Here is a 56,854-nt window from a genome sequence, read left to right on the forward strand (position 1 = left end):
ACGCGACGGGTACACGGTCATCCGCGACGCGATCACCCCCGACCTGCGCGACCAACTCCTGACCGCCGCCGAGAAGCTGTTGGCCAGCGACACCACCCAGGGCCGCGACCGAGGAGGCGACGGCAAGGACGGCTTCCGCGGATGCCTCAACCTCGACCGAGCCTTCCTCCCGCTCCTGGCCAACCCCGCCGTCCTGCCCACGGTTGTCCAGCTCCTCAGCCCGAACATCCACCTGCTGTCCGCCCACCTCATCGCCCTGCCCAGCGGACAGCCCCGAACCATCCGCATCCCCAAACGCCACGGCTGGCACCGCGACATGTACGGGGTGACCGCCGACCTCGGCTTCTGCCAGACCCCCCGGATGGCGATCAAGGCTGCCCACTACCTCACCCCTGTCACCCCGACTGCGGGCTGACGATGTTCCTCCCCGGCAGCCACCTCTTCGCCGAAGAACCCGTCGTTCCCGACGGCGCCATCGACCCACCCGGCGCCATCACCCCCGACGTCACCGGAACCGACACCGTCCTCTTCGAGAACCGCACCTGGCACACCGGAGGCATCAACCTCTCCGGCCGCCCCCGCATCGCCCTGATGCTCCAGTACGGATACCGCTGGCTCCACCCCGTCGACGACCCCGCCACCGACCTTCGGAAAGACCCCGCTCTCACCCCGATCGAACAGCAGCTCCTGGGCCTGCCCGACCGCCGACCGGACGGATCACTCGCCAAGGGCAGCGGAGCAGCCCCCATCCGTTCCTGGTGGGAGACCCGTTTGATGACCTCCGCGTCAACTGGACAGCCCTAACCGAGCGTTAAGAGACGGGAGGGCGGAGTCGCGGTTAGGGCCTGGTGTCCGTCCATGACGCCTCACACGACTGGAATGCTCCCGGTATTGGGAAATAGAGGACGAAGGCGAGGTCCGTGCGAAGGTATTCTTCCTTCCGCGCCACTGAAGGCGCCCCCGTCTCGACCGGACTGGACCGCTCAAGCACAGGTGGGTCGGGTCTGATCACAGAAGCATTCAAAGATCAATTAAGGTGCCGTCGCGCAATTTCGATCTTGGAATTCAAGTTTGCGAGACTATCGCGCTTGGGTGACCTTCACAACACCCCGTCTCGCATGGATCACACTTTCCCCCCTTGTAAGATTAGGCGCAGACAGGGAGTGCCGACCGACCACCGCGCACCTCAGCACAGGCTCCTGGCTACTAGCGCCTCGCGTACGAGTATCGGGATGGGGCTGGCAGTGGACACCTCAGTGGTATTTAAAGGGAGCGACTATGGGTTGGCGTAGAGACCCTTCGCGGCGCGCCCTCGTGAGGGAATGCGAGAGACTGCTCGCCGATCTCCCCATCCCCGCTCCTTTCAGTGTCGAGGCGCTGGTGCGGAATATGGAAGACGCGCTGAGTCGCCAGATTCGGCTAGTGCCACTGGATGACTCCGACGGGGGCCTGGACACAGCATGCGGCCTTCGGGTCAAAACGCCAGAGTTCACAATCATTCTCTATCGACGCCGTTCAAGTCGCAACCAAACCGAGCACATCATCCTCCATGAGCTCGCGCACGAATGGTTGGACCATGGAACCACCCTGACAGATGCCGAGATCGAGCGATACGTACCTGAGAACATTCGCCAGGAGGTCCTTCGGCGTTTCCCGTCGGCTCTGGTCCAAGGGCGCGTAGATTTTGGCAGTCGCGAAGAAAAGCAGGCCGAGCTTTCGGCCTCATTGATAAAGCGGTTGGCGCGTCGTCAGCCGATCACAGGAGATGACGTAATTAGTCTCCTAGAGTATTCACTTGCTCACCCAGTTGCTCCACCACGGCGCCGACTCTAGCCGTGATGGGATGGCGATCGCCGAGGTACAGTCGCCGACCTCGCGAATTCCGCCGCCCCTTACAGTCCACCTACTGGCAATTAAGGCTGCAGTTTGCCAACCTTTCGGGTTGGCAAACTGTGCAGCCGACGCAGATAACCACTGGTTACGTGTTCGACTACTTTAAATACTTGACTGCGGCAACAATGACCCTCATCGCCGTATGGCGGTTCCCTGCAGTTCGATATGGCGACTCTCACCGCAGGGCGCTCTGGGGCGGCTATGCCGGATTTGCCATAGCCCTATGTCTCTATACGCCAGCAGCAATGGATGCGGTGGATCGCATTCCCGTGGTGGACCTGAGCGCCCTACTCCGTCACTTCGCCAGTACTGCGGCGATCGTGGCAGCTTTGACCTACGTCGCCACCAGCTACGGGAAGAGCACGGAGACAGTCGTACCCCGGCACGTAGAGGTCTCCCGTTGGATCGCCCGCGCATCCTATAAGGCGGGGGTGATAGGCGTCGCTCTGCTCACGGTCCTCTTTTTCGCCGTGGTGGACCGCGACAAGCCGAGCCGAAATTTCCTCATCGACCACGCTGGACAATGGGGAGTCTCGGTCTACATGACCGTCTTTTACTTCTTCCCACTCATCACGACTGCGGTTTGCGGCTACCAGTGGACGAGGGCGGCGCGACAGGCCGAAAGCGCGAGCATGCGTGTCGGGCTGGGTCTGATGGGGATTTCGATGTGGATGGGGTTGGCCCATACATTGGCCCGTATCACCATCCTTTGGGCTGCGGTGGCCTTCCCCCTAAGCCCCTCCACAGTGCGGTTCCTTGTAGACGTCACATCGATATGGATGGACCTGCTTTTCCTGATCGTTGCCGTGGGTGCAAGTATTCCCACCACCCGTGCGGCGGCAGCCCGATGGAAAACTTGGTGCACCCTCTACAAGACTTATCCGCTCTGGTTTGACCTGGTGGAGGCTTTTCCTGGAACGAGCCTGTATCCACCTGGACGGCGCCTCACAGAACTAATGCACATACGCGTCCCCATCGATGTTCGCCTGGACCGATGGACTCAAGATATTGCTGACGCTTGCGAGAAGCTGCGCTATTACGCTCCACGAGACCTGATGTTCGCCGCGGAGGACATTACCGTCTCATGCCTCGACCCTGAGCCGGCTGCGGAAGCGTACTGGATTAAGGCCGCGCTCCAAGCCGCTGAAACCACGCCAGCCAGTCCATGCGCCGCTGCCCCTTTGAGAGATAAACCGTTCGTTGATACCGACAGCGAGGCAGCGTGGCTGGCCCGAGTCAGCACGGCTTATTCGCGCATCACCACAGATCAGACCCGGAATCTTCTCCTGCACTCCGCAAGGGTGGAATCCGAACCGGACCGATAGCTGCAGTTAGGTTCACAGGGAGGCTGATTTCTCGGTTCAACGGGGCCAAGTGACATGGCGATCTTGAATGGCAGACTGGTAAGTGAGATTCAGCACCATCTGCTATGTGAATTGGGCTGGTACCGTAGGTGATGCGGACTGATAGGTCTTGTTCCGTCCCGCAAGTACATCCTGGCCTGCGACGCACAGCTATCGCCGTCGCCATATACAGCCGGGTCCGTGACGCTGTCCGGTCTGGATGGGCGTCCGAAATCTCAGCAATGGAGTTTCCCCATGTCCAACCGCCGCACCGGCCTCATCCTCGATTTCGGGGGCGTGCTCACCACTCCGCTGCTGCCCGCAGTGCTCGCTTTCGAGCAGCGTGAGGGACTTCCGCAAGGCGCCTGCCTCACGGCCATGTACAAGGACGAGGACGGCGTCCGGATCACCAGCGACCTTGAGCGCGGTGTGGTTTCCCAGGGCGAGTGGAACGAGTTCGCCGGCAGGATGCTGAACGTGTCGGCTGACAACTTGATGGGCAGGATTTTCGGTGATCTTCGCCCTGAGCCGCTGCTGATCGACGCGGCCGCTGCGGCACGCCGGGCCGGTATCAAGGTGGGCATCCTGTCCAACTCGGTGGGCTTGACCCCGTGGGACCTGTACGACGGTTACGAGCTTGAGCGGCTGTACGACGTCGTGGTGATCTCCGAGCAGCATCTGATGCGCAAGCCGGACCCTGAGCTTTTCGAGACCACGCTCAAGCTGATGGGTCTGCCGGCCGAAGAGTGCATCTTCGTCGACGACACCGAAGCGTACGTTCAGGCAGCAGAGCAGCTCGGCCTCGCGGGGGTGCACAATCAGGACCCCAAGCAGACGGTAGCCACTCTCTCCGAGCTGCTCGGTGTGGACCTCGCCGCGTCTTAGAGGACGTCTCATTTGGATTGATTCGGTAATCTGGTGCCGTGGGGATTGTGGAGCGGTTGGTTCCGGATGAGTTGTGGGTGTTGTTCGAGCGGGTGGTGCCGCCTTCTCCGTCGAGGCCGCAGGGTGGTGGCCGTCGGCGGTACGGGGACCGTGAGGTGCTGGCGGCGATCGTCTTCGTGGCCACGTCGGGGTGTACGTGGCGGCAGCTGCCGCCGTCGTTCGGGCCCTCGGGGCCGACCGCTCACCGGCGGTTCACCGAGTGGAGCAAGGCCCGGGTGTGGGCCAAGCTCCACCGTCTGGTGCTGGATGAACTCGGCGCCCGCGGGGAGTTGGACTGGTCGAGGTGTGCGATCGACTCGGTGAACATGCGGGCCCTGAAAGGGGGGACCTGACGGGTCCGAATCCTGTGGACCGAGGCAAGTTTGGGTCGAAGATCCACTTGATCACCGAACGTTCCGGTCTGCCCATCTCCATCGGCATCTCGGGCGCGAACCTGCACGACAGCCAGGCCCTGGAGCCCATGGTGCGGGGTATCCCGCCCATCCGCTCCCGTCGCGGACCCCGCCGCAGGCTGCCGGCCAAGCTCCACGCCGACAAGGCCTACGACAACCGTCACCTGCGCAGATGGCTCCGATCCCGCGGCATCACCCACCGCATCGCCCGCAAAGGCATCGAGTCCTCGAACCGTCTTGGCCGCCACCGCTGGACCATCGAGCGCACCATGGCCTGGCTCGGAGGGTGCCGCCGCCTCCACCGCCGCTACGAACGCAAAGCCGACCACTTCCTGGCCTTCACCAGCATCGCCTGCACCCTCATCTGCTACCGCAGACTCGCCAAATGAGACGACCTCTTAGCCAGCCGCCACCTGCGTACCGACGTTAAACGGCGTTGGAGCGCCGAGGTCAGGAACAGCGGAGGGACTCCGGCGTTGCCCCGGTATGGGGCAACGCCGGAGTCCCTCCGCGTTGTCGAGCACTAACCCGGAAGCTCGTACCAGGCCCTGGTCAACGTGGTCGACGGCCCGTGACAGACGACGAGCCTGCAGGGTGGAAACGGCCTTGGAGCAGCCCGTGAGGACCGCTCACCGACGACGTCACTCCCCGTCCTGTACCTCTGGCAGCTTGTGCTTCAGCTCACCAACGAGCTCGTTGATGTGGGCCATCATCCCGGCGGACAGGCCCTCGCTGTTGCCGCGGGCAGCAAGGCCGAGGATCTGCCCTCGGTCAATCGAGCCGATGAAACGGATCGCCTCCAGGAGCTGGCGGGCCGCAGGGTTGAGCTCGGCGTCGTCCCCGAGGATGGCGACGTCGACCTGAAGCGCCTGGGCTAGGCCGGCACGCACTATGTCGGACGCCTCGGTTGTGACACCCGCGCGAAGGGCAGCAATGTCCTCGGCGGTGACAACCGCCACGCTCGCGTGAGCATTGACGAGCCGTGCGATCTCCTTATCAGAGGGCGCTGCCTGGGCGCCGTACCCGTACCGCAGGAGAAAGTTGATCTTCTCTCCGAGCGTGCGGGGTGCGGCCTCCTGCTCGCTGCGCGAGGCCCTGGGGCGACGCCCGAACGAGCAGTCCTGGGCAGCCAACAACTCATCCTCGGTCACCCCGTATGCCTGTGCGAGCGGCTGCACGTAGGCATCGTTAAGCCTGCGCCGACCAGATTCGGCGTTGCTCACTGGCACGCGGCTCGTGCCGATTATCGCAGCGGCCTCCGCCACGCTGAGGCCGGCGTCGCATCGCAGGAGCTGCAGGTCCGGCGGGCCGTCGTGAGGGAAAAGAACATCGAGCGGCTGACCGAGCGCCGCTGCAATCGAGGGCAATTTCTCGCCCTTGGGGAAGTCCTGGCCGTTCTCCCATCGCGCGACAGTGGGAGCGCTGACGCCCACCATCTCGGCCAACTCTCTCTGATGGAGATCCTTGCCCCGTCGGACAGCGCGTATGCGACTGCCGTCGATCTGACGTGGGGGCACATGAACTCCTGCGGGGTGGCGATCGGGCCGGTGGGGCCAGCGTCTGGGGCAACTGTAATCCAGGCTTGATGCATCTACGAAACTGACGTACGTTTCCGTATCGCACCTGTTGGTCGGGCCTCGACTCTCTATGGTGCCAGCCCTTGGAGAACACCTATGCATGTTGCGTTGGCGTGACCGCTTGCGCAACGCGCCGTCGGATTCGGTATCCAGCCGTAGCCGACCGGTCGCGACAGCACCTTCCCCGACAGCAACCGTCGGGAGTCCTGTGCGACCGCTAACGATCTTTAAGGCCGGGATGGACTTGCCACAGGTGTCTACGTATGTTCGTCGTCCCCGCCGGGCGGCGCCCCGGGAGGGACGGAATGAGCACCAGAGAGGAGGTGAGGTGAATGCGAGCGCACGGTCCATGACCTGGTTCGGCAACTGAAACCGGCGCCCGGGAGCTACCAACTCCCAAGCGCCGGGCCGGCACCCCAAGAGGCGCCAATTCACATCACGCGGGCGGCAGGGCTTTTGCACGAGAACCGCCGCACCGCGCTCCTACGAACAACGGAGTATCGCATGCTCGCCATGCCGAGCGGAACCCCGGCCTGCCCGGATACCGGCCGCCAGCGCCGCCTCGCCGCCCAGCTCGCCGACATGATCCCGGGCGCGGCCACCATCCGGGGCAGCCTTACCGACCCGAAGCAGACGTGGCCCTACCTGCACGCCGTCGTCAAGGACGAGGCCGGAAGGCCCATGGAGCTGGGCCGCACCACCGCCAGGGTCGCGGCCCGCTGGATCCTGCGGGTCTGGCCGGAGGGAGACTGGACGCGACCGCACACTTTCGACCTCGCCGAGGCCACCCTCACCCGCAGCGACTTGATCACCGCCAGCCGAGGCCGCTGACATGCCACGGATACGCACCATCAAGCCGGAGGCGTTCGTCTCCGAGTCGCTCGCCGAAGTGACCGTGGAGGCAGAGCGGACCTTCTTCGGGCTGCTCACCCAGGCCGACGACCACGGCCGCCACCGCGACAACGCCGCGATCATCGCCGGGCTCCTCTGGCCCCTGCGCGCCGAGCACACCTCGGTCCACGTCGAGGACGACCTCCACCAGCTCGCGAACGCCGGCCTGATCTGCCGGTACACCGGATGCGACGGCCGCCGCTACCTCCACATCGTGACCTGGTCTGCGCACCAGAAGATCGACAAGCCGAGCCAGTCGCGGCTTCCCTCCTGCCCGCAGCACCAGGCTGCCGACCGGTGCGCACCCTGCAAGGGCTCCTGCACCCGGCGGACCGAGGGCTCGTCCACCGCTCCCCGAGGACTCGCCGAGATCTCGCCGAACGCTCCCCGAACCCTCGATCTGCCCGCCAAGACCACCTCGGAGCCTCCCGGACACACGGGCGGGGCTCCCGCCGCCCAGCAGGACGCCCTCGACGGCATGGCCAGCACCCCTAGCCGCGTGAACTCGAAAACCGCAGGTCAAGACGCATTCGGCGAGGGCTCCCCGAACCTTCCCCGAAGCCTCGCAGAAGACTCGGCGCCTGGATCTAGGATCTTGGATCCTGGATCTCTTGTCCCTACGGGGCGCACAGCGCCCGCAGCCGGCGTCTCGGCCAACCAGCTCGTCGGCGAGTACGTCGCCGCCTGCGAGGAGCGCCCGCCCAGCGACGTGATCGGACACCTGGGGCGGATCACCAAGAAGCTCCTGGGTGAGGGCATCGCTCCGGAGCACATCCGGGCCGGGCTGGTGAACTTCGCGGCCAACCCCAAGCACCCGAGCGTGCTGACCAGCATGGTCAACGAGGCCATGAATGCACGCTCCGGCGGTTCGGCGCGGCCGGGAATCCGGCCTAACGTGCCCGCCCACCAGGCGTGGACCAACCCGGTCAACGCTGCCGTCGCCTACGCCGAGGAGCTGTGATGCGCACCGGCAACCGCGAACCGCAGACCCTCGGCGAGGGCACCCTGGACCGGATGGCCCGGATCCTGGCCGCCCGCAGCATCGACCCGGCCGACGTCGCCGCGCTCCTCGACGAGCCCGAGCCGTTCTCCCCGCTGGATGCCCTGCTGGCCGGGATGCCCCCGCGTTATCAGGCGGCCGTCGCCGACCACCCCCAGGTCCTGGCCTGGGTCCGGCAGGTCGCCGAGGCGGCCGTCGCCCCCAGCCGGGGAGCCCGGCGGCAGGTCACCACCGGTCCCAGCCTGCTGATGGCCGGGGTCGTCGGCGCGGGCAAGACGCACCAGGCGTACGGTGCGGTCCGGCGGCTGGTGCAGAGCGGGGTCGGCGTGCGCTGGCGCGCGACCACCGCCGCCGACCTGTACGCCGACCTGCGGCCCCGGCCCGGCGTCGACAGCGAGCGGGAGCTGGCGGCCGTCAGCCGCTGCCCGCTCCTGATCATCGACGACCTCGGCGCGGCCAAGGCCAGCGAGTGGGTCGAGGAAGTGACGTACCGGCTGATCAACCGCCGGTACAACTACGAGCTTCCGACCTTGATCACCACCAACCTGGCCATCAAGGACCTCCGGGCCTACCTCGGCGACCGCGTCGCCTCCCGGCTCGCACAGATGACTACCCGGGTCGAGTTCGAGCCGGTCGACCGCAGACGCCACTGCACCGCCGCCTGACCCGCCGCAGGCCGCCACGCCGGGCCGCGCCCTCTGCGCGCCGCCCCGAGCACCTTCCCGACCCAGCGCACCTCTCCGCCGACGCCCCTGCGCGCGGAGAGCGATCGGAGCAACCCGCATGACCCCCACGACGAACAGCCCTGCCCGCCACCGCCTCCTCGGCGACCACACCTGGCAGGCCGATGCCGTCTGCCAGAGCACCGAGTACAACCCGGTAGATCCCGAAATCTTCTTCCCGGAGCCCGACGAGACCGACAAGATCGCCGCCGCGAAGGCCCTGTGCGGCCAGTGCCCGGTCCGCCGCGCCTGCCTGGACGCCGCCCTGGAAGGCGGTGACACCGACGGCATCCGAGGCGGACTGACCGAGGAGGAGCGCGGACCGCTGCACGAGAAAATCGCCCACCGCCTCAACTACAGCCGCGTCAACGACACCATCGCCGGGCGCGACGTCCACCTCACCAAGGCCGAGCGCCGCGCGGTCGTCCACGCCGCCTTCCGCCACGGGGTGACCGAGCAGCGCCTGGCCTGGCTCCTGAAGATCACCGAGGAACACGCCCAGAAGCTCTACCGCGAATTCCGCCGCGCCCTGCGCAACCGGGACCTGAACCAGCCCGCGACGACCACTGTCCCGTCCGAGACCGGCGGCGAGCATCTGGGCCGCGACGACTTCGGGACGGCGGCATGACCACCGTGAGCGCGCCGGAGGCGGCGCACATATCAGGCTGGGACCGCACGGTCGTCATCGCCCTGGGCGGCGCAGGATGCGCGCTGTCGTACGACGCCCTCCAGCAGATGGCCGTCGCCATCCACATCCGAGGCTTCCTCACCTACCTCTTCCCCCTGGTGATCGACGGGTTCATCGCCTACGGCGTCCGGGCCCTCCTGGTCCTGCGCAACGCGCCGCTCCGCGCCCGGCTCTATGTCTGGACACTCTTCGGCACGGCCACCGCCGCCAGCATCTGGGCCAACGCGCTGCACGCGGTGCGGCTCAACGAGGACGCGGTCGCCGGCACCGGACTCCGGCTCGGAGACATGGTGGTCGCGGTGCTGTCCACCATCGCCCCGCTCGCCCTGGCTGGAGCCGTCCACCTCTACATCCTCATCGCCCGAGGACCGGTCAAGGGCAGTGACCGTGAGGGTCTGGGTCAGGCCGGTCACCTCGGTCAGACCGACCGGGGTGAGGGCGTCGAGGTCACCCGGACCGACCGAGTCGGTCAGCAGCAGCAGCCGGCGGCCGGTCAGGTCAGGGCGGGTCAGCCGGTCACTGCCCTGACCGACCGGCCGTTGGTGTCCCTGGACAAGCAGGCCTCCGCCTCCCGGTCACTGACCGGGGACAGGGCCCCGGCGGACAGCAGCCACCCGGTCACCGGTGACCAAGGTCAGCCGCACGAGGCCGTTGACCTGCCCGGACAGCCGGACACGGCGCGGCCGGTCACTGACCGCCCCGACGCCACCGCCCCGGTCACCGGAGACCAGGACAGCCCGCCGGCGGTCACCGCCCCGCCGGTCACTCCGCCGCCGGTCACTGAACGGGATGCCCGGACACCCGGTGACCGGCGGGCTGACCCGGACACCGAGGAACTGCTGAAGATCGCCCGGTCAGCGGTCAGGGCCGAGGACAAGCTGACCCGCAAGGTGGTCGCCCAGGCGATCCGCGGTCAGCAGATCCCGCTCTCCAGCGACACCCTGACCGCCCTGATGGCCCAGCTCCGCGCCCAGCACGGACAGCCGATTACCTCCGCCCGGAACTGACCGGACACCACGGAGCGGGTGACCGAGCCGGTCACCCGCTCCGGACACCCGCCCCACATTCCTCCAGAGCAGAAGCGGAGAACACCCGATGCGCACCCACCCGGCCACGCCCGCCGAAGTCGACTCCTGGCTGGCCGTTCTGCACCAGCGCGGCCACCTCCACGGTGCCCAGTCCGGCCCCGACACCACCTGGATCGTGCAACGAGAGCAGCATGACCGCCCCTGGACCCTGCACCACCCGGTCCTGGCCATGGACTGGATCGAGGAACTCGTCCGCGAAATCCAGCAGCAGGACCCGGAGACGAGCCGGTGACCACCGATGACCCGGCGGTGACCGACGCCGGACAGCAGCGTGACCCCACGACGGCTCCTGGCGGAGCAAGTTGTCGCGTACGACGGTCCTACGGCCCGTCGCACGCACTTGCCCCCGCCCCAGAGGGCGGGGGAAGCCCGGCTGGTCCCCGAGCGAGGGCGCTCGGGAACCAGCCGGGCACCCGGCACCAGGGGGCGCCAGCCGCAGGGGGAGAAGCCGACCGCGACGACGACCGCGACCAGCCGAGCCTGAGCACGCCCGCCTTCCCCGACCGCACGCCGCGCCGCCGCCGCCGCAATCCCAGCGAGCGCACCCGCAAGACGACTACCCGCCTCTCCGACACCGAGCACGCCGAGATCGTCGCTGCCGCCACACAGCGCAGCATCACCGTCGCCCGCTTCCTCGCCACCGCCGGCCTCGCCGCCGCCCGCAGTTCGACCACCCTGCACACCAATGAACGACTCGACACGGCCATTGACGAACTCGCCGCCCTGCGCACCGCGCTGGCCCGGATCGGCAACAACATCAACCAGATCGCCCACGTCCACAACGCTGGCGGACAGTCCCGTCCCGGCGAACTCGACTACGCCCTCGCGACCCTGACCCGGCTCATGGCCCGCGTCGACGACACCGCCGATGTCCTGGTGAGCAGGCGAAGCTGATGGTCCCCAAGATCCGGCGCGGCTCGCGAACCCACGGTCTGCTCGTCTACCTGTACGGCCCCGGCAAGCGCGACGAGCACGTCGACCCCCACCTCGTCGGGAGCTGGGACGGCTTCGCCCCCGACCCCGGCCGCGACACCAGCCCCGACCCCGATCCCAAGGTCACCCTCGCCCGCCTGACGGCCGCCCTAGACCTCCGGGTCAAGCAGGCCGGTGACAGCGCGCCCACCCAGCACGTCTGGCACTGCTCGGTCCGCACCGACCCCGGCGACCGGATGCTGAGCGACGCCGAGTGGAACACCGTCGCCCGCCGTCTGGTCCACGCCGTCAACCTCGCCCCCGAAGGCGACCCGGACGGCTGCCGCTGGGTCGCCGTACGCCACGCCGACGACCACATCCACATCCTGGCCACCATGGTCCGAGGCGACCTGCGCCGCCCGAGGATGAACTACGACTTCAAGAAGGCCCAGGCAGAATGCCGACGCATCGAGAAGGAGATGGGCCTGCGCCGGCTCAAGCCCGGCGACGGCACCGGAGTCAAGACCCCCACCAGCGCCGAACGCTTCAAGGCCGAGCGCACCGGCCGCCCCGAAGCCCCCGCGAGACGCTCCGCGAAGCCGTCCGCCAGGCCCTCGCCGGAGCGGCCACCGAAGAGGAGTTCTTCACCCGGCTCCGCAAGGCGGGCCTGCGCGTGAAGGTGCGGACCGCTCCCTCCGGCGACGCGCTTGGCTACAACGTCGCCCTCCCCGGCGACCGCAACCGACACGGCGAACCGATCTGGTACCCCGGCTCCAAGCTGGCCCCTGACCTGTCCCTTCCGAAGATTCGTCTCCGGCTGGCCGACGGCCTTGCCGAGCGGACAACGCCTTCGAGCGCTGAAGGCCGATCGGACTGGTCCCCACCCGCCCGAGAGCGACGGAGCGCCACCGACATCGCCGAGCGTGCCGCCGTCCTGCTCGACAGTGACGACGACGAAGCCGCCGCCCAGCTCGTCGGCGTCGGAGAACTCCTGGACGCGGTCGCCCAGACCTCCCCGGCCGCCACCCGCGCCGAGCTGGCTGCTGCCGCCCGCGCCTTCGAGCGGGCGACCCGCAGCCACGTCCGAGCAGGACGCGCCGACACCCGGGCGCTCCGCTCGGCTGCCCGGGGCATCGTCCAGGCCGGCGGCGCGCTCGGCAGGGGCGAGGACGGCGGCACCACCGCGATGCTCGTTTCCACCCTGGTCCTGGTCACCCTGGCCGCCGCCCGCTGGCACTCCGCCCGCGGTCACGCCCAGCAGGCCCACGCCTCCCGACAGGCCGCCGAGCACCTGCGAACCGCCTACCGCCAGGCCGCCACCACCCCGATGCGAGTACTGAACGACCAAGGCCGTGCCCTCCCCGAGGCCCAACGCCGGACGCACGAGGCCACCATCCGCGCCGTTCTGCCGGAGCAGGGTGTACGAGCGGATGGCATGCCGACGAAGACTGATGCCCTGGTTGCCACCCTCGCCCAGGCCGAGCAGGCGGGCCATGACCCCGAGGCGCTCCTGCAGCAGGCCATCGACGTGCGCGAACTCGACACCGCCACGGACGTGAATGACGTCCTGGTCTGGCGTCTGCGCCGCCTCGCTCAGCTCCCCGCCCACCCGGGCGAAGCTACGCGTCGCCCGCAGGCCGGCACCCGCCCGGCCAAGACCTCGGCCAACCGCACCAGCGAACGGAACGCACCCACAGCGGCGCCGCGCCCTGCCGTCTCCGACCCGCGCAGCCGCCCACCGCGCCGCTGATCAACGCGTCCGTAAGGCTGTCCACCGGCCGACCGGACTCCATGAAACCCCCTGGACAGCCGGTTCCACCGGCTGTTACGGATGAAAACAGGAAGCCCTCGATCGGGAGATGACGCTCGTGCTCAGAACCACCGACCGCACCACGGAGCCGGCCCCCGCGCTGCCCGTCCTTCCTGCCGGCATCGACCCCCTGTTGCAACTCCAGTACGAGACCCGGCCGGTCGACGGCCCCGGCGCGACCCGCTGCGTCAGCCACCCACACGAACTGGCCCTCGGCGGCATCCCCGTGATGTGCTCGGCCTGCCGGGCCCGACGCGACTGGCTACTCATCAACCACGGCCGCAACGTCTGGATCCGCTGCCGGTGCAGTAACCAGTGGCTCGAACCCGGGATCAGCCGCGCCGACTTCGACGCCCTGATCGACAGTCCGGACGGGACGACCTACCCCAGCGTCGAGGAGGGCCTCGTCGCGCTCGGTTTCGACGGAGTCTTCGCCGGCATCTACCTGGCATAGGCGAGCAAGGGACCAAACGCCGAGGAGCGTCACCGACGAATCGGTGACGTTCCTCGGCGTTTCAGGTGTGGTCAGCCGCGCCGGGTGTTCTTCGGCAGCCCGCCCCGGAAGTCGCACCCGGGGCACTCGTCCTCACCCTGGATATGGCCCTCGTACCAACCGTGGACCGCCGCGTGCAGGATCGCCTCCTCCACGGAGGCTCCACCGCTGCGGACCGACTCGATGGCGTTGCCCACGATCAACCGGAGCACGGCGTTGTCGGGCGAAGGGAACGGCGGGGACGGCATCGGCGAATCGAACCTCATGGCCGCAGCCTACGGGCGACTACGGGTGCCGGTCAGTCAGACGGAGTGGTCTCGTGCTGGGAGGGGCCGTGCAGGTCGCTCCGGAATCCTCGGCCGACGGGACGCCAGCCCTGGAAGGTAGCGGGCTTCCAGGGAGGCCGGATCTCCCCCGCCGGTGAGGCCGCGGCGCGCTTCCGCCCGCGCACCGAGCCCGAGTCCCCCGAGGTCATCGCCGCGATCGAGGCGCACCTGCCCGTCTAAGGGCGTGCAGATCATTAACTCGTCGCTTTGATCTTGGTCTGGGTGGGATCGGGAGCGAGGAACGCCGCAACATCGGCTGGTGTGCGGAAGCGGGCCGTCGAGGCAGTGATGTGGTGGCCGTGTGCTTCGAGGAGTGGGCGGACTTCCTGTTTCGCGCGGCTGATGGTCATGGCGGTGACGCCGAAGAGTTGGCCCAGGAGGTCCATGGTGGCGAGTTTGCGCAGGTGGAGCACGGTGGCCAGGATCCTGTCGGCTGGGGTGAGCTTGGCTTTGGCTCCTGTGCCGGGGGCGACGAGACGCTCGTGACCGCGACGTGTGCGGAGTACGTGCTCGCGTTGAACCTCCAGCGAAGGAGTCAGTGCGTGGATGAGTTCACTGAGCCGTTGGCGGGTCATGCCGGTCAGCTCTGGGTCCTGCAGCGAACGCCGCGTGAGAAGCCGTTGTTGAACCGAGTGTGAGCTTTGAGTTCCTGCTGGTCAGGCATGGTTTCGGTCGGATTGAGGGATGGTCTCGACGTTCTGTTTCCGCTAGATCGTCGAGGGGTGCGCGGTGGCGTCGATGCTGGGGTTGCTGGAGGCACGGGAAACGGCCGCCCGCGAGCGGGTGGAGGGCCTGCGGGAGGCGGCGGCCCGTGCGGCTGCGGCGCTGGAGGCCGCCGAGATTGAGCTGGACCGGCGAGTGATCGCACGCGAAGAGCTCGTCGATGCCCTGGCCGCGTCTGCCGAAGAGACCACCGTCGCGGTGGAGACCGAAGGCAAGGAAGCGTCTGCTGCTGTGTCCGCGTCTGTGCCGGGATCGATCGTGCCGCCGTGGCGGGAGGGGCTGTCGGTGTCGGTGCTCTCGCTCGACAACCAGCGGATTTTGAACGTGCTCCAGGACCGACCGGACCGTGAGCCGGCACGGGCCAAGGACATCGCGGCGGCACTGGGCATGGATGACGCGGTCGCGGCGAAGGTCGAAGGGGTGCGGTCGAAGGCCAGGCGCCTTGGCGAGCGCGGGTGGTTGCTCCAGGAGGCGTCGGGGGCGTTCAGTGCCGGCCGTCGGCTCGTGGCCGGGCCAGGCGGCGGCTCATCCGCGTGATCATCGAGAACAGGATCATCGCCTCGCTGGTCGCGGTGAGCGTCTCGTAGTCCCGGCACAGACGGCGCGAATGCATCAGCCAGCTCAGTGTTCTCTCCACCACCCAGCGTCTCGGCAGCACCACGAACCCCTCCATGTCGTCGGTGCGCTTGACGACTTCGAGGGCGAAGGCGAGCTTCTGACGGCACCAGTGGACGAGTTGGCCGGAGTATCCGCCGTCGGCCCAGACAAGGCAGATGTCCCGGTGCAGGTTCCGCAACCGCTGCAGCAGGGGCACGGCCGCCTCGCGGTCGCCGACGTTCGCGGCGGTGACCGCGACGACCAGGAGCAGGCCGAGGCAGTCGGTCACGATGTGCCGCTTCCGCCCGTTGATCTGCTTGCCTCCGTCGTAGCCGCGTGAGCCGGCGGGTACCGTCGCGGCAGCCTTCACCGACTGCGCGTCGATGATCCCGGCCGTCGGTTCCGCCTCGCGGCCCTCGCGGATCCGGATCCGGTCACGCAGCCGGTCGTGGAACTCGGTGATCAGTCCGTGCTGCCGCCAACGGCGGAAGAAGGCGTAGACGCGGTCCCAGCCGGGGAAGTCCACGGGCATTGACCGCCAGGAGATCCCGCCCGCCACGAGATAGCGGATCGCATCCAACATCTGCCGGTGGCAGTACCCTTCGGGCTGCCCGCCCCGGCCCTCCAGCCATGCCGGTGTGGGCAACAGCGGCCGTACCACCGTCCACTCCTCGTCGCTCATGTCCGAGGGATACCGGCGCACCCGGTCCGGATGATCTGCCGCGTTGCCGTACACGTGCGCGAGGCAATCGCACGACACGACGGACGAGTTGAAGTCTGCGGGCGCGAGCGCGTACAACAACGACAACGGGGCCTCCATGGGCTGCTCGGTCAGGTTCGCACCACCGAGCTACCAAGAGGCCCCGCCTTCATGTCCGCACCACCGCAAGATCACCCGACCAGGAACCTTGTTCGACCTGCACGTTCCATGATCGGTACGACAACGGCTTCTGAGGCCAGGCCGCCTGCTCGCCGGGGCTTGGGCTGACGTGTTGTCGGTCGGCGCCGCCTCCATCGGATGCTGAGGGTGGAGGGTGTAGTTCCAGTCGCCGTGGAAGCGGTGCCTGGTGATCGGTAGGGCGGCGATTTCGTCGTCGCTGACCTGAATGCCGGTGGGGTAGGGATTGGTGTCGAGTTCGGCGTGCACGGTCAGGCCGGTTTTGGTGGTGGTCGCGGCGATGCTCTGGACGATGACTTCGTGGCTGGTCAGGGGCCTGCCTCGCCAGTTCATGGTGATGTGGGAGAACAGTCGGTGCTCGATTCTGTTCCACTTCGATGTGCCGGGAGGCAGGTGGCAGACGGTGACCGTCAGTCCTGACTCGGCTGCGAACCGGGCGAGCTCGGTCTTCCAGGTGCGGGTGCGATAGCCGTTGGAGCCGCCCGCATCGGCTGTGATCAGGAGACGGCCGGCCGTCGGGTAGGCGGTTCGTCCGGCGCCGTTCCACCAGCGGCGGATCGACTCGACGGCGAACGCAGCGGTGTCGTGGTCGGTGCCGACGTTGACCCAGCCGGTGTTCAGAGCGACGTCGTAGATTCCGTAGGGGACCGCTCGGCCCAGCATGGGGTCGGGAAAGTCGTGGGTGTCGACCCGCACCGGCTCGCCTCTCGGCTCCCATTCACGGCCGTTGTTCTTGAACGGACCGATCAGCTCCTTCTTCTTCGTGTCCACGCTGATCACCGGAGCCCCACCGTCCTGGTGGTCGCGGGCCCGCTCGTTGAGGTAGTGAAACTGTGCGTCCCGGTCAGGGTGTTGCTTGCCTTCGAGTGTCTTGGCGTTGCTCTGCAGACTGAAGCCCTCCTCCCGCAGAAGGTCGCCCACCGTGTCCGCGGAGATTCTGTGGCCCTGCTGGGTCAGCTGTCCGGCGAGCTTGCGGGTGGATTTGGTGGTCCAGCGCAGCGGCGACATGGGATCTCCGCGGACGTCGGGTTCGACCAGTGCGAGCAGTGCCTCCCGAAGAGCCGGGTTCCGGTCGACAACGCGTTTGCGGCCGGCTCCGGGTCGGCGGACCCGTCCCAACGGCGCCTGACCGGAGTCGAGTTCCCGCACACCGAGCGACACCGTGCCTTCACGGACACCAGCGGCACGGGCGACTGCTCGGATCCCGCCATGGCCAAGAGACTGGGCCTCCGCCCCTATCAACAGACGACGCTGCCGCTCGTCGAGATGCGGCAAGATCGCCTCGAACTTCGCCGCCAACACGTCCCGTTGTTCCTCCACCCCGTCCATATCAGCCCAACGAACCACCGAGCAGAAAGCAACGAGTTAATGATCTGCACGCCCTAAGTAGGGTCGGGGACTGGAAACGGAGCGGAAGCCACCGCGCCAGTCCCCGACCCTACTAAGCTTGTCGTTTAACGTCGCAGGTCACTCAACCTGCTGATCTGCGGTTCTTCCCCGGACAGTAAGGGCGGCCGTTCTTCACGCTTCGAGATGTCGAGTCACGAAGCACGCACGAGGAACGGCCGCTGCGTATGAGTTTCCCTGTAGTTGGGTCCGCAGGCGAGGCGTTGGGCGTCTTGTCCCGCTTTCGGGTTGAGTTCTACGACTGCCTGTACGCTCGCGCGGACGCGCTCTTCGAGCTGACGGACGCCGTGTTGTGCACGGACGGGCCGGTCAAGACGCTGGTGGAGTTGTCACTGGCGCCCGAGCACCGCCGTGGGCACGGCGCGCTGTACGCGGGCCTCGACCGGGGCTGGCTGGAGCCGGCCCGGCTTCGCCGGTCGCTGGCGGGGCTGCCGCTGCCGAAGGCGGCCGACGGGCGGATCGTCCTGGCCGTCGATGTCTCCCACTGGCTGCGCCCGGATGCTCCGACCAGCGATGAGCGGCTGTTCTGCCACGTCTACGGACGGGGCGACCGCAAGACGGACCAGTTCATTCCCGGTTGGCCCTACTCCTTCGTCGCCGCCCTGGAAACAGGCCGCACCTCGTGGGTGGCACTCCTGGACGCGGTGCGGCTGGGGCCGGCGGACGATGCGACGGCCTTGACCGCCGACCAGCTCCGTGAGGTCGTGGACCGGCTGCGTGGGGCGGGGCAGTGGAAGCCGGGCGACCCCGAGATCCTGATCGTGATGGACGCCGGTTACGACGTCGCCTACCTCTCCTACGCTCTGGCCGACCTGCCCGTCGTTCTGGTCGGGCGTCTGCGCTCGGACCGCGTCATGCTCCGCGACTCCGGTCCGATCCGCTCGGGACCGAAGGGCGGGCGGCCCCGTCGGCACGGGAGCGTGATGACCTTCGCCAAGCCCGATAGCTGGCACGAGCCCGAGGTCACCACCGCCACGGGCACCACCCGCTACGGCGAAGCTCGCGCGATGGCCTGGGACTGGATGCACCCCCGGCTCACCCACCGCGGCCCCTGGCTGGAGCACGCCGAGGAGGAACTTCCCATCCTGCACGGCACGTTGCTCCGCCTGGAGGTCGACCACCTGCCGGGAAACCGCACCCCGAAACCGGTCTGGCTGTGGTGCTCGGCCACCGCCGCCACCAGCGCGGACGTGGACCGGTGGTGGCAGGCGTTCCTCCGCAGATTCGATCTCGAGCACACCTTCCGGCTGATGAAACAGACCCTTGGCTGGACCACTCCGAAGATCCGCCACGCGGACACCGCCGACCTGTGGACCTGGCTGATCGTCGCCGCCCACACCCAGCTCCGCCTCACCCGCCCCCTCGCCGAGGACCTCCGTCGCCCCTGGGAGAAGCCCGCCAACCCGCGTCGCCTCACTCCCGCCCGAGTCCGGCGAGGGTTTCGCAACATCCGCGCGACTGCCCTCAGTCCAGCAGCCGCACCGAAACCCTCCCGGCCCGGACCCGGCCGCACCGCCGGGTCGAAGAACCGCAGGCCGGCACCCCGACATGAGCCCGGAAAGACCGTGAAACGCAGCGAAACCCTCACCGAACACCGAGGGGCAAAACAAGATGTTCGTTAAATTTCAAGCTAAGGGCTTGCAGGGAAACAACTTGCTGTCGAACACCCGGCTTTAGCTGCGGCGTCAAGGGCGACAACACGCAAGTTAATGATCTGCAAGCCCTAAGCCTCGTAGCGGGCGGTCAGGGCCTGCCAGGCGGCCAGCAGCTCCGTGCAGCGGTCAGCGGCCGCCGGGTCGGGCGAGCGGACGGACAGCCGGGAGCCGGACGCGACTGAGCAGTGGTATACGCCCGTGTCGGGGGCGAACCATGCACGCAGCAGCCAGCCTGACGGCGGCTTCGGAGGGCCGATGTGGTCGAAGACGAAGACGGGCTTCTCGAAGCGGTACGGGTGGGGCGGGCCGGATGCGGCGGACGGGGCAGCGGGAAGCGGTGCAGTGAGCAGGCCCGGTGTGGTGATCTCCGCGAGGTCACGGTCGGCGACCTGCCAGCGGGCCATGAGGGCCCGCCAGGTCAGGTAGGCGGGCGCGTCCGCGCGCGGTGCCAGATCCCGGTCCGCGTCGGGTACGGCGGTGGGCAGGGCAGCATCCGCGGTCGCCGGGTCCGCCCCGGCCGCCACCGTGGCGATCGCGTCCAGCAGTCCGGTGGCCCACGCCGCGTCGGCCGGTTCGCCCCGGTGCCGCAGCCGCAGCTCGGGGCCGTCCCAGGCGCCGGTCACCTCGGCGCTGGTCCCCTCGTGCCGCAAGACTTGGCCGCGCCGCCCGGCGCGCCATCCCCCGGGCGGGGAGTCCTCGCCCGTCAGTGCGCGGGAGACAGCGCGGGCCAGGTCGGCCGTGCCGAGCCCGGGGGCGACGGCATGCAGCCTGAGCAGGGCACCGGTGGGTCGGGTCATCGTGTCGGTCCTCGATGCTTCGGTGGCGGTCACAGGGTCAGGACGAAGGGGTCCGGGCTGCCCTGCGAGGTGAGCGCCGGAGTCGGCCGGTCTCTGCCGAGCAGCTGGTTCAGAGACATCGGGGGCCGGTCCCGGGTGACCACGGCAGCCACGGCCGCCGGGAGCGCGCCGCTTGCCGCGAGTGGTTCCGTATGGCCGTACCAGGCGTTCGAGGGCCCGTGGCCGACGATGCCGCGCAGCGACACCGTGTTGCCGGGGCCGAGGGCGAGATCGACGTCCTTCGCACCCCGGGTCAGCCCGAGGCCGGTCGCCTTGACCGCGGCCTCCAGCAGGGTCCATGCCGGGAGGAAGACCTCCGGTTCGGCGGTGACCGGCAGTGCGGGGTAGACGGTAGCGAGCGCGTCCAGGGCTGCGGGCATCGGCCGCAGCCATTCGATGTCCACGCCGATCGGGCCGGTGACGGCCGCCGCGAGGAGCAGCAGCCGTTCCGAGCGCGACCAGCTGATGTGCAGGTGTGGATGGTCCGGCAGATACGGTTTTCCGTCTGGCGTTTGAGCGACGCGCAGCTCCGCCGGGGGGACGGCGAGCCGTTCCCCCAGGAGCTCCCGCACCGCCAGCCGGGCCCGCAGGAAGCGGCGGGTGGTGGACGCGTAGGTGAACTCCGCCGCGCGCCTGCTCTCTTCCGGTGTCGCCCGGGCGTTGCGGCCCGGATGTGCGCCGGTGTTCGCGTACCGTGCCGGTGACCACGCGTGCTCGTCCAGATCCACCAGCCATGCGTCCATGTGTGTTCTCCTCCTTTCGGTGCTGTAAGGGGCCGGGGTGGCCACTACAGACTGAAGACCTGGGTGGCGCTGAGCGACGGATCCCCGGGCCGTACGTGCAGCTCGCCCCGGTCCGGCAGCATCACCACGGCCGCGACGGTCCGTTCGGCGCGGATGTCGCCCCGGTTCGGTACGCAGATCGGCGGCAGCGCCAGCAGCCCGAAATGCGCCTCGGCGCCCGAGCCCGGGGGCAGCGCGGCGAGTCCAGCGCCGGCCGCCTTCAGCCTGCGGACCGAGGAGTTGCGGGCGAAGATGTTGATCTCGTCGCCCGCGACGAAGTCGGGGTGCAGGAAGTGGTTGGCGTGCACGGCCTCCGGGCCCTCCACGACGCGGAGTTCGTCGCCGAGGACCTCGACGTAGACGACGCGCTCGCGGTCGCACAGGACGAGCGTGCGGGAGCTGGCCAGCGGCAGCCCGCGAAGGATCTCCAGGGCCTCGGTGACGCTGCCCGCCGAGTCCAGCAGGTGCCGGATGGCGAGGTACGGCGGCACGCCGGGGCGCCAGTCGCCGCCCAGCACCAGATTGAGGCCGATCGCGAGGCCGTCGCTGTTGAGGCCTAGGTAGCCGAGCAACCCGCCGAAGCTCAGTACGAGCGAGCGCCGCCCGGGCCTGTCGGACCGCTCCACCTTCAGCACGCTCAGGTAGTCGTCCAGATCACCGTTGAGGTCGATGGTCTGGGCGAGGACCGGACCGCCCGCGCCGGTGCGGGCATACGTCGTGCAGTCGCCCATGGTGGGCACCTTGCGGTAGCCCATGATCTCCCGGCGCAACTGCAGCAGCCAGGCCTCGTGCTCCTCGATCCCGGCCCCAGCCGCGAGGCCGGAGACCTCGTCGGCTAGGGCGGGGACCGCCGCCGTGACCGCCGCCCGGTAGGCGGCGATCGACGGCAGCAGACCGGCCAGCGACACGGGCTCCTGCATGACCTTGTTCAGTCGGCAGAGCGAGTCGTCGAGGAAGGTACGCAGCGGACTGGCGAGGGCCTCACCGTGGGCGCGTCCCAAGGCGAACGGGTCACCCGACGCGTGGATGAGGGGTATCTCCCCGCCCCTGGTCATCCGGCGGCGCTCAGCACCGCGACGTCCTGCGGCTCCTGCGGGGTGACCTTCGGCTTCGTGGCGAGCTCCCCCTCCACTCGGGGCCATTCGGCGCGCAGGACGCTGTAGAAGATGGCGTCACGGCGGCGGCCACCCGGCATGAAGTTGAAGCTGCGCAGGGTGCCTTCCTCGACAGCGCCGATGTTGCGCAGACCGCGGCGGGCCTGGATGTTGAGGATGTCCGTCTTGAACTCGACGCGCTCGGCTTCGAGGACGTCGAACGCGTGGCGCAGCAGCAGGTACTTGGCCCAGCGGTTGATGCCCTTGCCGCGGAAGTCGCGACCCAGCCAGGACCAGCCGATCTCCAGGCGCTTGTCGGCCTCGGCCATGTTGCCGAAGCTCATGCTGCCCGCGACGCGGCCCGAGGCCTTGTCGACGATAACGTAGACCGCGCGGCGGCCGGCCGCGTGGTCGGAGAGGCAGGCGTCGAAGAAGGTGGCGTAGTCGACGTCGTCGGTGACCGCGGAGACGAAGTAGCGCCAGATGTCGGGGTCCATGGCGACGGCGCGCACGGCCTCGCGGTCCGCTTCGGCGACCGGCCGCAGCAGGACGTGCTCGTTCTCCAGGACCACTGCCGCATTCTGGAACCAGGACATGATTCAGACCGCCTTGTTGTTGGTGTGCTGGATGAGGGACTCGATGACGCTGCGCAGGGTGAGCATGTCGGCGAGGTCGTGCTCGGTGAAGTTGGCGAGGTCAACGTCGGTCGCCTCGCACACCTCGGTCAGGAAGAGGACCTTGTTGAGGGAGGTCAGGCTGTAGGAGCCGACCATGTCCGCGTCGAGGTCCAGTTCCTCCGGGGGGACCTCCGGGTCGAGGACGGCGGAGAGGGTCTCGCGGGCCGCCTTCTCGATGGCGGGGCCGATACCTGTGTCGATGACGGTGTCAGGGTGCATGCATGCCTGCCTTGCTGTCGTGGAGGCTGGTCCGGTAGGCGGCCAGGATCCGGGGTCGTTTCGGCTTGTACTGCGAGGTGAGCAGGTCGTTGTCGATGCTGAACGGCTCGTCGGCGATGACGACCCGGCTGATCCGCTGATCCCTGCCGAAGGTGGCGTTGGTCAGGGCGAGCTGGGCGAGGATGGCGTCCGGGTCGGCGGGCAGCGCCGCCGGTGAGACGACCGCGACCAGGTCTGTCTGAGTGGGGCAGAACAGGACGCATTCGGCGATGGCCGGACTGGTCCGCATATGCTCTTCGAGCGGCCGGACGATGACCTTCTTGCCGTTGTCCAGGACGATGACGTCATCGGCCCGGCCCCGGATGAAGAGGAATCCGTCCTCGTCGATGTAGCCGAGGTCGCCGGTTCGCACCGTGCCGTCGGCGTCGAAGACGCGCTCGGAGTCACCCGGTTTGGCGTACGTGTAGCCGTAGCCGACCGGATGTTCGCTGCGCACGCTGACCACCCCGTCCTCGTCGAGCAGCACCTGCTTGCCCGGCAGTACGCGCCCGACGCTGCCCTCCCGGGTCGCGCCCGGGTGGTTCTTCGCGACGATGCAGGTCTCGTTGAGGCCGTAGCCCTCGTAGATGGGCAGTCCGGCGTCCGTGAAGAAGCGCAGCATCGCCGCGTCAGCCGGTGCGGATCCGGTCCACAGGTAGCGGATCCGGTCGCCGAACAGGTGGCGGGCCGCGTCGTCGGCGGTCGCCGTGCCGCCCGAGCGCCGTATGCGGGACTCGACTTGGCGCTTGGCCGTCTCGTAGAAGGCCGGCACGCCCATGACCACGGTCGGCTTGACCCGGCGCAGCGCTGCGAAGGCCGCCTCGTAGGTGCTGATCGTGACGTCGTGCCCGTGGGCGAGCGCCGAGTAGATCCAGTAGCGCTGCTGGAGCAGCGACAGCGGTAGGAAGACGAACAGGTCGTCACCCGGCGTGTGGCCGAAGATCTCCTGCACGGCCGCGAGCGAACTGTCGATGCTGCCGGCTGTCGCGCCGAGCCCCTTGGGAGTGCCGGTGCTGCCGGAGGTGAACTTGATGGTGGTCACGTCCCGGGGGGCCCACGTCACGGGCGCCGGGGCTGCCGCGCCGACCGGCCGCACCGCCGGCTCCGAGAGTGCCCGTACCTCGCTCATCGACATGGACCGGTGGGTGTCCGTGGGCCGGTCCGTGAAGAGCAGGGTCAGGCCGTAGCGTCCGGTCAGATCGTCCGCCGGGTCGAACTTGCCGGGCTCGAACCCGGCGGTCTCCGCCTTCAGCCGCAGCGCCGCCAGGTCCAGCAGCACCCACTCCAGGCTGTTCGCGGCCAGGATGCCGATCCGGTCGCCCGGCCCGACGCCCCGGTCCCGCAGGTGTCCGGCGAGCCGCCCTGCTCGCTCGTACAGCTCCGGCAGGCCGATGGTCTCCGTACCGTCTAGGCGGGCGAAGGAGATCCTGCCGCCGGAGGGAGCGGTGGAGACGATCCGGTTGATCACCGAGGGGATGGTCATCGCGACGCCCCCGCCTGCTGCTCGTCGAGAGCCTCGGCCAGCGCGTGGACGCAGTCCATCTCGGCGAACGCGTCGAGCGGCACGGTGATCCCGAACTGCTTGCGTACGGCGGTCAGGATGCGCGCGGCGGCGATGGAGTCGCCGCCCAGCGAGCCCAGGCTGTCATGGATGCCGACCTGCTTGCCTCGCAGCACCGTCGTCCACATCGAGACCAAGGTCTTCTCGGTCTCCGTGGTGGGCTCACCGCCGCTGCGGGTCTCCTGAGCAGGGACCGCTGCCGCGACGGCCGCCGTGGCCAGCTTGCTGCGGTCCACCTTGCCATTCTTGGTCAGTGGCAGCTCCACGTGCCAGACCATGGCGGTGGGCACCATGTAGTCGGGCAGATCACGGCGCAGCGCGTCGCGCAGCTCGGTGTCGGTGGGGCGGCCTTCGCCGGCTGCCACCAGATGGGCCACCAGGCGGGCACCCTGGGCGCCGGCCTGGCCCGCGACCACGGCCTTGGTGACGCCGGGGACGGCGACCAGGCGCGTCTCGACCTCACCGGCCTCGATGCGATAGCCGTTGACCTTGATCTGGAAATCGCTGCGGCCCAGGATCGAGATGTTTCCGTCGGGCAGCATCCGGCCCAGGTCCCCGGTACGGTACATCCGTTCACCGCGCACGGCGTCGTGGAAGAACCGTTCGGCGGTGCGTTCCTCGTCGCCCCAGTACCCGCGGGCCAGGCCGGTGCCCGCCGCGCAGATCTCGCCGGTCACCCAGTCCGGGGCGTCCAGGCCGTCCCGGTCCAGGATGTAGGCGCGGTTGTTGGCGTTCGGGCGGCCGTACGGAATGGACTCGCTGCCGTCCTCCCCCGGACCGACCGGGTGCAGGATGTTCCAGATAGTCGTCTCGGTGGGGCCGCCCAGGGAGATCACGTCGAGGTCGGCCTTGAGCGTGCGCAGCGCGGCCGGCAGGGTCGGCGGGACACGGTCGCCGCTCATCATCACGAGGCGCAGCGCGGACGGGACCACCGCGTCCGCGACCGCCTGGTCGTGCAGCAGGTTGACAATGGCGGGAACGGAATTCCACACCGTCACCCCCGCGCTCTCGCACAGGTCCAGCCAGTGCGCCGGGTCCACGGCCCTGTCCCGGTCGGGCATGACCAGGGCCGCGCCCGCCGAGAGGGCGCCGAAGACGTCCCACACCGACAGGTCGAAGTTGAAGGCGCTGATGGCGAAGAAGCGGTCGGCGGGGGCGATGCCGAAACGCTCGTGGCAGTCAGCGACGATATTGGTGACGTTGCGGTGGGTGACCATGACGCCCTTGGGCGCGCCGGTGGTGCCGGAGGTGTAGAGCACGTAGGCGAGGTCGTCGGGGTCCGAGCCGGGCAGCCGGGCGGGTACCTCGGGCGTGGCGTCCGCCCGGCCGACGTCGCTGCCTGCGCTGTGGTCTGTGATGTCGAGGCACATGACCTCCCGCTCCCCGCTGGTGTCCTGCCAGTCGGCGTTGGTGAGAACCCGGCGCACCCGGCCGTCGCGCAGCATGTAGTCCTGTCGCTCGGCGGGCAGGCCCGCGTCCACGGGCAGGTACGCCGCTCCGGCCAGCACCGTGGCGAGAATGCCGACGATCTGCTCGGGACCGCGGTGCATCACCAGGCCGACCAGCTCGTCCCGGCCGACGCCGCCATCGCGCAGCCAGCGCGCCGCGGCGGCGGCTCGCTGCAGCAGCTCGCCGTAGCCGACCTCGCGGCCGGAGGTGAGGATCGCGGCTGCGTCCGGGGTCCGCAGGGCCTGCTCGACGAACGCGTCGCCGAGCATGGTCGGCGGCAGCCGGACCTGCGTATCGTTGGCCTCGCGGCGCCGCTCGACCTGCGCCTCGGGCAGCAGGTCGAAGGAGGTGCGCTGCCAGGAGCGCAGGTCAGTCAGGTCCTCCAGCAGGGTCTGGTAGCCGTGGGTGAAAGCGTCCAGTAGCCCCTCCGGGAACAGCTCGTCGATGCCGTCGAGCTGGACGACGAGACCGCCGTGCTGCTCCATCGCGAAGGCGTTCAGCCAGATCTGCGGGGTCTGGGAGACCGTGAAGACCTCCGGGCCGAACAGTTCCAGGGCCGAGCCGTCGGCCTCGGTGTTGCCGTGGCCGATCGCGCTGTTGAAGGTGAAGGGCATCCGGGCGCCCGCCACGCCGCCGCGGCGGCGCGCCAGCTCCTGCATGACCTGGCCGCCGGAGAAGTGCCGGTGGTCCAGGTCCTTGCGCAGCCGGGTCTGCAGGACGCGGGCCCGCTCCACGAAGGTGAGGCTCCGGTCCACCTCCGCCTCGACCAGCAGGGTGTCCGAGAAGTTGCCGATGGCCTCGAACACGCGGGGGTGGATGGGCGGACGGTTGGCGACCGTGGTGTTGATCGTGAACCGGGCTCCGGCGCCCCAGGTGGCCAGGGTCTCCGCATACGCAGTGAGCAGCACCGCCGACGGGGTCAGACCGGCGTCGGCGGCCCGCTCCTTGAGCGTCGCCCACGCCTCCTGGCCAAGGCGCACCTGGCGCTGGGAGAACCGGGACGAGGACAGCGCCGAGGGGCTGGTGCGCAAAGGCAGGTCGGGGTGCGGGGCGAGGTCGTCGATGCGGGCGAGCCAGTAGTCGCGCGAGCGGCGGGCCGGGGCCCGGTCCCGCCCGGCCTCCACGGCCGTGACGTAGTCCTCGTACAGCAGCTCCTCCGCCGCGCCGGAGCCGTTGCCTTGGTACTCCCTCCACCAGGCGCGGAAGAACATGAACATGCTGATCCCGTCCATGATCAGCCCGTCGTGGCTGATGTGCAGCACCATGCGGTCGTCGGCGAGGACGGTCACCTCGACGGCGAGCAGCGGCGCCCGGTCGGCGGGGAGTACGCGGTGCGAGCGCTCCTCGCGCAGCTCGCAGCGGATCCGGTCCTGCTCCTCGGGGTTCTTGGACCGCAGGTCGAGGCGGGGGATCCGCAACCGGGTCCAGTGGATCTCGGTGACCTGCCGATCGTCGGCGGAGAAGCGCGAACGCAGCGCGCTGTGGGCGGAGATGACGGCAGCTAGCGCCTCCTCCAGGCGGTCCACGTCCCAGGAGCCCTCGATCTCGTGGTAGACGTGGCTAGCCACGTCGCCGATTTCGAAGATGCCGCTGCGGCCCAGCAGGTAGGCGCGCTGCAGGGTGGTGAGCGGGAAGCCCGGACCGTTCTTCTCCTCGTCGAGGAGGTAGGAGATCAGGTCTTCTTTCACGGCCTTGATCCGCGCGATGAAGTCCGGTTCCATGTTCTCCCGGCCGCCCCGCAGGCGCAGGTCGGTACCGGACAGTTCGACGAACAGGCCGCGGCCCTCGATCTCATGCAGTACGTCGCGGAAGCTCATCGGGGGTTCTCCGCCTCGACCAGCTCAGTGACGGCGGTGTCCTCCGCGCGTTCCTGCACGAGGGCGGCGAGCGCGGAGATGTCCTCGGCGTCGAGCAGCTCGTCGAGGGTGACGTCCACATCGAGTGTCTCGAGGATCTGGTATTGCAGCGTGACGGCCTGCAGTGAACTGGTGCCGAGGGCGTTCAGGCCGCGTGTGGCGACCACTTCGTCGGCGGGCAGTTGCAGCAGGGTCCGTACGAGCTCGCTCAGCCAATCGACCAGGCGCACGCCGGCGGCGGTGGCGCTGGGTGCCGACTGGCCGGTCCGGACGAAGAAGACGGCGTCGGCCAGGCGGATCTCGCTGCCTGGGGGGAGGAGTTCGACCGTACGCGGCCATGCGGTGGGCGCGGGCAGCGAAAGCGCCTCGGCTACACGGGCGGCGAAGCGGGGCATGACCGGGGCGGCGACCTGAGCGAGCAGCCGGGCCGCAGCCAGTTCGAGGGCGATGACGGTACGTGCTTCGCTCTCCCAGCCAGCGGTCTCGGCGAGCCGGCCCTCCTTGCGTGAGAACCTCACGGTGTCGTTGACGATGCCGTCGAGCTCGGCGGCGGCCTCGTTGAGAGAGAATCCCTCGGAACCGAGGCTGGCGGAGATGGCGTCGAGGCGGTTGCCGAGCCGGCCGAGGAAGGCGGAGTGCTCCGGCGTCCAGGTGCCGGCGTCGGGGGCAGCGGCGCCGTAGTGCTTGGCAACCCGAGAGCCGAGATCATTCAGCCAAGCCTGCCAGGTGCCGATGAGAGTGTCCTCGAGGGTCGCCTCGTACGCGGCGCGCTGGAAGTTGGTTCGCTCGGCCTCGGGGCGGGTACGGGAGAGGAAGTAGCGGACGGCGTCGACGGAGTCCGGACCGAGGATCTCCTTGCCCCAGATGGCGTGGCGGCGGCTGGTGGAGAACTTCTGGCCCTCCAGCAGGTAGAACTCGTTGACATGGTAGTCGATGTCCGGCGCCCAGCCAGGGAAGGCCAGCTTGTACAGGGCCGGGTAGAGCACCGAGTGGTAGAAACTGTTGTCGTAACCGAAGAAGTGGACGATCTTCCAGTCCTGCTGCGGCTCGGCGGCCTTCCAGTTCTCGCCGAGGCGGGCGCCGAGGGCCTGGATTCCGTACAGGAAGCCGTAGGACATCTCGGGCCACACCCAGATGACCTGTCCGTTCAGGTCCTTCTCGGCCGGGGGCACGCCCCAGAAGGAGGGGTGGCTGACCGGGATGTCGAGGCTAGGGCGGCGGAAGAGGCGGTCGGTGAGCTCGCGCAGCCTGGCCGGGACCCGGCCCAGACGGTGGTGGGTGTCGAGGTCCTCGCGGAACTCGTGCAGCGACAGCGACCAGCGGGAGACCGGGCCGCGGCGCGGGGCGGCCGGGGAGAGGGCAGAGACCGGGTCGGTCAGGTCGGTGACGACATTGGGCTCGCCGCACTGCTCGCAAATGTTGCCGCCGGCGCCCGAACCGCAGCCGGGGCAGTTGCCCGTGACGTCCACCTCGTAGAGGTACTGGCCGCTCTCCGCGTCGAACAGGGCGTCGGCCTCGGTGACCGTGACCCGGCCCGAGGTGACCATGCGGGAGAAGAAGTCCTGCAGACCGGACCGGTACTCCGGGGCGGTGTCGGTGACGGTGAACTGGTCGAGCGAGATGTCCATCAGCTCGAGCGTCTTGGCTATCTCGGCGCTGTAGTGGGCGGCGGCCTCGGCGGGTTCGACGCCGTCGGCGGCGGCCGCGGCGACCACGTAGCTCTGGTAGTCGTCGCTGCCGGTCAGGTGCCAGGCATTGGTACCATTCAGCCGCTGGTGGCGGACGTAGACATCGGCGCCGAGGTAGGGACCCGACAGATGGCCGAGGTGCAGGTCGCCGTTGGGAGTGGGCGGGGTGGAGAAGACGAAGACGGGGCGGTCGCCGAAGTCCTTGCGCTCGGCGTTGAGCGCCGAGGCCAGGGCGCGCCCGGCGTCCCGCCAGTACTGGGTGAGGAAGACCAGGTCGGTGTCCCCGGTGTTCTCCAGGACGTGGGACTCGAACGGCTCGAAGAGGACGGCCGTGCCGGGAGCGGCCGGGTGGCGCTTGCCGTCGACGACGAACTCGCCCCGGCCGCTGACGATCACAAAGAACTCGGTCTCGTCGTGCTGGTGGCTGTCGGAACTGGTGCCGGGAGAGACCCGGCCCCAGCCGGCGCCGACACCCAGACCGTGGATATCACTCATGTCGATGCCGAATGCCTCGTTGAGCACGGTGTCGTCATAGGTATTGATGATCACGAAAAGTCGTCCTTTCTGTGGGACGGAACGAGAAGCAGATTCGCGGTCTCCGCCGCGATGGCAGGGGCCAGCCGGTATCCGGAGCCGCTGCCGGCGCCCGCGAAAACGACTCGGCCGTCGGCCGTGAGCGGGCGAACGAGCGGTTCGAAGCCGGGGCCGTACGCGTCGCAGAAGACCCGGCCGGAGACGCAGTGCTCGATCAAGTGGGGTGCGTAGCGCGCCAGGACGGTGAGTGCCGCGTCCCGGTCAGCATGTGTCAGGCTCGCCGCGACGGTGTTCGGATCGACGTCCCATTCCTGGCAGGTGTAGCTGAACAGCCAGTGGCCGCGCTCTTGATACGGCAGCAGGAAGGCGTCCTCGTCCTGGAAGACCACCGCTTGGTCTCCAGCGGTGGGCGGGACCTCGATGTGCAGAGCCACGATCTTTTTCACTCGGGCCCCGAGCGGTGATACAAGATCCTTCCACGCGGGGGCCGCGAGCCAGGGGCCGGGGGCCAGGATCACTTGTCCAGCGTGGAGTGTGCCACCCATGCCCAGGGAAAGCTCCACCGAGTCGGTGAGAGGTGTCACCGCGGTGACCTCGACCCCTTCGCGGAGTTCCACGATCCGGCGCAGATCACGCGCCAGCAGTTGAGTGAGGGCGTGGACGTCCGCGTACTGGCAACCGTCGCCCTTCCAAGCGGCGGTGCCCTCCGGCAGCAGAGCGGTCTTCCCGGCCACCTCGAGGACGGGTCGCAGCCGCGCCTGTGGCAGGTAGGTCTCCTGCAGTCGCTCCTGTGCCGAAGCGGGCGCCACCACCGTCATGCCCAGGCTATGAATCGGCAGCTCGGGGCGGGCCGCCTTGAGCGCCGCGTAGCGCTCCTGGCTGTGGAAGGCCATCTCGCGGATCCGTGCAGAGGAGCCGCGCGGGAAGTGCAGGCCTGCTGAGCGGCGGGTGGCACCGCTGCCGACTGCGTCCCGCTCCAGGACCACCACGCGGGCCTGCGGTTTCTGGGAGAGGATCTCCTGGGTGATGGTAAGGCCGAGCACACCACCGCCGACCACCGCGACGTCATACACCGTCGAGTCCTGCCGCGGCGGGGTCATCCGATGCTCCATGCGGCGCTTGACTCAGGGGCCTTGGCGGACCATTCGATGAAGGACGCCAGCTGCTCGTCGGTGCGCACCCCACACAGCCGGTCCGCGATGCGCTGGCTACGCCAGGCGTTCAAGCTGAGGTTGGGGTCGGCCAGGCCGCGCTGCCCGCGGGCGGCATTCTGGACGAAGATGCTGCGGTCGGCCGGGCCGTCCCAGTGCACCGCGAAGTCCTCGTCGATGCGTAGCTCGTCACCGTCGCGCTCCAGACGGTCCGCGATCGGCGCGAGGAAGTCCATCCGGGCCGGCCGGAAGCCAGTGGCCCAGACGATGACGTCAGCGTCGAAGATCTCGGCGGGGGCACCGGGCTCGTCGTTGTGCCGGACGGTCAGATCCCAGCCACTGACGGGGTTCTTCTCGACGCCGACGACGTCACGGTTGGGGTGCAGCCCGACGAGGTCGGTGTTGCCCTCCACGAAGCGGTGGACGTAGATGGCCTGGTAGACATCGCGCAGCGTGGACTCGGAGATGCCGTCGCTGCTGAGGATTTGCTGGGCGTTGAAGGTGGCGCGGGCCTCCGGGCGCAGACCGTAGAAGTAGTCCGAATGAGATGGCATGTAGTAGTCGTTGGTGAAGGGAGAGTCGTCGATCGGGAAGTAGTTGCGGCGGCGCGAGATCCATGAGATGCGGCGCGGCAGTTCGTTACCGGAGCGGGAGATCAGGTCCAGAAACGCCTCGGCGCCGGATTGTCCGCCACCGACTACGACGACCCGCTTGCCGCCCAAGTTCCGGGCTGCCTCGACGTAGTCGTTGACGTGGAATTGGGTGGCACCGAGTGTGCCCTGTGGCGGGACCCAGGGCTGGTTGCCCACGCCGACGACGATGTTCTCGGCGGTCACCGTGCGGCGGTCGGTGCGCAGGGTGAAGACCTCGTCGAAGCCGACCTCCTGCACCGTCTCGCCGAAGACGACGTTCGGGTTGCGCTGGGAGGCCCAGGCCAGGTAGTTGCGGAACTCCAGGCGCGGTATGTCGGCGAACTGGGCGTGCAGGAAGTGGTACACCCGGCCCTGATCGTGCAGGTAGGACAGGAAGGAGAAGGGGCTCTTGGGGTCGGCGAGGCTGACCAGGTCCTTGAACATCGAAACCTGCAGAGTGGTACCGGGGATCTGCTGGTTATCGTGCCAGCCGAAGGCTTCTTTCCGGTCGATAAAGAGGTTGTTCACCTCCGGGCGAGCGTGGAGCAGTGATGCCAGGCTCAGGTTCGCGGGGCCCACCCCGATGCCGATGCAACGGTAGTGGTCAGACCTAGGGCGGACGTGATCGGTGCTCATGCGGTCCTTTCCTTCAAGGCGTGCCGGTGGATGGCCGGTCGAATCGTGCTGATGAGGGTGGTACGTGCGGGAGCGGGGGTCATGTCGACTCAGACCTGTGCGAGGGCTGGCCCTCGGCCTGCGCCGGGTCTGCCGTCTTCGCGGGCGGAAGCTCGGGACGGCTTACGGCGATCAGCCCGAAGACCGTCGCCAGCAGCGACCCCATGGCGATCACGGGCCAGACCAGACCGTCCAGCCGAAGGAAGAGCCAGCTGCCGATCATCGGACCCACGGCGGTGCCTAGACCGAACATGAACTGGAAGCTGCCGATGTACCGGGAGCGCAGCCGCGCCGGGCCTGCGGCCGCCGGATAGGCGAACACCGCCGGGCCGCCGATGATCTCGCCGATCGACCAGATGAGCGTGCCGACGATCACGGCCGCGGGCCCGATGGGTAGACCGTAGAAGGCCACACCGGCTCCGACCAGGGCGAACCCCAGACCGATCGTCACCTTCAGCGGCCACTCCTGCGAGAGCTTGGTGAGCAGCAGCTCGAAGGCGATGACGATGAACCCGTTGAGGGAGACGGCGAAGGTGTACCAGAAGAGCGCCAGCCCCTCGTCCTTCATGTACAGCGGCAACGTGGACAGGTACTGCATGTACACAGCCGCGTGGCAGAAGGCCGCGATCAGGTACAGCAGGTACCGCCGGTCCCGGATCACCGCCGCGTAGCCGCCGCCCTGCGCCTCCTCCCGGTCCGTCGTGGCACCGGCCGGAGCGGGACCGACCCGGGCCGGCAGTGTCGCCCAGGCGAACACCGTGTACACCAAGGCGATCACGGCCTCGCCCCAGAACAGCAGGGTGTACCCGTGGCCGCCCGCGTTGTAGAGGGCGAAGCCGATCAGGGGTGCGCCCGTCGCGCCCAGGTTGAGCCCGAAACGGTACATCGCGAAGATCATGACCTGCCGGTTCTCGGCGGTCAGTTCGGCCAGCAGTGTCGCCGACGCCGGCCGGAAGAGCTGGGAGGCGAGGCTCACCAGGGCGATCGCGGCGAGCAGAGCCGGGAAGCTCGGCACGTAGAGCAGGGCGGCGGTGAGCACGCTGGTGCTGCCCATCGAGACGACCGTGGCGTTGCGTACGCCCATCCGGTCCGCCAGGGTGCCACCAATTAGTGAGCCGGCGACGGCCCCCGCGCCGTAGATGCCGAGGGCAAGGACGGTGTCGCCGTCGGAGTAGCCCTTGGCGGTCAGGAACAGGACGAGGAAGACCTGGAGGAAGCCGCTGAGGCGGTTGACCAGGACCCCGGCGAGCACGGTCTTCACCGGGAGCGGGGCCTCACGGAAGGTGCCCCAGACGGTGGCCCGTTGCGCCCGCTCCCCCGCGCCGGCGTCCGCAACCTCGACTGTGGTGTCAGAGGCCATGCCCGTCCACCGTCCCCACGGTCAGCTTCACCGCGGCGCGGACCCGGCGCTCCAGCTCGTCCAGCTCCCCGGCGGAGGGTGCGTCGATGAGGAAGGTGACCGCCCGGTCGTCGGAGCTGGCCAGCGGCGACAGCCCGGTGCCCTTCTCCTTCAGCACCAGTACCGCGCGCAGCGCGGCCGGCGCGCCGACGGCGCCCGGGGTGATCTCCGGCCAGATCCCGCCCTCGCCGACCCAGACGGGGGTGATCCCCGGCCAGTCGACGGAGACGTTCTCCAGAGTGCCGGGAGTGTGGTCCAGGTAGACCTGGCGGGTCCAGCGGCGCGGCGCCGGGTAGTCGGCGGGCTCGCCCAGCGCGATCTTGACGATCTCGGGCTCCAGGGGCCGGCCGGTGGCCAGGTGGTACAGCGCGAGCAGACCGTCGCCCGGCGTCCGGGCGGCGACCTCCATGAGGTACGACCGCCCGTCCACACCCGTCCGCCACTCGGCGTGGGCGATGCCGTCGCGGAAGCCGAGGGTCTCCAACAGCCGCCGGTTGGCGTCCAGCAGTCCGTCGTCCACCCCGGGGCGGGCGCTCGGGACCGAGTGAGACAGTTCTACGAAGGAGCGGGCGTCTGACTCGGTGGTCTCCTTGCTCGTGACCGAGGTGAAAACGATCTCGCCGCCCTGCACCAGGCTCTCGACCGAGTACTCGTGGCCCTCGATCTTCTGCTCGACCAGCAGGGTCTCGTACTCGGGGTAGCCGGCCAGCTCGGCCCGCAGCTCGGCCGCGTCCGCGACCGTCACCACGCCCGAACTGGAGTGGCGGGTGGCGGGCTTGGCCACCACCGGGTACGGCAGCCCGTCGAGGGCGGCGTCTTCGCGCTCCCCCGGCGGGATCACCAGGGAGGCGGGGCTGAACTCCTCCAGGTACCAGCGCTGGAGGTACTTGCTGCGGCAGGCGCGGGTCGCCCGCAGCCCTGGGCTCGGCAGGCCGAGCGCGTCGCCCAGCAGGCCGGTCGGCTCCACCAGCGTCTCGCCGACCGCGTACGCGCCGATGATCGTGTACTTCTGCCGCCAGACGCGGGCGCGGGCGATGAAGCCCGGCAGGAACGATCCCTCCTGGTCGAGGGAGCCGTCCACGAAGGCGATGTCGTCGAGGAGGAACGCCGGGTGCTCCGGGTCCTTGCGGGCGGCTTCCGCGGCCTCACGGTAGCCCGCCGGGGTGATGAGCAGGACCTTCAGGCCCCGCGCGGCAAGCTCCGCCAGGTAGCGGGGGTTACGGCACACGACCCAGAAGGCGCCGGTGAGGACGAAGGCCTCGGGCGCGGCCTCGGAACCGGCCTCCACAGTGACTTCGGTGTCTGTTGCGGTGGTCATGCGTCGGCTCCTCGGGGGGCGGGGACGGTGTCGGCGAACGCGCTGCCCAGACCGTTGGAGTCCAGGAAGGTCATCCAGAGGGCGGCCTCCTCGTCGGACTGGCCGGCGCGGTTCAGACCGGGGGGCAGCGCCCCGGCCAGCAGCCGGGTGACGCCGTAGGCGATCGGCAGCGACACGGCGCGGGCCATCGCGCTCTCCGACTCCTCGCCGGTCAGGTCCATCAGGTACGAGCCCTGCCAGCGCTTCCCGTCTGTGGCGCGCACGTCCAGCGCGACGGAGAGCACCACACGGTCGCGGTCGGCCTCGGTGGTCGGGTGACGTTCGGCCAGCTCCTTGGCGAGCCGCCGGACCTGTACCTCGTCACCGGAGCCCACCACGCGGAAGACCGGTTCCCAAGCGTCGTGCCAGCCGGCGTTGCGCAGGGTGCCGCGGACGAAGGTGCGCAGGTGCCAGCCCTCGGGGATGCCGTACTGGGACACGAAGGGCACGCTGTCACGGTTGGGGTAGACCTCGAAGTCCTCGCCGCCCAGGCGGTGGACGGCGGTGGCCTCCCACGGCCGTACGGCGGTGCTCTCGACGCCCTCGGCGATATGGCGCGCGGCGGAGCCAAGAGCCGCGAGTACGCCGTACGGTGCCCAGCTGAAGCGGTAGCGGAACTCGTTGGGAACGGCCGGGATGCCGCCGCAGTAGGAGGTGAAGTCGACCGACTCGGCGGTGTCTCCGATCGCCTTGCGGGCTTGTGCGACCAGCAGATGGGCCATCAGGTGGTCGATGCCCGGGTCGAGTCCGGCCTCGGTCAGCACCACGACGCCCGCCTCGGCGGCGCGTTCCTCGAGCTCGGTGATCTCCTCGGAGACGTAGCTGGTGCAGGCGAAGTGCGCCCGGCGGCCGATGGCGAGGCGCAGCAGCCGCGGGTGTTCGGCGGCGGGCAGCATCGACACGATCACGTCCCCGGCACCCACCTCGGCCTCCAGGGCCCCGTCCGTCAGGGCCCGTACCTCGGCGTGGCCGGTCAGATCCAGGGCGGCGAGCCGGTCGGCGGCGCGCTCGGCCGTACGGTCCCACAGCACGACGTGGTCGGCCTGCGCGCACAGCAGCCCGAGGCCGCTGCGGCCGGTCGAGAGGCCGGTGCCTATCCAGTGGACGACGCCGCTCGCGGGCACCGGGTCGGGCGATATCGGGTCAGCGGGCATCGGCGTAGTCCTTGCCTTCGTGGATCCCGGCGACGGCGGTCTCGAAGACGCCCAGGCAGCGCGCCCAGACCGGATCCGCCCTGCCCAGGTTTGCCAGCAGGGGCCACAGCTCCGCCGAGAAGGCGCGGCTGGCCTCCACCGGAAGCAGCGAGGGCAGGTTGTCGATGGCGATGAGGTCGGCTGGCCGGTCGCCGTCGCGCAGGCGGCGTACCGGTCGGTCCCAGTCGGTGAGTTCGGTGTAGACCGGCAGGACGTTGCACGCCGAGGTCACGTCACAGGTGACGTCCGACACGACGGAGAGGCGTCGGGGGCCGTCGAGGTCCGCGTGGGTCAGGAACGGCGGCGTGGGCCGGTTCATCAGGACGGTGTTGACCAGGATGTCGTGGTCGAGCAGGGCCGCGCGGTCCAGCGTGGCCGTCTCCGGGATGTCCCACCGGGTGGGGGTGAGTCCCGCCTTGGCCAGGGCGTCGCACGCGCCGCGGCCGCTGCGTCCGAGGGCGCCGATCACCAGTGCGCTCCCGTTCTCGCCGGGCTCGTTCAGCAGGGCGTCCAGCGCGTGCAGGCCGGTCGGACTCAGCGGGGTCCGCAGCCGCCCGCGCCGGTGCAGGACGGCCAGCGCCGCGCCGACGTAGCCAGCCCAGTAGCCGAAGGCCGCCAGCCGCTGGCCGGTGTCGCTGGTCAGGTATTCCAGGTCAAGGAGCGCGCCGCCGCCCGCCGTGAACCGAGCGAGCAGCTCGCCCGCGCCGGATTGTCCCTTGTAAGCGTGCCCGAAGTAGATATGGCGATGAGCCAGCTCAGCTGGTTCATCGGGAACTTCCTTCAGGCCCAGGATGTGGGTACCGCCGGGTGCATCGGTCCAGATGCCCGCCGGGGCCGTGCGGCAGCCTGCGGCGAGGTAGTCGTCGAGGGGAAGGCGCGCTGCGCCGACTCCTCCACGGTGATCTCGATGCCCTGACTCACCAGGCGCGCGGCATCCTCGGGGACGAGGGGCGCGCGCCGCTCGCTCGGCCGGGATTCGGCCCGCATCCAAAGCTGCGGATTGACGGACATTTATATTATTTCTCCTTTACCGTAAAATTGCTGTCTTACAGTCATAAGTCAGGTGAGATGGGCAGACTGCAGCCCGTGTGCTTACTGCGGAGGGTGGGTCACGCTGCTAAAGCACCGGGATCCGGGCGTTGACCAGCTGCCGGTACGTCACTTCGGCCGGCCCGGATAGCAGCCGCGCCGGGTCGAACCGGGAGTCCAGCAGCGTCCCGACGACCGCCCCGGCTATCGCCACCGCCAGGCTCTCTCCGGGACACCGGTGGGCGGCGGCGCCGAAGGTGAAGACCACCGGTGCCTCGCGGCCGGGCCGGAAGGCATGCGGATCGGGGTTGACGGCCGGGTCCCGGTTGGCGGCGGCGAACAGCACCAGCACCTGATCGCCCGGCGCGACCTCGGCAGCACCGTGACGGAACGGCTCGGTGGCGAAGCGGCGGGTGTTCTGGATCGGCGCGTCGTGCCGGGCCACCTCCCGTACGAACGCCTCCCTCTCGGCCGAGGTCTTCGGGGTCTCCTCCCGGGCCAGCGCCAGCAGTGTGTTCCCGATCAGCCCGGCCGTGGCGTCGTACGTCTGGGACAGGAACCCGACAGCGTTGGCCAGCAGTGGAGCTGTCCGGGTCCAGGAGGCGTCCCGCGCCGCCCGTACCAGCGCGGCAAGCAGCCCGTTCCCGGCGGCCTCCGCGTGCTCGATACCGGGGCCGAGCAACTTCCGGAGCCTGGCCGCGGCAAGCGCCGCCGCCCCCTGCTGCTCCGGGGTGGCCAGTGCGGGGATGCACTGGACGAACTCGCCGATCAGCCCGGCGGCCTCCGCCGAGCCGTCCGCGTCCAGTCCGCACAGGGCCGCCACAACCCGGGCGGGAACGGCGAACATCAGCTCCTCGAAGGGGACTTCGCCGCCCCTCGAGAGACATGCCCGGGTCTGCTCGGCGGCCAGCCGGGCGGCGTACTCGGGGTCGGCGTTCCCCAGCGCCTCAACGACCACACCCTTCAGGCGCTGCTGGAGGTCGCCATCGGTCATCCGCACCAGATCCCCGAACACCTCACCGGCGGGGGTGCCGACGATTCCGGCGGGCACCGGCTCGGCCACCGGACGGACCTGCAGGGCAGCGGAGCCCAGCACGGCACGCACCGCCGCCGCGTCCGCCGCGACCCAGGCGCTCACGGCCGGGTCGAAGGCGAAGGGGCGCTCGGCTACCAGCGCCGCGTAGCCGGGGTACGGGTCCGCCAGCCTGACCGCTTCGATCGGGTTGGTCACCTGGGTGCTCCTTGCTGGGTGCTCGGCATTTCGGTGCCCCGGGGTGGGGCGGTGGCGTCGCTGAGGGAAGGTGCGTCAGAGATAGCGGGCGGGGAGCGCGGCGCGCCGGGCGTCGAGGGTGCCCGCGATCGTCAGCCGCATGACCTCCGAGGTGCCCTCGTATATCCGCAAGGAGCGGACCTGCCGGTACAGGCGCTCGGTGACGCTGTCCCCGGCCACACCCGCCGCGCCGAGCAACTGCACGGCCGAGTCGATGATGTGCTGGGCTTCCTCGGTCGCGTACAGCTTGGCGATGCTCGAATGCCGGGCGAAGCGCCTGCTGCTGTGGTCGGCCTCCCAGCCCGCCCGCGCCACCAGCAGTGCGGCCGCGTTGAGCCGGACGTCCATATCGGCCAGGGATGCCTTGGTCAGCTGGAGATCGACCAGCTTCTCGTTGCCGATCCGGCGGGTGCGGGCGTGGGCCAGCGCCGTGTCGGCGGCCCGACGGGCGAACCCGAGCGCCGCGGCGCCGACCGTCATCCGGAACCGCTCGAGCAGGTCCATGGCGATGACAAAGCCCTTGCCCGGCCTGCCCAGTACGGCCTCCCGGGGCACTCGGCAGTTTTCGAAGGAGAGATGGGCGAAAGCGCGCGGGGCGACCGCGTCCAGACGCTCGTGGACCTGCAGGCCGCGGGAGCCGGCCGGGACGAGGAAGGCGGTGAGCCCCAGCGGGCCGGGACCCTCGCCTGTGCGGGCGATGACGACGTACACGTCCGCGATCCCGGCATTTGCGATCCACGCCTTCTGTCCGTTCAGGACGTAGCCGCCGTCCTCGTCCCGCTCGGCCCGCAGCCCGACCGAGGCGATGTCCGAACCCGCCTCGTGCTCGGAGACCGCGAACGCGCCGATGAGTGAACCCTCGGCCATCGGTGACAGGTAGCGCTCCTTCTGCTCCTCGCTGCCGTACCGGATGATCGGCGTGGCGGCGAGGGCTTGGATGGAGAAGGCGAAGTCGGCCAGGTCCTCGGCGTAGGCGAGCGCCTCACGCATCAGGCAGATGGTGCGGAAGTCACCGGGGAGATCGTCGGGCGTGGACCGCGGGTCCAGGAAGGCGAGCCAGCCGTCCTCGCCGAGCGTCCGCACCAGACGCTGGCCGGCCTTCTCCGGGTCCTGCCGGCGGACCTCCTTCCACAGGGGGGCGCGGCCGTCGCACCAGGTGCCGATGGCGTTCGCCAGGCGGCGGTGCCCGTCGTCGTAGAAGGGGAGGGCCAGAATTTCCTGATCGAAGGCGCTGGTGAGGTCCAAGGCAGTTCTCCGTGCGAGGGGGCGGGCGTCGGCGGGTACGGCGACTGGCAGCAGGCGTCAGGCGTCAGATGAGCAGGCCGGCATCGTCGTCGGCGGGAGCGGTGGCCGATTGGGCGGCACGGACCTGACCGACCAGCTTGTGCTCGACGAAGTAGGCGAAGGAGGCGTAACCGCGCCAGATACGGCGCCACTCCCGCTGGACGGCTTCCTCACCGGAGTTGCGCCGGACGCCGTCGAGGTAGGAGACGATGATGTCGGCCGACTGCCGGGCGTGCCCGGCGGAGAAGTTGTCGATCGACAGGTGTGCCTGCTCGTAGCCTGCGTCGAGGTTGTGGCGGCGCAGCTTCTGTATCTCGTGGAGCCGCATCGCTCCGAGCCCGAACATCTCGATGCCCAGGTTGTAGCCGAGGATCTCGTTGTAGAGAGTGTCGGGGAAGAGCGCCAGGCACACCTGATGGATGGAGAACCCGTAGAGCCCGTCCGGAAGATCGCCCTGCTCCAGGAACTCGTCCTGGCGGATGTGCGGCAGGTGGATGTCCATGCTGGCCAGCACCTGGTGGATGAGCGTGATGTGGTTCTTGTCGAGGTTGCCGCGGCCCATCTCGTCGGCGTAGATGGAGAACAGCATGTGGTCGCTCTGCCGGTGGTTGCGGCCGAGGCTGCCGATGCGCTGGGCCCAGGTGCCGTCGATCAGGCTGCCCAGGGCGAAGGTGCTCTGCTCGAAGATCACGGTCTCACGGTCGGGGATCTCCGTGAGGGGCTGGTACGGGTCTACCAACTTGTCCCAGTAGATCGCATCGACGCGCGCCATCAGCGCCTCGGGCGTGTAGTCGAAGTACTCGGCGTCGGTGAGGGTGCCACCCGATCCATGGGTGAACAGCAGTTCCGCGTCGGCGAGGTTGGCTTCGGCCCGGTCTCGGGCGGTCCCCAGGATATGAGGGAACTGCTCGATGTTGACCACGCGGTGGAACAGCTGCCGGTCGTCCAGGCCGGACGGGGCCTCGGCGAGGACCGTATCGGCCGGGTCGCTGCCGCGCAGCGCCTCGGCCCAGGCCAGAGCCTGCCCGTCGCCGGTGGTGTTCGGCCGGAAGTCGAGGTCTGCCGGCTCACCCGCCGCGATGGCCTGGGCCCACTGGGCGAACACGGCCGCCTCCTGCTCGTCGAAGATGCCGAACATCGGCCCGCCGAACTTGATGGACCGCAGGAACCGGCACACGCCCTCGCGTGCTGGCTTCATCTGCCGGGCCTCGCGGAACTGGCCGACGAAGGCCGCCAGATCCATGTTCTCGTCGTCGAGCCACTCCGACAGCCGCCGGTCGCCGAGGCGCACACTGCGGTGCTGGCGGCCCGCGTACGGCGCGTGCCGGGCCACGATCCGCCCGACCTGGGCATCCAGGGACAGTCCGTCGTACCAGTCGGCCAGCTCGCCGAGGAGCGCGGTGTGCTCCCGCTCCAGGCGCAGCACCAGCTCGATCGAGGCGGTCATCCGCCGCCGGTCCCGTGCGCCGGTCGGCGAGCTCTCGGTCAGCCTGAGATATTCGGCGAGGACCGTACGGGCCTCCGCCTCGGCCAGGAAGGGAGTGTCCGTACCCAGCAACAGATCGTCGACGCCCAGGGCGTTCACGGCGTAATGCACGCCCACCACTTCGGGCAGGAACGACGCGGGCAGCCGGGAGAGCGCGAGGTAGAAGGATGCGTGCAGTGCGGTCAGCGGGCGCGCCTCGGTCTCCTTCAGGAAGTCCACGGTCTCGATCCTGGGCAGGTGCACCTCGAGCTCGGCGAGCGCCCGCCGCCGCCGGGCGAGCAACCCGCGGTCGGGAGTGCCCTCGCCCTGCAGAAGGAAGTGCTGACCGAAGAGCAGGTTGACGATGACCGACGGCTGGGTGGCGGTCTGGGAGACGTTGTCCAGCCAGCAGCCGGCGAGCAGCATGAGGGGTGCGCGCTGGCGCAGGACGAGGCGGTACGTCTGCGAGCCGCGCTCGCGTAGGCCGGCGAGGGCCGGTTCGAGGACGGTGCGGACCTGCCGGACGCGGGCGGCGATCGCGTCCGCGTCCGCGTCGGGGTCCGTACGGGCCTCGTCCTCGGCCGTGGGCAGGAAGGCGTGCAGGGCCCGGCGAGCGACGAGCAGGGTCGTCTCGCTCTCCTGGTCGCCGAGGAGTTGCCGGAAGATGTCGGTGGGCCCGGCGTCGAGAACCGCGGTGGCGTCCTCGGCGGCTTTCGGGCTGAACCGGAAGGCCGCGCGGGGCAGGGAAGTGGTCAGGTCCGGAAGGGGAAATCCGGTGTGCGCGTTCATCACAACTCCGAGGTTTCGTCGCTCGTCGGCTGCTGGGCGGCGGACAGCTTGCGCAGGAGTACGCCGACACGTACGCCCGGCACGCTCGACGCCAGGAGGTAGTGACCGCCGTCGCGCAGCTGTCCCGCCTCAGCGCGGTCCACGAGATTGATCAGGGGGTCGGCCGCGAAGCAGTGCCCGACGCGGGAGATGTTGTCCAGGAACAACTGCCCGGAGCTAAATCCGGCCTGGCGCTCCTTCAGCACGATGATCGGCTTGAAGAGGTTCAGGTGCAGTACGCCGTCCACGTCTTTGAGGGTCAGTTCGAGCGGCGCGAGGATGCGGTCGTTGACCACCCGGGCCAGGTCCGAGCTGATCTCGTTGGACCAGCCGAGCGAGGGCGGGTCCTGGGCAGCGGCCCCGCCGAGGATTTCGTATGCGTCCTCGCCGTATGGCCGGGCGCTCACCAGGCAGGCAGCCGAACCGTCGCTGAACAGGGCGAAGTTCTCCATCCGGATCGCCTCATCCGATATCCGGTCGGTGGTGACGACCAACACCGTGCGATGCTGCCCGGAGACCACCAACGCCTGCGCCAGGCGCAGTCCGACGAGCAGATTGGTGCAGCGGTTCAGGGTGATGCCGGTGAAAGCGGCATCACCCAGCCCGAGGCCGGTCATGACCGCCTGGACGAAGCCCCCGTGCGTACGGGGGCCGCCGAGAAACCGGGTCGAGCAGAGGATGAGAGCGTCGACCTGGTCGGGCCCCGCCCCGGCCGCGGCGAGCGTCGCCCGGCCGCTTTCCACGGCCAGCGTCTCCAGGTTCTTGCCAGTGCGGTGAATAGTTCCCCAACCCCACAGCGAGGCCTTGGCCGGCATGCGCAGCTCGGCGGCGCGCGCGGTCAGATTTGCCATGGACGTGTGGTCGGCCGGGTTTTCGCCGAGGACGTAGCGGGGGGCGGACAGATGGACGGGGGCGGTGTTCACCGTGCGGAGTCACTTTCCTGACCGGTCGACGGGGCCGGTGTCATCATCGCGTTGGCTTCGGGGTAGGGGAGGGCGTCCGCCCCGAAGCCGAAGCTCCCGTGGGTACGGATCTCCTCGGCGGCGCGGACGACCGAGCCGAGCGCCGCCCGGGCCAGCGCCGAGCCGACACTGATCCGTCGTACGCCGAGTTCGCCGAGCTCCGCGACGGACAGCGGCAGGGCGGGCGAACCCATCAGGACGTTGACCGGGCGCCGGACGGCGGCACACACCGCGCGCACCGCCTCGGCATCCGGGAGGCCCGGCGCGTAGAGAACATCGGCGCCTGCGGCCTCGTACGCCCGCAGTCGGCGGATGGTGTCCGCCAGGTCGGACCGGCCTTGGAAGAAGTTCTCGGCGCGGGCCGTCAGGGTGAAGGGGAAGTCGAGCTCCCGGGCGGCGGCGACGGCCGCGGCCACGCGTTCCACCGCCTCCTCCAGGGGACGTACGGGGTCGTCGGTCCGGCCCGTGGAGTCCTCGATCGAGCCACCGACCAGGCCCGCTGCGGCGGCGAGCTGAATGGTCTCGGCCACGTCCCGCGGCGTGTCGCCGAAACCGCTCTCCAGGTCGGCGGAGACCGGCAGATGCGTCGCGGCCACGATCTCCGCGGCGTTCGCGAGGATCTCCCGCCTGCCCACCAGGTTTGTGCCGTCCGGCCGGCCGAGGCGGTAGGCCAGCCCTGCACCGGTGCTGGCGAGCGCCGCGAAGCCGAGTCCGGTCAGCAGCCGGGCGGTTCCCGCGTCCCACGGGTTGGGGACGACGAAGGGCTCGGTGCCCTGGTGGAGTCGGCGGAAGGCCAGGGCGCGGGCGCGCTGATCAACGGGATCTACGGAAGGGGTAACGGGCAGGTTCACGGCGGGAGTTCCTCTGGGGCGCTGGTGTCGTATGGGTCCGGCACGGTCAGATGAGTTCGACGTGCCAGTCGCCAGGCTGCCCGACTTCGGGCGCTCCGGACAGGAGCGACCGGAGGATGTCGGTGACGGACCGGGAGCGGCCGTCGAAGTAGAAGTGGCCGCCCTCGGACCAATGCCGGGACGGCGGCCGGAGGCATTCCCGTTCCCAGGGCTGCAGCCCGGCCTCGCTGATATGCGGGTCGTCCAGACCGTTGATCAAGGTCACTGGTACGGACAGGGGTGCGGCCGGCCGGTACGTGTACCCGGCGACCATGCGGAAGTCGGCACGCAGGTTCGACAGGAGCAGCTCCTGCAGGGCCTCGTCGGCCATGACCTCTGGTGGAAGTCCGCCGAAGAAGCCCACGGCGTCCGTGAACTCCCGGCCTTCCAGCCGGGCAGCCTCCACAACCCGCTGGGTGGGCAGCAGCGCGGGGGCGGAACAGCCGGAGGCGACCAGGTGGCGGAAGTCCGGCAGGTGACCGATGCGCCGTGCGACCTCGAAGGCCAGCACCGCGCCGAAGCTGTGTCCGAAGAGGACGAACGGGCGGTCGGCGGTGACGGAGATCTCGTGCGCCACGGCGTCGGCGAGTTCCGCCACATCGGTGAGGGCGGGCTCCCGGTAGCGGCGGCCTCGTCCCGGCGGGCAGAGCCCGGCGATCTCGGCCACGCCTGCCAGGTCCGGCTGCCAGCCGAGGAAGGAGCGAGGGTTACCGCCCGCGTGCGGGAAGCAGTAGACACGTGCGGCGGGCCCCGACTCGGATTCCGTTCTGTCGCACATGAACCAGAAGGAAGAGCTCATAGGAACGATCGTGCTCACGGAGTCGCCTTGGGCGTGGGTGAATTCCAGCCAACATCGGCCAGAATTTTCACCTCACCCGATGCCCGGTACGCGGTGCTCATGCTCGAGGAGGCCATCGCAAATACGCCACCGGCCAGCGTGGCCGCAATGACCACCGTGGCGATGGGGACCGTTAGGCGCGGCCGGAGCGACGTACCGGGGTGGGAAAAGTTTGCCAACATTTCGTCAAGTCTCCCAAAAGAGCGGGACGTGTGTCCCCTGACCGTTTAGCGGAGTGAAGGGTGATCGCTGCGATCGGCCTTGACCACTTTCGCGTCCGGCTCGACTTAGACTCAAGCTCCGAGATGACTCAGACTCCCGCAGTGCCGAAAGCCGATGGATCCAAAAGCCACACGGTGGTAAATATCGGACACTCGGTTGGCATTATTGGACCCTTTGGGCATCCGGGAATCGACAGGACGGACGAGTGGGGGAATGGGAATGGAATATGGAATTCCGGATGGACCGAACGGTGTGCAGCAGCTCATGTCCGAGCACTTGCAGGCACTGTCCCGGCTTGTCGCGGGCGGCCTCGCCGGCCCGGCCGCGGCCCCGGCCGCAGCGCCGACGGCGCACACTCCCTCTGATACTCGGATCCGCTACCACTGCGGGCTCGAAGCCATTGCCGCTGCCATCGACGAGGCACTCGCCGATGCGCGCAAGGAGATTTTGACCGCTCAGCCCGATGGGCCGCGTCCCGGGCCGGTCCTGGACAAGGCCCTCGAATCCGTACGCCGCCAGATAGCGGGGGCGTCGCGATGCGCACCCTTTATCAGCACACCACGCGATTCGATGAAGCGACCAAGAATTATGTCCGGGTCGTCTCCGATTATGGAGTTCAGGTCCGCACCCTGGCCGAATTTTATGACCGGATCATCATCGTCGATGGAATCGTCGCATTCATTTCCGCGAATGAAAGTCGTACCAACGCCATAGCCATCAGGGAGCCCGCCATCGTACGTTTCCTCAAAGACATATTCGAGCGCTCCTGGGATCGCGCGAAACCCTTCCCCTTCGTTTCGACACATGCCAGGAGGGCAGCCGAGCAGGTCGTCCCATCACTCCGGAAATCAATCAGCAAACTACTCATAGCGGGCTATCCCGACAAGCAGATTGCACGCCGGCTCGGCATCAGTGAGAGATCGCTGCAAGCGCATATCGCGGCGATGAAGCAGGAACTGGGTGCGCACACCCGAATCCAGTTCGGCTACGAACTGGGCAGAAATGAGACCACGCTCATCTTGTGAAAACAGGGGCGGGGACACCATGTCCCCGCCCCTGTCCGTGTCCCTCCGGCTCCGCCCACCTCAGCGCGCTGTCTCCACGGCAGCCGCCGGTGCAGCAGTCTCCTCGGGTCCGCGCCTGCGGAAGCCGGGCATCCGGGACACGGCCACGCCACTCAGGCAGATGGCACCGCCGAGGAGTGTGACCCAGCCCGGCACCTCGTCCAGGGCGAGCCAGGAAATGAGGATCACCACGGCGGGCACCGCGTAGGTAGTAGCCCCCATCTTCCCGGCAGTGGTCCGCGACAGCGCGTACGCCCAAGTGGTGAAGGCCAGAGCCGTGGGGAAGAGTCCCAGGTAGACGACATTGAGCGTGGCCGACAGAGGCGCCCCGGACAGGTCCGACACCAGCTGCCCGCTGAACGGCAGACACGCGACGGTGCCGATCAGACAGCCGTACGTCGTCACCTGCATTGGGGTCGCATGCCGCAGTGCGGGCTTCTGCAACACCACTCCGGATCCGTATGCCACGGCAGCCAGCAGGCAGAGTCCCAAGCCGAGGACCGAGGACGATCCGCCGCCGGAGGAGAAGCCGACGACGACCGCGCCGACGAACGACACGGCCATGCCGGCCAGCAGCAGCGGCGGGAATCCTTCCTTCAGGAACCAGCCGCCGAGCAGCGCGACCACGATCGGTCCCACGTTGACGACCATGGACGCGGTTCCCGCGTCCACCAGCTGCTCTCCCCAGTTCAGTACGACCATGTAGACGCCGAACCAGAGCACCCCCGATCCCACGATCCCGGGCCATGCCCTCCGCGGCGGCACTCCACCGCGCTGCGCTACCAGCAGGCAGAGCAACGCCAGGGAGCCCGTCAGCAGTCGCCCCAGCGCCAGCGCTCCGGGTTCGAAATAGTCGGCAGAGGCACGAATGGACACAAACGCGGAGGCCCAGAGCACCACAGTGACCGATGCGGCCAAAATCGCCCGCCGATCCATTTCGGAACGTCCAGATGATGAGTTCATATGAGCAACCTAGCCTTGCTTGCCTCACCACGGCGGGATTCCGTGGAGGGTGGGGGCGGATTCGGTGACGTGCGGGGCAGGCGGGCGGCGGAGCGTTCCAGTTCGCGGAGCATGAGTCCGACCGCCGGGACGGAGAGGGAGGTCGACATGGACAGGGCTACCACCTCCCGGTGCACCGTGGGCTCCAGGCGGAGCAGCCGAATCGCCGTCGACGGCGGTTCGCTCAGGGCCAGTTCCGGCAGCACGGCGACCCCCAGGCCCGCCGCGACCAGTCCGATCACGGTCGGATAGTCGTCCGTCCTGTACTCGGCGCGCGGCTCGAAACCGGCATGCTCGCACAGTTGCACCAGATGGTGACGACAGCGGTGGCAGCCCATGACCCAGGAATCGTCGGCCAGTTCGGCCAGTTCTACTTGGTCCGCCTCCGCGAGGCGATGCCCTTCCGGCACCAACACGACCAGAGGATCGGTGAGGAGCGGGCGGACCGCGAGGTCCCGCCACTCGTCCTGCGTCTTCGCGCCCGCGCCGGGGATCTTCGGGTGGTGGAAGGCCAGGGAGATGTCGCAGTCGGCATTGCGAAGGAGGTCGATAGAGCGCGGAAGAGGCGCCTCCACCAGAGAAACCTCTATGTCCGGGTGGGCGGCGCGCACCGCGGCGATGGCAGAAGGTATCAGTGCCGAAGTGCCGCTCAGAAAGGAGGCTAGCCGGACTCGGCCGGTACGCAGCCCCGCGAACGCCGCCATCTCCTCCTCGGCCGCATGGAGTCCGGCGAGCACCCCGGCCGAGTGGCGCACGAGAGCCGCACCGGCCTCGGTGACCCGTACCTCACGGCTGGTGCGTATCAGAAGCGGGGTACCCATGGCCAGTTCGAGGGATTTCATCTGCTGGCTCACGGCTGGCTGGGTGCAGCTCAGCTGCCGTGCCGCGGCAGCGAAAGAGCCCGTTTGCGCAACGGCGCGCAGTGTGCGGAGATGGCGCGTCTCGATCATGGGGTGAAACGTAAGCAGGAGGAATGATATTGAGCAACTCGCCTTTACCGCGCGGCAATATGGGGCGTTATGTGCGAAATCGGCCGTCCGCAGAGTGATGCGGAGGCAGTTTTGCTGAGTCTTGGACATTGGCGCCCAGGGAGAGGTTCACATAAGGAATCCTTTCGGCATTGGTAAGGTAGGTGAACTTGGGTGGGGTATTTATCTGGACAACTGGTGCAAAGCTTCCGCGTGATGTGGTTATTGATCAGAAACTCATGGGGTTCACTCGGCGATGACGTAGCGGACGTGCCGACCGCCGAAGTATCCGCGCACGATGTGAGGTTGGCGTTGTCGGCGGTGGAAGAATCTGCGGGTTTCGGCGGCGAGTTCGGTCTGGTTCCTGGCCCGGTGGGTGTGGGGCAGGCTGCGTTTGAGGTCGGCGTTGACCAGTTCGTCGGGGTTCAGCTCGGGTGAGTACGAGGGCAGGAAGTGCAGCTCGATCTGGTCCTCGTGGTCGGCGAGCCAGGCCCGGACCGCCTTGGAACGGTGGGCCGAGTGCCGGTCGACGATCAGGTGGACCTTGCGGTCGAAGTGCCCGACAAGCCGGGCGAGGAAGCGGCACATGACCTTCGCGTCGAACGACTCGGTGAAGACCATGAAGTGCATCCGGCCCTTCGTGCTGATCGCGGACATTGCGTTCACGGAGAACCGGTTCCCGGTGCGGCGGACGACCGGTGTCGTGCCTTTGGCGCCCCAGGTACGGCCGGTGACCTGGTCCGAGCGGATCCCGACCTGGTCGGCGAAGAGGACTTCGCCCTTCTCTTCCTTCGCTCTGGCCCGAATCGCCGGCCAGGTCTCCTCGTGCCAGACGCGGGCTGCTTCCGCGTCCTGCCCGACGGCCCGCTTGTCCGGACGCTGGAAGGTCAGCCCCCACCGCTTGAGGTACTTGCCCACGCCGGGTTCGGTGAAGCGGACCCGGTACAGCTTGAAGATCAGCTCGCCTATCAGCCCCCGTGTCCACAGCTGACCGGAAAGCCCCACGTCGCAGGGGGTGTGGTCGAGGACGGCCTGCCGGACGGCGGCCTGCTCGACCTCGGACAGAACCTGATGGTCGCCCGCCCGGCGGCCGCGCGGACGGGACAGCAGCGCGTCCCGTCCACCGGTCTGCCACCTCGTCCACCAGTTGTCCACGGCCCTGACCGACACCTTGAACAGGGCCGCGACCTCCGCCCGGTCCCGGCCCTCCAACAGCGCGGACACCGCCAGCAACCGCACAGCCTCCTGCGCGTCCGGAGACCAGGTCCGCGCATCCCCCACCAGATCACTCACACATCGCCAACGAGCCTGAACTCAAAGCGTTTCGGATCAATAGCGGTCGTCCCCACGATGCCCTCGCTTATGGCAGCCAGTAGGTTTCCTTTGGTTGCCGGGCGTACTTGATGTCGCGTACAACGACGCCATGCATGACAAGATCGCCAGCACCGTCCACGGCGCATTCGGAGAAATACTCCAGGGCTACACCGTCGGTGCCCACGGCTTTGAGCACTTCCTCTTCACGGCGCCGGTCGAGGAGTTGAGCTGCGCAGCGCGGCTGCGGCGGGCCGAGGGCCCTGGCACGCAAGCGCTCACGATCAGCCCGGCCGACCGCACCAAAGCGCTCTCCGCCTTTGAGACTCTCAGCGCCGAACTGGGGTTCTTCAACGCCGGTCTCACCATCGACATTACGTCGAACATCCCTGTGGCCAAAGGACATGCGAGCTCGACCGCCGACATCCTGGCCGTCGCCTTGCTCTGCATCCGGGAGGCCTACCCGGCGACCCCCGCGCCAGTGGCGCACGCGCTCGCGCTCTCCGTGGCCCGGAGGCTCGAATACGGAGATTATCTGCTGCACCCCGGAATCGCCTCCTGCGCCCAGCGGTCGCAGACCCTGATCGCGAAATACCACACGGATTTGCGTTGGAGCATCGTCGGAGTGGACGAGGGCGGCTGGGTGCGCACGGAGGAATTCCATCGGGAAATCCCGGAGGATCCGGGGAAGGCCCGTGTCTACGAGCAGCTCTTCGGAGAACTCGACGCGGCGCTCCTCGCGAATGACGGCGAGGCGGCTGCAAAAATAGCGACTCTCAGCAGCGAACTGCACAATGACCGGCTCCCCAAGAAATCCCTGGGTGACCTCATGGCGGTCAAGAAGGAATGGGGGGCACTCGGCGTGTGCGTGGCACACAGCGGAACGGTGGCCGGCCTCATCTTCTCGAAACACCAGACGGACCACGATCTTCGTGTCGCTGAATCCCGGAGAGCACTGCATTCTCTCGGCTACGACAGCGACCTCTACACACTGAAGGAGTCGGGGCGCTCATGAGCCGCGCAGTCACGACGGACTCGAGGACAGAACCGGGACACGAGGTCCCCGGCCCGGTCCCGGACGGGCCGGAACCCGCGGTGGAGGAAAAGGCGGGCACGGAGGAAAAGACGGGCAACCGCGCCCGTCCCCAGCTCATGGTGCTCCTCGCGGTCTGCTGCCTGGCCCTCGGCGGTGTCTTCGTCCGGATCAGCGAGGTGGGCCCGGTGGCCACCGGCGGATACCGTTCGCTGCTCGCCGCGCCCATGCTGCTCGGCATGTCGCTGGCGGCCGCACGCCGCACGCGCGTGAACGCCACCGCCCCCACAGCCTCCGGCGCCGACGGGCCCGGCACTGCCGCTCGGATCGGACGGCGGGACCAGTTCCTGATCGTCCTGGGAGGGCTATTCCTCGCCGCCGACCTGTGCCTGTGGAACATCTCGTTTCTGCACACCTCGCTGGCCGAGGCGAATCTCCTGGCCAATCTGGTGCCGTTCATCATCGCCCCGCTCTGCTTCCTCCTCTTCGGCGACCGGCTGCCGTGGCGGCTCGCCCTGCCCGCACTGCTCGCGCTGGCCGGCCTGTACATCCTGGTCATCCTCGGAACCGGCCTCGACCCCCAGCATCTGCGGGGCGACCTCCTCGCACTGGCCACCGCGGTGTTCTACGCGCTGTTCCTCGTCGTGGCCAAGGGGCTGCGCGAACGCCACGAAGCCACCCGCATCATGGCTACCCTCAGCCTGGTCTGCGGCGTCGCCTGCTTCGGGGTGGCGGCCCTGCTCGGCGAGAGCCTGTGGCCCACCAGCGCGAAGGGCTGGCTCGTGCTGATCGCCCTCGCGGTGACGTCTCAGCTGCTCGGCCAGACCCTGATGGCACACGCCGTGAAGTTCCTGCCGCTCCAGCTCGCCGCGCTCTTCGTGCTGCTGCAGCCGGTTGCCGCGGCCATCTACGGCCTGGTCCTGTTCGACCAGCGTCTCAGCCTGGTGCAAATGGCGGGAATCGGCGTGCTGCTCGTCTCGATCTTCTGGGCCAAGAACCTCCTGGAGGGCAGGAAGTGAGCCTGTCCCACCCTTCGGTGCTGCACCACCGCAGCCCTGATCCCTACGAACTCATCGAAGAGCTCAGCCGGCTGAGCACCGTGGACTGCGGCGGCTTCGAGACGGCCGGGCCACGGCTGCGCGCGATCCATGGCAGCCCGGCCACCGAGTCCAGCTTCAAGTCGATCCTCGGCCTCGGACTGCTCCTTCTGGCCCGTGAGGAGGGACTGCTCGCCGAGGGCCAGACCGTCATCGAGTCCACCTCGGGCTCCCTCGGACTCGGCCTGGCGGTAGCCGGCCGGCTGCTCGGGCACCCCGTTCACCTGGTCACTGATCCCGGCATCCCGGACATCACCCGACGGAAGATCGAACTGGTCGGCGGGGTTCTCCACATCGCCGCGACCCCGCATCCGGTCCTCGGCAGCCAGCAGGCCCGCGACGACCTGCTGCGGACCATCCTGTCCGAGCACCCCGACTTCTACTGGACCAACCAGAACGACAGCCCGCTCAACCCGCAGGTCTACACCCGCTGGGTGGTACCGCACCTGATGGCCGCCCTCGACTTCTCCCGGATCACCGCCGGAATCTTCTGCGTGGGCAGCGGCGGCCACTTCTCCGCCCTGTCCGCGATGCTGGAGGCCAAGGGCATCCCCTCCTACGTGGCGGACCGCGAGGGTTCGATCACCTTCGGCGGCTCGCCAGCCCGGAGCATCCTCCGTGGCACCGGCAATCAGAACCGGATTCCCGCCGTGATCGACGCCGTCCGGACCCGGGTCGCGGGCGTCTACCGGGTATCCGACAAACATGCCTGCGACGGCGTCCGGGAGCTGGCCGCCAGAGGGCTCAGCGTGGGCGGATCGTCCGGCGTCTGCTTCATGGGCGCGCGCCAACTCGCCGCGGACCTCGGCCCCTCCGCCGACGGCGAGATACTCACCTTCTTCGCCGACCGCGGCGAACTGTACGGAACCACACTGCTGAACGAAGGACGGACCGATGCTTAGAGGTCGTCTCATTTGGCGAGTCTGCGGTAGCAGATGAGGGTGCAGGCGATGCTGGTGAAGGCCAGGAAGTGGTCGGCTTTGCGTTCGTAGCGGCGGTGGAGGCGGCGGCACCCTCCGAGCCAGGCCATGGTGCGCTCGATGGTCCAGCGGTGGCGGCCAAGACGGTTCGAGGACTCGATGCCTTTGCGGGCGATGCGGTGGGTGATGCCGCGGGATCGGAGCCATCTGCGCAGGTGACGGTTGTCGTAGGCCTTGTCGGCGTGGAGCTTGGCCGGCAGCCTGCGGCGGGGTCCGCGACGGGAGCGGATGGGCGGGATACCCCGCACCATGGGCTCCAGGGCCTGGCTGTCGTGCAGGTTCGCGCCCGAGATGCCGATGGAGATGGGCAGACCGGAACGTTCGGTGATCAAGTGGATCTTCGACCCAAACTTGCCTCGGTCCACAGGATTCGGACCCGTCAGGTCCCCCCTTTCAGGGCCCGCATGTTCACCGAGTCGATCGCACACCTCGACCAGTCCAACTCCCCGCGGGCGCCGAGTTCATCCAGCACCAGACGGTGGAGCTTGGCCCACACCCGGGCCTTGCTCCACTCGGTGAACCGCCGGTGAGCGGTCGGCCCCGAGGGCCCGAACGACGGCGGCAGCTGCCGCCACGTACACCCCGACGTGGCCACGAAGACGATCGCCGCCAGCACCTCACGGTCCCCGTACCGCCGACGGCCACCACCCTGCGGCCTCGACGGAGAAGGCGGCACCACCCGCTCGAACAACACCCACAACTCATCCGGAACCAACCGCTCCACAATCCCCACGGCACCAGATTACCGAATCAATCCAAATGAGACGTCCTCTTAACCCCGCCCTGTGGAGCAAGGCTCCCGCCACGGCCCAGCTCTTCCACCACGATCCGTACGCGACGACCGCGGCGGCCGTCGTTCTGGCGGTCGAGGGGCACCACGCGATCTTCGACCGTTCACTGTTCTACGCCGAGTCCGGCGGGCAGGTCGCCGACCAGGGAACCGTCGACGGATGGCGAGTGGTGGACGTACAGAAGGCGGGCGGCCGGCCCTACCAGCTGCCCAACGGGGAAGTCGCCACGATCGACGCGGTGTTCTGTCACGTGTTCGAGGAACCCTGCTCGCTGGAGGTGGGAGCGGAGGTCACCATGGAGATCGACTGGGAACGCCGCTTTCGCAACATGCAGATGCACACCCTGGCGCACTTCCTGTTCCACGCCACCGGTGAATACCTCACGGCGCATGGCCAGACGCGCTCGACCCGGGGCTGCCACATCAGCGACAGCGCCGCACGCTTCGACTTCGGCTGTGCGATCCCCAGCGAGGCGGTGCCGGAGATCCAGGACCGTGTCCTCGCCCTTCTCGGGTCCGCCGGGGAGGCGGTCGTGACCCCCCTACCGGGGGCCGGCGACGTCTTCGTCTGGCGTTCGGGAGAGATCGAGATCCCCTGCGGCGGCACCCACGTGCGGCATCCGAAGGAGATCCAGGGCGGCATCACCGTGCGCCGCCGCACCAAGGGGAAGGGCGGCACCCGCCTCTACGTCGAGCTGGATCGCGATGCGGACTGACGACCGCCCCACCCACGAGGGCATCCCGGTCCGGACGGCCGCCGGGCCGCATGCGGATGCCCCGCGGTTCATAGCGGACGCGGACGTCCTGCGCGGCCGGCGCACCCTGAAGTGGCAGGTGGGCGCGCTCGAACCGGACCGGATTTGCCTCGGTGTCGCGGAAATGGACCTGGAGACACCGGATTTCCTCCGCCACGCCCTCGAACGCGCCGTGCGGGACGGCGAGACGGGATACGGCCTCACCGGCGAGCAGGAGCAGGCCTGCGCACGCCATCTAGCCCGTGAGCACCACGCCTTCACAGCAGGGCTTCGCTGCACCACCGAGATACTGACCGGGCTTCGGTCACTCCTCCGGGACCAGCTGCCGCCCGGCAGCCCCGTCATCGTGGAGACACCGGTGTACGGTGACCTGTTCAAGGTGATCGAAGAAGCTGGCATGCGCCCGGTGGCCGTGCCCCTGCTGCGGGACGTGGCTGGCTACCGGCACGACTTCGCCGCGCTCGACGCTGCCGCGGCGGCCGGTGCCGGGGCCTGGATCCTGTGCCAGCCGCACAACCCGGTGGGGCGGGCCTGGAACACCGAAGAGATCACCGCGGCGCTCTCCCTCGCCCTGGAACATGATTTGCTGCTGCTCGCGAACGAAGTGCACATGCCGCTCGGACTCGCGGGGCAGCCGCGCTCCGTGTTCGCCGACCCCGCCGTGCACCGGGCCCGGGTCTTCGGCCTCACCTCGGCGTCCAAGGCGTTCAACATCGCCGGTCTGAAGAGCGCCACGGTCTACGCCTCGGACCGCACGGCCGGGGCGCTCGTCGGGCTGCCGCAGAGTCTGCTCGGGCGCCCCGGAAGCCTCGGCGCAATCGCCACGGTCGCCTGCTACGAGCAGGGGACCGGATGGCTGGCCGCGCTGCGTGCCGTACTCGCCGAGCGCGTGGAATCGGTCCGTGCGGAACTCTCCCGGCTCCCCTTGCGGGTGGACGTCGTCGCACCCGAGGCCACCTATCTGGTGTGGGCCGGATTCCCTGCGCCGGACGAGTCGGAGCGCTTCGCCCGCGCCCTCGCCGGCGCCCGGGTCCACACCCTTCCCGGGGCCGCTTTCGGGGGCGACGCCTACGCCGGATACTTCCGGATCAACGCCGCCAGCCATCCAGCGGTCCTCGGCGAGGCGTTCGGCCGGATCAGGGCGGCGCTGTGAACGGTGGCATGGCCGAGCAGATCTGAGGAGCTTTCGCACTCGGTTGGAATCTGCGTACGACGAGCCGCTCAACTCGTAACCACCCCTCTGACCTGCACAGATTCCAACCGAACAAGGATTTCCGTCGGTCGCCAATCAGTTGGCCTCTCGGTCCAGGCCGGACCAGTACGGCTGGCGGAGCTTGAACTTCGCCCGCATCAAGGTCGAACCGGCCGTCTCCACGATCCGGCGATTACGGGGCCTGACGACAGGGTTCTGCCACTTCTCCGACCTCAAGTGCGACCACGTCTTCACCCTCTACCCCGATGGCCGCCTCGGCAGCTGTGACGAACTGCCCTGGCCACACAGGCACGCCTCACCCAGCTGGAGTCCACAGCCGACGAGCACGAGGTGGTCCGTGCCCAGCAGAACTCTCGGGCTTCGGCAGGCTGCCCCGGCTCTTGCGGCTACGGGCAGCTCGGACGCTGATGCCCAGGTGAGCGGCGACCTCCGGGTACCCCCAGAGCTGCTGATCGTTGGCCATCGTGTCCTCCTCGTTCGTCGGTGATGAACGTACGCAATGCGCGGCTGGGCGTACGGCAAGGCCGCCCCTGCCTGAACGGCACGGGGCGGCCTTCTGCGGTTTCGGTCAGACCTGAGCGAGGCGATTCGAGAGATCGAGGGCGGTGGTCGCGACCGCGAGGGCGGCGCACAGACCGAGCACCTCGTGGATGGTCGGGCGGACCAGGCGCGGCCAGTCATCCGGGGCGGCGAGCCAGGAGGCGAGATGCACCTCGGTGGTGGCCAGGCCCAGATGGGCGGTGACGTCCCAGCCTGCGAGGGAAGCTGGCTCCCAGTGCAGGCGAATGCGGCCGAGGGGGAGTTTTGGAGTTTCGGTGGCGAGCCAGGTGACGTCGAGCGGCCCGTCGGGCAGGGCGGAGACGCGCTGGACCAGCGCACCGCGTACGCCGCTTGGCATGGGCCGTACGGCGAGGCCGTGCAGCGGAAGGACGTGTGAAGGGCAGGGTCGTGACGAGATAGGAGCCTCCGGGGAGAGTCGGTGGGACGGGTCAGACCCAAGCGAGGGCGTCGCTGACCTCCACCGGGAGGTAGCCCTCTTGGCCGTCGTCGGCGATGAACGCCTTGCCGTCCCGGACGACGACCTCGGCTCTCAAGTAGTGGGTGAAGGGGAAGTCGGGGTTGATGGCGAGGCGGATCGGCAGGTTGGGGTCGAGGCTCTGGAGCTGGCGGAGCAGGTGGCCGACGGTCAGGCAGTGGGGCACGGGAGCCTCCGGGAGTGGGACGGGATGACGGGGCGGAGCTGGTGGTCGAGCGTCAGGAGCCATTGAGACGGAGCAGGTTGCAGAGGATTTTCGGTCCCTGGGTGTGGCTGGCGAGGTGCCGCTTGCGGCTCTCGTTGACGTAGCCCTTG

At 68.8% G+C, this 56,854-nt stretch carries 50 protein-coding genes and 4 pseudogenes (1 of these 54 cut by a window edge); 23 read left to right on the top strand and 31 right to left on the bottom strand.

The annotated features are described in order from the left end of the window. The 5 genes from BN1555_RS40620 to BN1555_RS26520 all read left to right on the top strand — a co-directional run. On the top strand, positions 1–415 hold the 3' portion of the coding sequence (locus BN1555_RS40620; protein ID WP_255306182.1) for a phytanoyl-CoA dioxygenase family protein. It extends 53 nt beyond the left edge of the window; the window shows 415 of its 468 coding nt (coding positions 54–468); its start codon lies beyond the left edge, outside the window; it ends in the stop codon at positions 413–415. A 2-nt stretch (positions 416–417) separates the two neighbouring features. Next, positions 418–804: a phytanoyl-CoA dioxygenase family protein gene (locus BN1555_RS40625; RefSeq protein WP_255306183.1), complete on the top strand. Its 387-nt coding sequence runs from the start codon at positions 418–420 to the stop codon at positions 802–804. A gap of 1,178 nt (positions 805–1,982) precedes the next feature. After that, complete coding sequence (locus BN1555_RS26510; protein WP_093803666.1) at positions 1,983–3,218, top strand: MAB_1171c family putative transporter; 1,236 nt, start codon at positions 1,983–1,985, stop codon at positions 3,216–3,218. 273 nt (positions 3,219–3,491) lie between these two features. Beyond that, positions 3,492–4,121 (top strand): HAD-IA family hydrolase, encoded by a 630-nt coding sequence (locus tag BN1555_RS26515; RefSeq protein ID WP_093801715.1) that lies wholly within the window; start codon positions 3,492–3,494, stop codon positions 4,119–4,121. A gap of 44 nt (positions 4,122–4,165) precedes the next feature. Beyond that, positions 4,166–4,962, top strand: a protein-coding gene (locus BN1555_RS26520; RefSeq protein ID WP_176710309.1) for an IS5 family transposase whose coding sequence is annotated in 2 segments (ribosomal slippage) — positions 4,166–4,499 and positions 4,499–4,962 — 798 coding nt in all. Because the reading frame shifts where the segments join, the coding sequence is not laid out codon by codon here. Between the two features lie 252 nt (positions 4,963–5,214). Here the strand turns inward: BN1555_RS26520 and BN1555_RS26525 are convergent. Continuing rightward, positions 5,215–6,090, bottom strand: coding sequence for a helix-turn-helix domain-containing protein (locus BN1555_RS26525; protein WP_093801717.1), 876 nt, complete (start codon positions 6,088–6,090; stop codon positions 5,215–5,217). A gap of 564 nt (positions 6,091–6,654) precedes the next feature. Here BN1555_RS26525 and BN1555_RS26530 point away from each other — a divergent pair. The 9 genes and pseudogenes from BN1555_RS26530 to BN1555_RS26570 all read left to right on the top strand — a co-directional run bounded on the left by BN1555_RS26530 (position 6,655) and on the right by BN1555_RS26570 (position 13,715). Continuing rightward, a complete protein-coding gene (locus BN1555_RS26530) occupies positions 6,655–6,981 on the top strand; it encodes a transcriptional regulator (RefSeq protein ID WP_093801718.1) in 327 nt (108 codons plus the stop codon). A gap of 1 nt (position 6,982) precedes the next feature. Continuing rightward, positions 6,983–8,002 carry a hypothetical protein gene (locus BN1555_RS26535; protein ID WP_093801719.1) on the top strand — a complete coding sequence of 340 codons (1,020 nt, stop codon included), beginning with the start codon at positions 6,983–6,985 and terminating at the stop codon, positions 8,000–8,002. Next, positions 8,002–8,706 (top strand): ATP-binding protein, encoded by a 705-nt coding sequence (locus BN1555_RS26540; protein ID WP_093801720.1) that lies wholly within the window; start codon positions 8,002–8,004, stop codon positions 8,704–8,706. Before BN1555_RS26535 ends, BN1555_RS26540 begins: the two co-directional genes overlap by 1 nt. Positions 8,707–8,824: 118 nt before the next feature. Next, positions 8,825–9,391: a WhiB family transcriptional regulator gene (locus tag BN1555_RS26545; protein WP_093801721.1), complete on the top strand. Its 567-nt coding sequence runs from the start codon at positions 8,825–8,827 to the stop codon at positions 9,389–9,391. Further along, positions 9,388–10,458: a DUF2637 domain-containing protein gene (locus BN1555_RS26550; RefSeq protein WP_093801722.1), complete on the top strand. Its 1,071-nt coding sequence runs from the start codon at positions 9,388–9,390 to the stop codon at positions 10,456–10,458. Before BN1555_RS26545 ends, BN1555_RS26550 begins: the two co-directional genes overlap by 4 nt. 88 nt (positions 10,459–10,546) lie before the next feature. Beyond that, positions 10,547–10,771, top strand: coding sequence for a hypothetical protein (locus tag BN1555_RS26555; RefSeq protein ID WP_093801723.1), 225 nt, complete (start codon positions 10,547–10,549; stop codon positions 10,769–10,771). Then, on the top strand, positions 10,768–11,433 hold the full coding sequence (locus BN1555_RS26560; protein WP_093801724.1) for a MobC family plasmid mobilization relaxosome protein: 666 nt from the start codon (positions 10,768–10,770) through the stop codon (positions 11,431–11,433). The genes BN1555_RS26555 and BN1555_RS26560 overlap by 4 nt, the downstream gene beginning before the upstream one ends. Next, positions 11,433–13,201 (top strand): annotated as a pseudogene (locus BN1555_RS26565) (mobilization protein). The gene BN1555_RS26560 and the pseudogene BN1555_RS26565 overlap by 1 nt, the downstream one beginning before the upstream one ends. A 109-nt stretch (positions 13,202–13,310) precedes the next feature. Beyond that, positions 13,311–13,715 (top strand): hypothetical protein, encoded by a 405-nt coding sequence (locus BN1555_RS26570; RefSeq protein WP_093801725.1) that lies wholly within the window; start codon positions 13,311–13,313, stop codon positions 13,713–13,715. Positions 13,716–13,786: 71 nt separating this feature from the next. Here BN1555_RS26570 and BN1555_RS26575 read toward each other — a convergent pair whose 3' ends face one another. After that, positions 13,787–14,020 carry a hypothetical protein gene (locus BN1555_RS26575; RefSeq protein WP_093801726.1) on the bottom strand — a complete coding sequence of 78 codons (234 nt, stop codon included), beginning with the start codon at positions 14,018–14,020 and terminating at the stop codon, positions 13,787–13,789. A 141-nt stretch (positions 14,021–14,161) separates the two neighbouring features. Here BN1555_RS26575 and BN1555_RS40630 point away from each other — a divergent pair. After that, positions 14,162–14,260: pseudogene (locus tag BN1555_RS40630) on the top strand (glutathione peroxidase); the annotation flags it as partial. Positions 14,261–14,274: 14 nt separating this feature from the next. Here the strand turns inward: BN1555_RS40630 and BN1555_RS26590 are convergent. Further along, a complete protein-coding gene (locus BN1555_RS26590; protein WP_093801727.1) occupies positions 14,275–14,655 on the bottom strand; it encodes a transposase family protein in 381 nt (126 codons plus the stop codon). Between the two features lie 163 nt (positions 14,656–14,818). Here BN1555_RS26590 and BN1555_RS26595 point away from each other — a divergent pair, with 163 nt between their 5' ends. Beyond that, a complete protein-coding gene (locus tag BN1555_RS26595; protein WP_093803669.1) occupies positions 14,819–15,340 on the top strand; it encodes a hypothetical protein in 522 nt (173 codons plus the stop codon). On the opposite strand, the gene BN1555_RS26600 is transcribed toward BN1555_RS26595, so the two are convergent. Further along, positions 15,288–16,082 (bottom strand): IS5 family transposase, encoded by a 795-nt coding sequence (locus BN1555_RS26600; protein WP_093803667.1) that lies wholly within the window; start codon positions 16,080–16,082, stop codon positions 15,288–15,290. The two genes, BN1555_RS26595 and BN1555_RS26600, sit on opposite strands and share 53 nt — an antisense overlap. Positions 16,083–16,424: 342 nt before the next feature. Continuing rightward, positions 16,425–17,627, bottom strand: a pseudogene (locus BN1555_RS26605) (ISAzo13 family transposase); the annotation flags it as partial. 245 nt (positions 17,628–17,872) lie between these two features. Between BN1555_RS26605 and BN1555_RS26610 the strand changes: the two are divergent. Further along, positions 17,873–19,327: an NF041680 family putative transposase gene (locus BN1555_RS26610; protein ID WP_093801728.1), complete on the top strand. Its 1,455-nt coding sequence runs from the start codon at positions 17,873–17,875 to the stop codon at positions 19,325–19,327. Positions 19,328–19,428: 101 nt separating this feature from the next. Here BN1555_RS26610 and BN1555_RS26615 read toward each other — a convergent pair whose 3' ends face one another. The 20 genes and pseudogenes from BN1555_RS26615 to BN1555_RS26710 all read right to left on the bottom strand — a co-directional run bounded on the left by BN1555_RS26615 (position 19,429) and on the right by BN1555_RS26710 (position 45,029). Continuing rightward, positions 19,429–20,157: a hypothetical protein gene (locus tag BN1555_RS26615; RefSeq protein ID WP_093801729.1), complete on the bottom strand. Its 729-nt coding sequence runs from the start codon at positions 20,155–20,157 to the stop codon at positions 19,429–19,431. Between the two features lie 29 nt (positions 20,158–20,186). Beyond that, on the bottom strand, positions 20,187–20,939 hold the full coding sequence (locus BN1555_RS26620; protein ID WP_093801730.1) for a 4'-phosphopantetheinyl transferase family protein: 753 nt from the start codon (positions 20,937–20,939) through the stop codon (positions 20,187–20,189). A 44-nt stretch (positions 20,940–20,983) separates the two neighbouring features. Continuing rightward, positions 20,984–22,033, bottom strand: coding sequence for a C45 family autoproteolytic acyltransferase/hydrolase (locus tag BN1555_RS26625; protein WP_093801731.1), 1,050 nt, complete (start codon positions 22,031–22,033; stop codon positions 20,984–20,986). Next, positions 22,030–22,668: a GNAT family N-acetyltransferase gene (locus tag BN1555_RS26630; protein ID WP_093801732.1), complete on the bottom strand. Its 639-nt coding sequence runs from the start codon at positions 22,666–22,668 to the stop codon at positions 22,030–22,032. The genes BN1555_RS26625 and BN1555_RS26630 overlap by 4 nt, the downstream gene beginning before the upstream one ends. Positions 22,669–22,671: 3 nt before the next feature. Beyond that, positions 22,672–22,968 (bottom strand): acyl carrier protein, encoded by a 297-nt coding sequence (locus tag BN1555_RS26635; RefSeq protein ID WP_255306185.1) that lies wholly within the window; start codon positions 22,966–22,968, stop codon positions 22,672–22,674. Further along, entirely contained in the window at positions 22,958–24,490 is a 1,533-nt protein-coding gene (locus BN1555_RS26640) for an AMP-binding protein (RefSeq protein ID WP_093801733.1), read from the bottom strand. The genes BN1555_RS26635 and BN1555_RS26640 overlap by 11 nt, the downstream gene beginning before the upstream one ends. Continuing rightward, complete coding sequence (locus tag BN1555_RS26645) at positions 24,487–27,834, bottom strand: non-ribosomal peptide synthetase (protein ID WP_093801734.1); 3,348 nt, start codon at positions 27,832–27,834, stop codon at positions 24,487–24,489. The genes BN1555_RS26640 and BN1555_RS26645 overlap by 4 nt, the downstream gene beginning before the upstream one ends. Beyond that, positions 27,831–30,110 (bottom strand): class I tRNA ligase family protein, encoded by a 2,280-nt coding sequence (locus tag BN1555_RS26650; RefSeq protein ID WP_093801735.1) that lies wholly within the window; start codon positions 30,108–30,110, stop codon positions 27,831–27,833. Before BN1555_RS26650 ends, BN1555_RS26645 begins: the two co-directional genes overlap by 4 nt. Then, positions 30,107–31,195, bottom strand: coding sequence for an NAD(P)/FAD-dependent oxidoreductase (locus tag BN1555_RS26655; RefSeq protein WP_218058203.1), 1,089 nt, complete (start codon positions 31,193–31,195; stop codon positions 30,107–30,109). Before BN1555_RS26655 ends, BN1555_RS26650 begins: the two co-directional genes overlap by 4 nt. After that, the gene (locus tag BN1555_RS26660; protein WP_093801737.1) at positions 31,192–32,514 is read right to left on the bottom strand and encodes a lysine N(6)-hydroxylase/L-ornithine N(5)-oxygenase family protein; all 1,323 of its coding nucleotides are present in this window, start codon (positions 32,512–32,514) and stop codon (positions 31,192–31,194) included. The genes BN1555_RS26655 and BN1555_RS26660 overlap by 4 nt, the downstream gene beginning before the upstream one ends. A 79-nt stretch (positions 32,515–32,593) precedes the next feature. Next, positions 32,594–33,913, bottom strand: coding sequence for an MFS transporter (locus BN1555_RS26665; protein ID WP_093801738.1), 1,320 nt, complete (start codon positions 33,911–33,913; stop codon positions 32,594–32,596). Further along, a complete protein-coding gene (locus tag BN1555_RS26670) occupies positions 33,903–35,270 on the bottom strand; it encodes an ATP-grasp domain-containing protein (RefSeq protein ID WP_093801739.1) in 1,368 nt (455 codons plus the stop codon). Before BN1555_RS26670 ends, BN1555_RS26665 begins: the two co-directional genes overlap by 11 nt. Next, the gene (locus BN1555_RS26675) at positions 35,267–36,463 is read right to left on the bottom strand and encodes a saccharopine dehydrogenase family protein (protein ID WP_093801740.1); all 1,197 of its coding nucleotides are present in this window, start codon (positions 36,461–36,463) and stop codon (positions 35,267–35,269) included. Before BN1555_RS26675 ends, BN1555_RS26670 begins: the two co-directional genes overlap by 4 nt. Further along, positions 36,453–37,513: pseudogene (locus tag BN1555_RS26680) on the bottom strand (saccharopine dehydrogenase). Before BN1555_RS26680 ends, BN1555_RS26675 begins: the two are co-directional and overlap by 11 nt. Positions 37,514–37,619: 106 nt before the next feature. Further along, on the bottom strand, positions 37,620–38,762 hold the full coding sequence (locus BN1555_RS26685; protein WP_093801741.1) for a cytochrome P450: 1,143 nt from the start codon (positions 38,760–38,762) through the stop codon (positions 37,620–37,622). 75 nt (positions 38,763–38,837) lie between these two features. Next, a complete protein-coding gene (locus BN1555_RS26690; protein ID WP_093801742.1) occupies positions 38,838–40,046 on the bottom strand; it encodes an acyl-CoA dehydrogenase family protein in 1,209 nt (402 codons plus the stop codon). Between the two features lie 64 nt (positions 40,047–40,110). After that, entirely contained in the window at positions 40,111–42,339 is a 2,229-nt protein-coding gene (locus BN1555_RS26695; RefSeq protein ID WP_093801743.1) for an iron-containing redox enzyme family protein, read from the bottom strand. Beyond that, positions 42,339–43,301, bottom strand: coding sequence for a beta-ketoacyl-[acyl-carrier-protein] synthase family protein (locus BN1555_RS26700; RefSeq protein WP_093801744.1), 963 nt, complete (start codon positions 43,299–43,301; stop codon positions 42,339–42,341). Before BN1555_RS26700 ends, BN1555_RS26695 begins: the two co-directional genes overlap by 1 nt. Beyond that, entirely contained in the window at positions 43,298–44,191 is an 894-nt protein-coding gene (locus BN1555_RS26705) for an isocitrate lyase/PEP mutase family protein (RefSeq protein ID WP_255306187.1), read from the bottom strand. Before BN1555_RS26705 ends, BN1555_RS26700 begins: the two co-directional genes overlap by 4 nt. 46 nt (positions 44,192–44,237) lie before the next feature. Next, entirely contained in the window at positions 44,238–45,029 is a 792-nt protein-coding gene (locus BN1555_RS26710; RefSeq protein WP_093801745.1) for a thioesterase II family protein, read from the bottom strand. Positions 45,030–45,826: 797 nt separating this feature from the next. Here BN1555_RS26710 and BN1555_RS26715 point away from each other — a divergent pair. Continuing rightward, positions 45,827–46,315, top strand: a complete 489-nt coding sequence (locus BN1555_RS26715; protein ID WP_093801746.1) for a LuxR C-terminal-related transcriptional regulator — start codon at positions 45,827–45,829, stop codon at positions 46,313–46,315. Between the two features lie 60 nt (positions 46,316–46,375). Here BN1555_RS26715 and BN1555_RS26720 read toward each other — a convergent pair whose 3' ends face one another. From BN1555_RS26720 to BN1555_RS26730, 3 genes are all read right to left on the bottom strand, one after another. After that, positions 46,376–47,317, bottom strand: a complete 942-nt coding sequence (locus tag BN1555_RS26720; RefSeq protein WP_218058204.1) for a DMT family transporter — start codon at positions 47,315–47,317, stop codon at positions 46,376–46,378. Next, positions 47,314–48,306: a LysR family transcriptional regulator gene (locus BN1555_RS26725; protein WP_093801748.1), complete on the bottom strand. Its 993-nt coding sequence runs from the start codon at positions 48,304–48,306 to the stop codon at positions 47,314–47,316. The genes BN1555_RS26720 and BN1555_RS26725 overlap by 4 nt, the downstream gene beginning before the upstream one ends. Positions 48,307–48,570: 264 nt before the next feature. Next, on the bottom strand, positions 48,571–49,617 hold the full coding sequence (locus tag BN1555_RS26730; RefSeq protein WP_093801749.1) for an IS630 family transposase: 1,047 nt from the start codon (positions 49,615–49,617) through the stop codon (positions 48,571–48,573). 130 nt (positions 49,618–49,747) lie between these two features. Between BN1555_RS26730 and BN1555_RS26735 the strand changes: the two genes are divergently transcribed. The 3 genes from BN1555_RS26735 to BN1555_RS26745 are packed head-to-tail and all read left to right on the top strand — an operon-like array spanning position 49,748 to position 52,667. Then, positions 49,748–50,650, top strand: coding sequence for a GHMP family kinase ATP-binding protein (locus BN1555_RS26735; RefSeq protein WP_093801750.1), 903 nt, complete (start codon positions 49,748–49,750; stop codon positions 50,648–50,650). Further along, positions 50,647–51,687 (top strand): DMT family transporter, encoded by a 1,041-nt coding sequence (locus tag BN1555_RS26740; RefSeq protein ID WP_093801751.1) that lies wholly within the window; start codon positions 50,647–50,649, stop codon positions 51,685–51,687. The genes BN1555_RS26735 and BN1555_RS26740 overlap by 4 nt, the downstream gene beginning before the upstream one ends. Beyond that, positions 51,684–52,667 (top strand): pyridoxal-phosphate dependent enzyme, encoded by a 984-nt coding sequence (locus BN1555_RS26745; protein WP_255306188.1) that lies wholly within the window; start codon positions 51,684–51,686, stop codon positions 52,665–52,667. The genes BN1555_RS26740 and BN1555_RS26745 overlap by 4 nt, the downstream gene beginning before the upstream one ends. Before the next feature lie 8 nt (positions 52,668–52,675). Here BN1555_RS26745 and BN1555_RS26750 read toward each other — a convergent pair. Next, a protein-coding gene (locus BN1555_RS26750; RefSeq protein WP_176710309.1) for an IS5 family transposase occupies positions 52,676–53,472 on the bottom strand; the annotation gives its coding sequence in 2 pieces (ribosomal slippage) (positions 52,676–53,139 and positions 53,139–53,472; 798 coding nt in all). Between the two features lie 32 nt (positions 53,473–53,504). Here BN1555_RS26750 and BN1555_RS41360 point away from each other — a divergent pair. Together BN1555_RS41360 and BN1555_RS26760 are read left to right on the top strand one after the other, a co-directional pair. Beyond that, positions 53,505–54,251 (top strand): alanyl-tRNA editing protein, encoded by a 747-nt coding sequence (locus tag BN1555_RS41360; RefSeq protein ID WP_093801752.1) that lies wholly within the window; start codon positions 53,505–53,507, stop codon positions 54,249–54,251. Continuing rightward, positions 54,241–55,443: an aminotransferase class I/II-fold pyridoxal phosphate-dependent enzyme gene (locus BN1555_RS26760; protein ID WP_093801753.1), complete on the top strand. Its 1,203-nt coding sequence runs from the start codon at positions 54,241–54,243 to the stop codon at positions 55,441–55,443. Before BN1555_RS41360 ends, BN1555_RS26760 begins: the two co-directional genes overlap by 11 nt. Before the next feature lie 628 nt (positions 55,444–56,071). Here BN1555_RS26760 and BN1555_RS26770 read toward each other — a convergent pair. Further along, positions 56,072–56,401 (bottom strand): esterase, encoded by a 330-nt coding sequence (locus BN1555_RS26770; RefSeq protein WP_093801754.1) that lies wholly within the window; start codon positions 56,399–56,401, stop codon positions 56,072–56,074. A 91-nt stretch (positions 56,402–56,492) separates the two neighbouring features. Further along, positions 56,493–56,705 carry a hypothetical protein gene (locus tag BN1555_RS26775; RefSeq protein WP_093801755.1) on the bottom strand — a complete coding sequence of 71 codons (213 nt, stop codon included), beginning with the start codon at positions 56,703–56,705 and terminating at the stop codon, positions 56,493–56,495. Between the last annotated feature and the right edge of the window lie 149 nt (positions 56,706–56,854).

Source organism: Streptomyces sp. Wb2n-11 (genome assembly GCF_001049855.1).
GTDB lineage: Bacteria > Actinomycetota > Actinomycetes > Streptomycetales > Streptomycetaceae > Streptomyces > Streptomyces altiplanensis.

Bases quoted from the DNA above. Each gene is read 5' to 3' on its own strand.
- BN1555_RS40625 (WP_255306183.1), top strand. From the start codon at position 418: ATGTTCCTCCCCGGCAGCCACCTCTTCGCCGAAGAACCCGTCGTTCCC.
- BN1555_RS26515 (WP_093801715.1), top strand. From the start codon at position 3,492: ATGTCCAACCGCCGCACCGGCCTCATCCTCGATTTCGGGGGCGTGCTC.
- BN1555_RS26530 (WP_093801718.1), top strand. From the start codon at position 6,655: ATGCTCGCCATGCCGAGCGGAACCCCGGCCTGCCCGGATACCGGCCGC.
- BN1555_RS26535 (WP_093801719.1), top strand. From the start codon at position 6,983: ATGCCACGGATACGCACCATCAAGCCGGAGGCGTTCGTCTCCGAGTCG.
- BN1555_RS26540 (WP_093801720.1), top strand. From the start codon at position 8,002: ATGCGCACCGGCAACCGCGAACCGCAGACCCTCGGCGAGGGCACCCTG.
- BN1555_RS26545 (WP_093801721.1), top strand. From the start codon at position 8,825: ATGACCCCCACGACGAACAGCCCTGCCCGCCACCGCCTCCTCGGCGAC.
- BN1555_RS26550 (WP_093801722.1), top strand. From the start codon at position 9,388: ATGACCACCGTGAGCGCGCCGGAGGCGGCGCACATATCAGGCTGGGAC.
- BN1555_RS26555 (WP_093801723.1), top strand. From the start codon at position 10,547: ATGCGCACCCACCCGGCCACGCCCGCCGAAGTCGACTCCTGGCTGGCC.
- BN1555_RS26570 (WP_093801725.1), top strand. From the start codon at position 13,311: ATGACGCTCGTGCTCAGAACCACCGACCGCACCACGGAGCCGGCCCCC.
- BN1555_RS26575 (WP_093801726.1), bottom strand. From the start codon at position 14,020: ATGAGGTTCGATTCGCCGATGCCGTCCCCGCCGTTCCCTTCGCCCGAC.
- BN1555_RS26590 (WP_093801727.1), bottom strand. From the start codon at position 14,655: ATGACCCGCCAACGGCTCAGTGAACTCATCCACGCACTGACTCCTTCG.
- BN1555_RS26595 (WP_093803669.1), top strand. From the start codon at position 14,819: ATGCTGGGGTTGCTGGAGGCACGGGAAACGGCCGCCCGCGAGCGGGTG.
- BN1555_RS26600 (WP_093803667.1), bottom strand. From the start codon at position 16,082: ATGAGCGACGAGGAGTGGACGGTGGTACGGCCGCTGTTGCCCACACCG.
- BN1555_RS26610 (WP_093801728.1), top strand. From the start codon at position 17,873: ATGAGTTTCCCTGTAGTTGGGTCCGCAGGCGAGGCGTTGGGCGTCTTG.
- BN1555_RS26615 (WP_093801729.1), bottom strand. From the start codon at position 20,157: ATGACCCGACCCACCGGTGCCCTGCTCAGGCTGCATGCCGTCGCCCCC.
- BN1555_RS26620 (WP_093801730.1), bottom strand. From the start codon at position 20,939: ATGGACGCATGGCTGGTGGATCTGGACGAGCACGCGTGGTCACCGGCA.
- BN1555_RS26625 (WP_093801731.1), bottom strand. From the start codon at position 22,033: ATGACCAGGGGCGGGGAGATACCCCTCATCCACGCGTCGGGTGACCCG.
- BN1555_RS26630 (WP_093801732.1), bottom strand. From the start codon at position 22,668: ATGTCCTGGTTCCAGAATGCGGCAGTGGTCCTGGAGAACGAGCACGTC.
- BN1555_RS26635 (WP_255306185.1), bottom strand. From the start codon at position 22,968: ATGCACCCTGACACCGTCATCGACACAGGTATCGGCCCCGCCATCGAG.
- BN1555_RS26640 (WP_093801733.1), bottom strand. From the start codon at position 24,490: ATGACCATCCCCTCGGTGATCAACCGGATCGTCTCCACCGCTCCCTCC.
- BN1555_RS26645 (WP_093801734.1), bottom strand. From the start codon at position 27,834: ATGAGCTTCCGCGACGTACTGCATGAGATCGAGGGCCGCGGCCTGTTC.
- BN1555_RS26655 (WP_218058203.1), bottom strand. From the start codon at position 31,195: ATGACCCCGCCGCGGCAGGACTCGACGGTGTATGACGTCGCGGTGGTC.
- BN1555_RS26660 (WP_093801737.1), bottom strand. From the start codon at position 32,514: ATGAGCACCGATCACGTCCGCCCTAGGTCTGACCACTACCGTTGCATC.
- BN1555_RS26665 (WP_093801738.1), bottom strand. From the start codon at position 33,913: ATGGCCTCTGACACCACAGTCGAGGTTGCGGACGCCGGCGCGGGGGAG.
- BN1555_RS26670 (WP_093801739.1), bottom strand. From the start codon at position 35,270: ATGACCACCGCAACAGACACCGAAGTCACTGTGGAGGCCGGTTCCGAG.
- BN1555_RS26675 (WP_093801740.1), bottom strand. From the start codon at position 36,463: ATGCCCGCTGACCCGATATCGCCCGACCCGGTGCCCGCGAGCGGCGTC.
- BN1555_RS26695 (WP_093801743.1), bottom strand. From the start codon at position 42,339: ATGAACGCGCACACCGGATTTCCCCTTCCGGACCTGACCACTTCCCTG.
- BN1555_RS26710 (WP_093801745.1), bottom strand. From the start codon at position 45,029: ATGAGCTCTTCCTTCTGGTTCATGTGCGACAGAACGGAATCCGAGTCG.
- BN1555_RS26715 (WP_093801746.1), top strand. From the start codon at position 45,827: ATGCGCACCCTTTATCAGCACACCACGCGATTCGATGAAGCGACCAAG.
- BN1555_RS26720 (WP_218058204.1), bottom strand. From the start codon at position 47,317: ATGAACTCATCATCTGGACGTTCCGAAATGGATCGGCGGGCGATTTTG.
- BN1555_RS26725 (WP_093801748.1), bottom strand. From the start codon at position 48,306: ATGATCGAGACGCGCCATCTCCGCACACTGCGCGCCGTTGCGCAAACG.
- BN1555_RS26735 (WP_093801750.1), top strand. From the start codon at position 49,748: ATGCATGACAAGATCGCCAGCACCGTCCACGGCGCATTCGGAGAAATA.
- BN1555_RS26740 (WP_093801751.1), top strand. From the start codon at position 50,647: ATGAGCCGCGCAGTCACGACGGACTCGAGGACAGAACCGGGACACGAG.
- BN1555_RS41360 (WP_093801752.1), top strand. From the start codon at position 53,505: ATGAGACGTCCTCTTAACCCCGCCCTGTGGAGCAAGGCTCCCGCCACG.
- BN1555_RS26760 (WP_093801753.1), top strand. From the start codon at position 54,241: ATGCGGACTGACGACCGCCCCACCCACGAGGGCATCCCGGTCCGGACG.
- BN1555_RS26770 (WP_093801754.1), bottom strand. From the start codon at position 56,401: ATGCCAAGCGGCGTACGCGGTGCGCTGGTCCAGCGCGTCTCCGCCCTG.